This is a genomic window from Mesorhizobium sp. M0437, from assembly GCF_040321335.1.
Lineage (GTDB): Bacteria > Pseudomonadota > Alphaproteobacteria > Rhizobiales > Rhizobiaceae > Mesorhizobium.
In genome coordinates this window covers 1-56,174 of sequence record NZ_JAMYRK010000025.1, presented here as the reverse complement: position 1 = coordinate 56,174, position 56,174 = coordinate 1, and the positions used below count along the sequence as shown (strand labels likewise).

Sequence of the window (56,174 nt, the reverse complement as noted above, 5' to 3'; positions counted from 1 at the left end):
GGATGACCGTCGTCAACGCCAATGCCGGTCAGGCCGAACAAAAAGCGGCATGGGATTTCCTGGTGTGGCTGAACAGTCCGAAGTCCGGCAAGAACGGCGCATCGGCAATGTCGGATATTCTGATGTCGATGGGCATCCTGCCGACGCGGACCTCCGACATCGAAGCCCATAAGGACAAGCTCGGTTCCGAGTTCCTGTCCGGCTATGTCAGCGTGCTTGCCGACGCCAAGCCCTTCCCTGTCGTCCCGGGCGGCCAGGAATTCAGCGAATCGCTGCAGCAGACGCTCGAGGCGTTGCAGTATGGGCAGCTCTCGGCCAAGGATGCGCAGGCGAACGCGCAGGCCGATGCCGTCTCGATCCTGGAGCGTGCCGCCAAATAGCGAAGGCGCTGTTTCGAGAGCCCGACGCTTTGGAAGCAGAGCGATGATCAAGACCTATCGTGCCTCGGCGGGCATCATGCTGGCGCCTGCCGTGACACTGATCGGCGTTTTCATCCTGCTGCCGATGCTGCTCACCATCTGGCTGTCATTCCAAGATTGGTCGACGCAGACGCCTTTTTCCAATGCGAGCTTCATCGGCTTCGACAATTTTCGCGAAATATTCGGGCCGACCTCGGTCGGGCGGGATTTCAAGCGAGCGCTGCTCAACACCGCCATCTACACGGCATTGTCGGTGATGCTCATCCTGCCCCTTTCGGTAGTGTTCGGCTTGATGGTCCACCAGCGCGATGTCGCAGGCGGTACGGCGCTGCGGACCGTGTTGTTTTCCACCTACATGGTGCCGATGATCGCCGTGACGCTGGTCTGGTCGAAGCTCTATTCGCCGAGCGAGGGGCCGCTCAACCAGGTGCTCGGTCTCGCCGGCATCGGCCCGCAACTCTGGTTGTCCTCGCCAAGATCGGCGTTGATCTCGATCGTCGTCCTCAATGTCTGGCAGCAGATCGGCTATTTTACGGTGCTGGCCGTTGCCGGGCTGACCCAGATCCCAGGCAGTCTGTACGAGGCGGCGACGCTTGACGGCGCCAACCGGCGCGAACAGTTCCGCTTCATCACCTTGCCGCTATTGAGCCGCACGCTCTTGTTCAGCGCCGTCATTGCCATCATCAACGCCGTGCAAGTGTTCGAGCCGGTGGCGCTGATCACCCAAGGCGGGCCGGTCGGCTCGACCAACGTGCTGACCTACCATATCCGCCGAGTCGGCATCGAGCGGGCACAAGGCGGGCTGGGCTCGGCCATGGCAGTGATGCTGATGCTGTCGCTGATCGTCATTGTGTGTGCGCTGTTTGCATTCGCCAACCGGAAGGATGACGAATGAGCGCGCCGGGCCGCTCAGCATCGAGCCGGTTGGCGCGCAAACGCCTGGCGGGCCGCAGAGCACTGCTCGCCACGCTGATGCTGCTGGTTGCCGTGGCCTCCGCCTTCCCGCTGTTGTGGATGGTGCTCTCCAGCCTGAAAACGCCGGCCGAAACCATGCAGGTGCCGCCGGTGTGGATACCCCTCACGCCGACCCTCGAAGCATACGAGAAAGTGTCCGGCGTCATCAATGTCGGTCGCTCGATGTGGAATTCGCTCGTGATCGCCACGATCACCACCGCCGGCATTCTGGTCACCAGCATGATGGCTGGCTACGCCTTCGCCAAGCATCACTTTCCCGGCCGCTCACTGCTGTTTTCGGTGCTGATCGCCACCATGTTCCTGCCGCCGATCGTCACGCTGATCCCGCTTTACCGTCTCGTCGGATCAATTGGCCTGAACGCCAGCCTTGCCGGTATTATCGTGCCCAATCTCGCCAATGCGTTTGGCATTTTCCTGATGCGCCAGTTTATAGCCGCGTGCCCGACGATCTGATCGACGCAGCGCGGATGGATGGGGCGTCGGAACTCCTGATCCTGTTCAAGATCGTCGCGCCGAGCGTGGCGCCGGCAATCGCAGCACTGGCGCTGTTTGCCTTCGTCTATCACTGGAATAGCTATCTCTGGCCGCTGACCGTTCTACAGGGCAATGCACACGAATATCCGATCGTCATCAGCCTTAGTCGCCTGCTCAGCTACAATCGAGGCGCTCTCAACACGGGACTGGTGATGGCTGGCGCGACGCTTGCCGTGCTCCCGCCACTGGTGCTCTTCGTCTTCCTGCAGCGCTTCTTTGTGGATTCGATCGTCGGCTCGGCGATCAAGGGGTAGCGTCGGCGGCACTGCCGGCATCCGTCTGGCTGTCATCGGGACGCGCTGGTGCGCTGAACGGAGCTAAGCAGATGACCGCGTTCTGAGAGCCATCAGTTCATCAGTACAACTGGCCGCGAATGCCTCCACCACGTTAGCTGCAACTAGTGATCGCACGCTTGGTACCCGCCCCAGACCGTTTTCACAGCTCCCAGAAAAGCGGCGCGGCCCTGCTCGTTTGCAGACGTTCGGAAGGTCACGGGAAGGTAGTGATTGGACCCTGCGTTTAACGGTGACCTGCCTCATCTCGGGAAACTAGCCCCGATCGAGGAATTTGCGCCCCCGCGAGAAGCTCTCGCTTGAATAGTTGCTCGAACTCATGCGACGCGAGCTGGGTCAGAGCAGGACCGCGATCTTCAGCTGTTCGCTTCGCCCCGCTGCGGCTATTCCGCGCGAGGGCGTCGGCTTCGTTGATCTGGTTAGGGTTCTTTCTTCCGCAGGTCCTTTACAACATCGAGAAAAGCCCGCAGGGCGGGCGGCACGGCTCGATGTCCGGGGTAGTAGACCGCAACTTCTTCCGGTGCTGGCGTCCACGCGGTCAGGACCTTGCGTAGCCGGCCATCGGACAACGCGGCTTCGGCGGCCCAATCCGCCACATAGGCGATGCCCAGACCCTCTATTGCGGCTTCGACCATCAGTTCCTCGTCATCAAGGACGATGGGGCCGTTTGCCCCGATCACCAGTTCCTGGCCTGCGCGTTCGAACTCCCATCGATAGAGCTTGCGGCTGGGCATACGGTGGCCGATGCAATGGTGGCGTTGCAATTCCTCGGGCGTTCCCGGCTCCCCGAAGCGATCGAGATAGGCGGGTGACGCGATACAGATGAACGTCAACGCGCGTGCAAACGGCACGGCGATCATGTCTTTGGGAATTGATGTGATGAGGCGCACGCCGGCATCGAACCCGCTGGACACGATATCGATGAGCCGTCCCTCGACGACGATGTCCACGGTCACGTCCGGATGGCGCTCCGCCATCTGCGGAAGAACCGCGCGAACGAGAAGCCCGGCCACCAATCGCGGTGCGTTGATGCGGACCGTTCCTGCGACATTGCCCCGGAACCCCGCGACGCTGTCGAGCGCCTCGTCCAGCGAGGCGAGCGCCGGCTGAAGACGGTCGAGCAACCGGAACCCGGCTTCTGTCGGCGAGACGCTGCGTGTGGTGCGGTTCAGAAGTCGCACGCCCATGCGTTCCTCGAGCGCACGCATCGCATGGCTCAATGTGGAAGGTGCCGTGCCGATCTCGTCCGCTGCGCGGCGGAAGCTACGGTGTGTGGCAACGGCGACGAAGGCGGTGAGATCGTTGAGCGACGGGCGGGGCATTGATGGGGATTTTGCATTGTCCCATGCCGGTTTCAACGGCTAATGCGCGCAATGCGATTGCCCTATCTCCTGCCTGGATCAATTGGAGAAATGAGAAATGGAAAAGGCCTGGCTCATAACGGGTGTGTCTTCTGGTCTAGGCCGGCTGCTGGCGGAGAAGACCCTGATCAGGGGAGACCGTGTCGTCGGTGCCAGTCGCAGCGAGGACGCACTTCCCGACCTGCGTGCAAGTTACCCCGAACGGCTCCGCATCGTCGCAATGGACCTCAAGGACCAGAGCTCGGTCCGCGCCGCGGTCGACCGGGCCTTCGCGGCATCCGCTCGGATCGACATCGTCGTCAGCAATGCTGGCTATGGCCTGCTCGGCGCGGCTGAAGAGGCTGGCGATGTGCAGGTTCGGGACATCATCGACACCAATCTCATCGGCTCGATCACGCTCATCCAGGCGGCGTTGCCGCATCTGCGCAGCCAGGGTGGTGGTCGGATTCTACAGGTATCGAGCGAGGGAGGCCAGATCGCCTATCCGGCTTTCAGCCTCTATCACGCGACCAAGTGGGGTATCGAGGGGTTCGTCGAATCCGTGGCGCAGGAGGCTGCTCCCTTCGGCATCGAATTCAGCCTTGTGGAACCCGGGCCGGCGCGGACCGGGTTCGGCGGCAATCTCGCGCGGACCAAGCCGCTCGCGGCCTATGAGGGAACCCCCGCCGATCAGGTCCGCGAGGCGCTCCATGGGTCTTGGGTGATCAAGGGCGACCCCGACCGCATGACGGATGCAATGATCAGGCTTGCCGATCAGGATGGTCCGCTCCCGAAACGGCTGGTGCTCGGTGCCGAGGCCTATGCCGGCATCCGCAAGGCACTCGGCGGACGCATCGAGGAGCTCGACCGGCAGAATGACATCGCGGTTGCGGCGGATTTCACAGACGAGGAGTTGGCGCGGCTGTGACCCCCGGCTCCGGCCCGCTGCTCGTGCCCACCTCTTATCAAGACAGAAAGGAACATGAGATGCCTACACGTGACGCCGTCTACCCGGCCAACCGGCACGCGTTATACGACATCCACCGCTATTCCGCAGCCATTCGGTCCGGCGATCTTCTCTTCGTGTCGGGTCAGGTTGGGAGCCGTGAGGACGGCTCGCCCGAGCCCGTATTCGAGGATCAGGTTCGACGGGCCTTCGCCAATCTGCGCGCGGTCTTGGCGGCCGCCGGGTGCAGCTTCGACGACGTCGTCGACGTCACAACGTTCCACACCAACCCGGACGAACAGATCGAGACAGTTCTGGCCGTCCGAGCGGAAGAAATCGGTGCACCTCCCTACCCGAACTGGACCGCAGTCGGCGTCAATTGGCTTGCGGGCTTCGATTTCGAGATCAAGGTCATCGCCCGCATCCCTTCGACGACGAGCAGCCAGCCGGCGGACAAGCGCTGATCGCTCGCCCTGCAGTTCTGTATTGGCTATTGGGGGCCGAAGGCAGCCTGTCAGCTCTTGTGTCCGGAGCGGAGATAGCTGACCTCCACCTGCGAGAACCGAGGTCGTGAACTGACCAAACAGATTAGCTTCGTTCGGTCAGCGTACCGCAAGGGAATCTCGCAGCCTGTTGTGTATCTTGGCTTTATAGTCCGAGAGAGGTGCTGAAGGTCGAGAACTCTTCATCTGTGATCGGGACCACGTGCTGCGGCTCGGGTAAGCGCCCGTCTGCACGTCGGATACGAGCTCGCGATAGGCGGCGATACGCTCTCGTTGCAGCCGCTCATATTCGGCGGCGAAATTGCGGTAGGTCTTGGCGTGGCGCGGCCTGTGGCCAGCGGTGTGGCCAGGCATGTCCTCGCTGAACAAATACTGCGCGTCGGCATTTGGGCCGGCGCTCATGCCGAGCATGATCATCTGTATTCCGGGTGATCAGTTCGGCGACCGGTCGGAGACCACCTCCAGCTCGGCGCCAAAGCAGCCTATGCCTCCACCTTCGCGTATGAGCTCCGAAATTCGTTCGGAGGCACCACTTTCAGATCTCTCCAACTCGAGGACCGGGATGTCGGAGGCAAGCACGCGCCGGAAGCGACGGGAGAACCCGTAACGGCGAATGTTGTCTTCAATCAGTCGCGCGGAACGCGACAGAGTGGTCACGACACAGAAGCTGTGAGCGACAAGGCTGACGGATGAAGCGAAGCCTTGCCTATACCGATGACGGGCTTGGTAGCGATGGCGCTTGCCGCGTCGACACCCGTATCGTCTAAGCAGGCAATGATATGGGCGTCGACATTGTCCATTTCCGCCGCGACCACCTGCTTGAGCAGGCCCGGTACGGAGAGTGCACCGTCAATGGCCCTTCGATCGCTTCAGGTCCAGCCGTTGGCATGCATGCCCACTATCTCGTCCCTGGGCCTGCCACCGCCATGGCGGCTGCGACGATCCCGCTGGTCATCGAAGCGGTCGTGTTGGGATTGATAATGGCAATTCGCATTCGGGGCATCCTGGCTTGATTCCGCTCAGTCACAAGGATGCCAGCGCGCTGGACATCCGCTCCAGCCCTCGGCGCAGCAGGGGACGCGGGCAGCCGACATTCAGGCGGATGAAACCTTCGCCGCCAGGCCCATAGACGCGGCCGTCATACAGATTGACCCCGGCCTGATCGACAAAGAACTTCTGAATTCCACCCACTCTACGATCGAGCGCGCACGCGTCCAACCAAACCAGAAACGATGCGTCGGGCCGCATGGGCGTAATGCCTGGAAGGTATTCGCCGGCGAAGTCACAAACCAGATCAATGTTGCTGGCGATGTAGGATGTGAGTTGATCGAGCCAGGGCGCGCCGGTGCTGTAGGCAACCTCCAGGGCCAGGCGGCCGAAAAAATTTGCATTTACCATGAATGAGGCCTGCATCGCGGCAAGAAGCTGGTCGCGGCGCTTTTTGCTCGCCACCGCAATGGTTGCCGAAGGCACCCCGGCGAGGTTGAAAGTCTTCGTCGGAGCGGTGCAGATGAACGACTTCTCCGCGGCATCGTCCGAGATGGAGGAGAAGACGATGTGCGGATGGTCCGACAACCTTATGTCGCAGTGAATGTCGTCGGATATGACCAAAATCCCATGGCGCTCACAAATGTCGTTCAGGGCTGTCAATTCTTCGAGTGTCCAGGCCATTCCGGCAGGATTGTGAGGATTGCACAGCAGGAACACCTTGGCGCCGCCTGCCGCCAGTTTCTCGAAGTCTTCCAGATCGAGTTCATACCTGTTGTTTTGCAGCCTCAGCCGGTTCGTGAGCAGAATCCGGCCATTTCCTTGAACCACTTCGAAATAGGGCGAGTACACGGGTGACTGAACGATGACGCCGTCACCAGGCTTCGTGAAGGTTCGCAGTATCGCAGCGACCGACGGCATGATCGCCGGCGCGGGGAGCAGGGTCTCCAGCATCGGCGACCAGTTGTGCCGGCGTGTGAACCACGATTGCACGATCTCATAGTGGCGCGGATCGCGGCGTGTGTAGCCGTAAATGCCATGGTCCGCGGCCTCGCGCAGCCGCGCGATGACGGTTTCCGGAGCACGGAAATCCATATCTGCTGTCCATAGGGAGAGCAGGTCCTGGCCTTGCACCTGAGGAGAGAACTCGTCCCACTGGTTGGCCCATTTGACGGATCCGAATTGCTGGCGATCGTGGATTTGGTCGAAATCAATTCTCGGAATATTTCGTTGCCCAACCGCCGAGGCGGGGGTGTCTGCACAAGCCATGTGATAATCACCTGAAAAAATCTATTGCCACGGCCACGGCCGCTTTGCCTCTGCGGACTTCCCTATTTGAGGATTTGCGCCAGAAACTGCCGCGCTCGTTCCGACCGGGAGTTGGTGAAGAACTGATGGGGCGTGTTGATCTCGACGATCTCCCCGCGGTCCATGAACACCACGCGATCGGCCACCTCCCGCGCGAAGCCCATTTCATGCGTCACGCACAGCATCGTCATGCCCTCGCTGGCGAGCGACACCATCGTGTCGAGCACCTCCTTGACCATCTCCGGATCGAGGGCAGAGGTTGGCTCGTCGAAGAGCATGATCTTCGGGTTCATGCAGAGAGCCCGGGCAATTGCAGCACGTTGCTGCTGGCCACCCGACAGCTGACCCGGGTAGCTGTCCGCCTTTTCCGCAATTCTGACGCGCTCCAGATAATGGCGCGCCAATTCCTCGGCCGCCATCCGCGGCATGTTTCTCACCCAAACAGGCGCAAGCGTGCAATTCTCAAGCACCGTGAGGTGGGGAAACAGATTGAAGTGCTGGAAAACCATCCCGACGTTGCTGCGAACTTCGTCGATCTTGCGAAGATCCCCGGTTACCGCTTTGCCGCCGACGATGATCTCGCCCGACTGATGCTCCTCGAGATGGTTGACGCACCGGATCATCGTCGATTTGCCCGACCCCGAGGGGCCGCAGATCACAATGCGCTGCCCCTGTGGCACCGACAGATTGATGTTCCTGAGCGCATGGTATGAACCGAACCATTTGTTGACGTCACGCAGTTCAATGGCCATCGCCTTGTTGAAGGGCTGTCCCTTCGTCGATGCGTACATTGCTTGTGGCATCATCATCGCGTCCTAAGATTTGTGGCCGCGCGCCAATTGGCGCTCCATCGATTGCGAGTAACGGGACATGCCGAAGCAAAAGCCCCAGTAGACCAGTCCCGCAAAGAGGTAGCCGGTTGATGAGATCGTCGGGCCTGCCCAGTTCGGATCGACGCGCGCCGTTTCGATGGCTTTCAGGAAATCCGCGATGCCGACGATGGCGACCAGAGTCGTGTCTTTGAACAGACCGATGAATGTGGAGACGATGCTCGGTATGACGATCGTCAACGCCTGGGGGAGGACGATCAGGCGCATTATGTCGAAGTAGCTGATCCCAAGCGCCTTCGCCGCCTCGTATTGGCCCTTCGGGATCGCCTGAAGGCCGGCCCTCACAACTTCGGCCATATAGGCGGACGAGAACAGCGCTATCGCCATGAGCGGGCGCAGGAGACGATCAGGCGTCAGATAGTCCGGGACGAAGAGCGGCATCATGAAGTTCGCCATGAACAATACCGTGATAAACGGCACCCCCCGGACGACTTCGATGAATGTGACGCAAACCGCCTTGACGAAAGGGAGTTCGGACCTGCGTCCAAGCGCCAGGATAACCCCGATCGGAAGCGAGAAGACGATGCCCACAATCGACATCAGCAGCGTGATCAGGAGACCGCCCCAGAGCGTCGTATCGATGACAGACAAATGGAGCCAGGCGACCCCGCGCACGAGAACGAACGCGGCAACGGGGTAGACAAGGAAGAATAGCAACCCCGCCACTTTGCGCCGCGGAGCCTTTGTCCACAGGAGCCATACGATGAGGATGGCGCCCATAGCCTGTGCGAGATCAACGCGCCACCGCTCGGAAGCCGGGTACGCGCCGTATCGCAGGTAGTCGAACTTCTCGGCAATGAAAGGCCAGCAAGCTCCTTGGCTGTTCGTGCGGCAAGCCTCGCGACCGCCGCTCCAGACCGCGTCGAAGATCGCAAAGCTCAGAAAGTGACGCAGCAGCCACACGGCGAAGAGGAGAAAGCATATTGTCAGCGCGCCTGAAGACGGCGTCGAAAACAGATTCTTTTTCATCCAGGTCACTGGACCCGGCCAAACGTCAGCGGGGGGCGCCATCGCTGGTATGAGCGCGCTGCTGACAACTGGCGAATGCATGGACTGATCGCTCATGCGTCACCTCTCGACGATCGCAAAATGTCGGTTACACGCGTTCATGGCCAACGACGCGGCAAGGGAGATAACGAGATAGACGGACAAGGTGATCGCCATGACCTGGACGGCGGCGCCGGTCTGGTTGAGTACCGTCCCGGCAAAGATCTGAACGAGGTCGGGATAGCCGATGAACACCGCAAGCGACGAGTTCTTGATTAGATTGAGATACTGGCTTGTCAAAGGCGGAATGATAATACGCAGCGCCTGCGGAACAACGACGAGGCGAAGCGTCTTCCCCGGCGCCAGCCCCAGCGCATACGCAGCCTCGCTCTGGCCCTTTGGCACTGCCTGGATTCCACTCCGGACGATCTCGGCGATGTAGGATCCGGTGTAGACCGAGAGACCGATCAGGAGAGCGGCAAACTCTGGATAGAGTTGATGTCCGCCTTGAAAGTTGAAACCCCGCAGCTGCGGCGCGACAAACGAGACCGGCTCGCCAGCCGCCAGGAACACGATCAGCGGAAATCCTATCAAGGTCGCCAGGCTGACCAAAAATACCGGCAGCTGCTTGCCAGTTCGTTTCTGGACACTCTTGGCGCGGAACCAGAATGCAATGCAGCAGAAAACGGCCGCTACCAATGCCAGGCCCACAAGCCCCGCCCCCGGATGCCACTGGATCTCCGGAATGATGAGGCCGCGATTGTTGAGGTAGATGCCGCCGGGGATGGCGATGGACGCCTTCGGGGAAGGCAACGGCTTGAGGACGGCGTTGTACCAGAACAGCAGCTGCAGCAATAACGGGACATTGCGCACAAGCTCGACATAGGCGGTCGCCACCTTCGAAACGATCCAGTTCGGCGACAGGCGGGCAACGCCGATGACGAAGCCAAGCAAGGTGGCCAGCAAGATTGCGAGCAAGCTGACGTAGAGGGTATTGACCACTCCCACCCAGAACGCCTGACCGTAGGTGGATAGTGCATCGTACGGTATCAGGGTTTGATTGATGTCGAAGCCGGCAGCCTCACCCCAAAAATCGAATGAGAGCGGAATCCCCCGGACCCGCATATTCGATGCGGTCTGCATGCCGATGCCCAGGGCCAAAGCCAACAGGCAACCTGCGAGCAAGAGCTGGTAGAAAACGCCGCGCACTTTCGTATCGTGCAGCGATAGGCTCCTGCGCGAGGGCGCTGGAAGCGACAAATCGGACATGGCGTGTTCCTATCGGGATCTGTGCAAGGCGCTGGCGGTAACGCGCCAGCGCCTTGCAACCATGCTTTGCCTAGCGAATCGGCGGAGCGTACTGAACGCCGCCTTTGTTCCAGAGCGCGTTCATGCCGCGCTCCATTTTCAGCGGGGAGTCCTTGCCGACATTCCGATCAAACACTTCGGCGTAGTTACCGACCTGTTTGATCACCTCGACCGGCCAGTCGTCGCCGAGCCCGATGTCCTTGCCGATGCTGCCTTCCACGCCAAGCAGACGGCGGATGCTGGGATTGTCCGACGACTTCATCGCATCAACGTTTTTGGAGGTGACCCCGTATTCTTCGGAGGCCACCATGACGTAAAGCGTCCACTTCGCCACATTGAACCACTGGTCGTCTCCCTGCCGCACTGCCGGGCCAAGCGGCTCCTTGGAGATCAGTTCGGGAAGAACGATGCTGTCGTCCGGCTTGGCCATGCGAAGCCGCGATGCGTTCAAGGTAGAGGTGTCCGCCGACAGGACGTCGCAACGCCCCTCCTCGTAAGCCTTCACGACAGCTTCCTCGTCTGCGAAACCAACCGTGGTATACTTGATCGACTGCGAGCGAAAATAGTCGGCAAGGTTCAACTCGGTCGTGGTGCCTTGGGTGACGCAAATCGACGCGCCCTCGAGCCCCTTGGCTGATGTGATGTTGTCCGCCTTGCGCACCATAAATCCCTGACCGTCATAGAAGTACGTCCCCGCAAAAAGTATGCCGAGAGACGTATCGCGCGACGATGTCCATGTTGCGTTGTGTGCAAGAATGTCGATCTCCCCCGACTGCAAGGCGGTGAAGCGATCTTTTGGCGTCAATGGGATGAACTTAACCTTTTGCGCATCCCCGAGCACGGCAGCGGCCACGGCGCGACAATAGTCGACCACAAATCCGGTCCATTTGCCTTCGTTATCGGGAAGGCTGAAGCCAGCCGTGGCCGAATTTGTGCCACACGTCAGCACTCCATTCTTCTTGACATTGTCGAGGGTTGCGGACCACGCCGAGGAGGCGGTGCACGCGATAGCGAGGGCAAGAAAGCCCTTGAACATCGATCTCATTTCGGTATTCCCCTGTTTTTGTTGAAGCGAATGTGGCCTCAAGTATGACTATTCGTCAAATTGACTGTTCTCATTGCGAAAATGAGCGTCATTCATAATTGAGGAGGCGCTCGCTCTCGGGTGAAAGGGAGCTTGAGTGCTGATCGGGCTAGTTGCTTGGGGCGGGCTAATCGAATGAGCGACGGCGCGCGCGACCTATGGTGCAGCCAACCCCGGTGCTCCGACGGTTGACCCTTGGTCTCTCTCGGTCCGCGACTCGTTGTAGATGCTCATGATTATTTCCCGGAGCCATTTGGTACCCGGGTCATTCGCCATCTGGCGGTGAACAATGAGCCAGGCATTCACATTCGATATGGCAAGGGGCGGCGGGACCAACGTCACCTCACTCCTCTCGTCCAGAATTTGCAGGATGGCATCGCCGCAATGGGTAATCAGTTCAGTGCCGCGAAGCGCCCAGGGCAGCACCAGATAATTCGAGATGGTCGCAACGACATTGCGCCGGAGACCATGCTGCTTGAGGGCGGCATCCGCGAGGCCTTCTGCCAGACCATCTGCGGAAATCTGCAGGTGAGAACTGGCCAAATATGTTTCCAGTGTCATTGCGTTCCTGGCGATCTTGCTTCCACTCCACACCGCGCAAAACAATTGATCCTGGCCAAGCTCCACCTTCAAGAGACCTGGGTCGTCGCGTATTGCCGCTCCCGTCAGCGCACAGTCGACTTGCCTCAAATAGACCGATGAACCGATTTCGGGTCCGTTTGCGGGAATGACGTTCAGCGTCGCGCCAGGCGCTTGCCTCGAAAATTCCCGTATGAGCCCTGGGATGAATATCATGGCGTGATAGTCAGTGAGTCCCACGCGAAAGTTGCGTCGCGTCGTTGCTGGATTGAAGATCTGATGCCGGTCGATCGATGCGCGGATAATCGCCAGCGCGGCAGAAATATCCGACAGCAGCTCAACCGCCCGAGGCGTTGGCCGCATCTCGCCTCCATCTCTCGTGAACAATTCGTCCTGCAATAAATACCGAAGTTTTGATAGGGAATGACTTACAGCTGATTGTGTTCTTCCCAATTCGGCAGCTGCGCGCGTTACGCTCCTTTCACGCATCATCACGTCGAACACTCTCAGCAAATTGAGATCGATATCATCGAAACTCATGAGACCTCCCCCGTTTTCGTAATGCCTCGCCTGCATGCTAACATCGCTTCCAACGCGCGAACGATGCCATGGCGAACAAATGCGACGCTTCGACCTGCGGGGTCAACGTTCCCTATTGGGAAATCAATACGTTACCGGAGGGTTCGCCAACCCATTTCCTTCGCATTCTCTCGTATGGTCTGGCGAACCTAATGATCAGGGACGTCGACTCGCTGCCCCTTAGGCTGAGGCCAGACTGACCTGTTGGCGCTTCGGCTGCCGTGCCGAAACCAGGGTGGCGAACTGGTCCACCGCCTGCCCGGCCCGTGCCAAAACCTGCGGGTCCGTGAGCTTCCCGTCGGAAAAAGTCGCTGTCACTGCCATAGACGGCGCTTGGCACCGTCAGTGCCAAGTAAAAGCCGAACAGGGGGCGAAGCTGATGCTCGATCACCAGAGCGTGGCGTTGACCGCCGCCTGTTGCGCCGATCAGGGGCGCCGCAGGCTGTTCTCGACCGTCTGGATCACCCATTTGCGCGAATGGCCGCCGAGATTAGGCCCCTTGTCGTGCGAGTTGACGAACTTGGTCGCCACGACCCAATGGTCGCGCGTCGCCTTGATGCAGCGACCGACGACTTCCTCGGACTTGCCGTTGTGGTAGACTTCGGCGGTGTCAATGAAGTTGATGCCTTGCTCGCGCGCCTTGCCGATGATGCGATATGGCTCCTATGTCATGGGAGTGAACGGCTTCCGGCGTCCGCCCCCAAAGCAGCTGCTTGCGGCGGTGACCGAGGCGCCGGTTACCGCATCGTGTCGTCGGTAATAAAGCGACGTTGCGCTCTCTGCTTTCACATCCGGGTATGCCGAAAAGTCCGGCGGTCAAAAGTCGACCAGCGGCGTGTCCACAATCTGGTGCTCGAATAGCAACCAGAACGACGATCCCCGGGATTCGGAGTACCAATGCTCAAAAATCGCAAGGGCCTCGCCGATATTGCTGGCGGGTTCGTGCTCGGGCAGCTTCGCAGCCTGGAACAACGCAAGCGCGACGGGGCCAAAATGCGTGATCGCTTCCGTGCGCGCCTCGCTGTCCGCATTCCAGCCGAGTCGCAAGCGCAGGACGGCCAAAGCGCTGGCCACGGCGATCTCCTCACTTTCGGCTGAGGCCACGGCGTCCGAGATCGCCTGCATGAGGTTAAGCCGCCTGAAGGCGAAAGCGCGCTCCTGTTCCAGAACCGCGATCTGATTGGCCGCTTGTCGCCTGAAGCTTGCCTCGGTTGTCCTGGCGGTCTCAGCCGTCGTCTTCAGGTCATTGAGAAAGGAAGCGGTCGGATTCATCTTGGCTCACTAGGATGGCGGAAGACAGTGGGAGTCGAACCCACCAGAGACCGACTCGCGGCCCCTCCCGGATTTTAAGTCCGGACGCCCCACCGGGGACGATGCTCCCTCCAGAAATTTGCGCCATCGGCGGCTCACTCGATCGACTCGCCGGAGCCGATTTATGGCCTCGCAGTCATCGGCACATGCCGACCCGGAGATATCCGACGCAATTCTGACGCCAAGCCGGGTGACGCCTTGATCCTGACGAAGGGGCTCGGCGTCGGCATCTATTCCGCCGCCATCAAGAAGCAGGCGCTTTCCGAGAGCGGCTATCGCGAAATGATCGCCTTCACCACCCTTCTCAACCGGATCGGATCGGAGCTGGCGCAGGACGCGAGCGTCCACGCCGTCACCGACGTGACCGGATTTGGCTTGCTCGGACATGGCCTCGAGATGGCACGCGGTTCCGGGTGCACGCTGATAATTTGCAGCCACGACGTGCCGCTCTTTTCCGAAGCTGCCTCGCTCGCAGTCGACGGCCACGTCACCGGCGCATCGCGGCGCAACTGGGCGAGCTATGGCCGACGCGGTAAGCTTACCTCCCGGCATGCCCGAGTGGCGACGCCATCTTCTCACGGATCCACAGACTTCGGGCGGGTTGCTGGTTGCTTGCCAGACCGACCACGCAGCGGCGCTCGTCGAGAGGATCGTCGCGGACGGCTATCCTTCGGCTCGCATCATCATGCCAGGCCCGGCGCCCCGACAATCGTAGTAGAGGCCTGAACGGCCGCTCCGCTTCCCGCCAGATGACGGGGTGCGCCCTCCAGTTCGCGGCACTCCACCTCCTGCCACCACTGGATCGGCAGGCAAAGACGCCGCCTGCCCTGTCCACGCTGGATTGGCGGCGAACGCTGCGGACTGTTTTGGTGACCGGCGTCTGATTTCCGATAGAAGTGAGGTGGTGTGCGGCCGTCGCTATCCGCTGATGGTGACTTCCATGTTTGATATCTTAGTCTAAGATTGTAGTCGGCCGGGGCACAGTCCAGCAGGAGGGCAGGATGTCCAAGCGTGTTCCATTTACTCCGGGAGATTTAACGGACCATCAAAGGGGCACCGATGACGTCCTTGTGGGCGACAACAGTGTAAACGGCTTGTTTGGGGATGCTGGCGGCAGCATGTTCGACCATGCTCGGGGTGGAAATGATACCCTAACCGGGCCCAACAACGTCACCGGTGGCGACGTCCGCCATCTTCTCTCGGGTGACGCGCTGTTCCAATTCGATTTCGCTCGGGGCGGCAACGATACCCTGATTGGCGTCAGCAACAGCAGCAGCGATGCCGGCGTTTTCAATGAAGTCTGGGGCGAGGCAGCAAACATGTTCAACTCCGCTCGGGGCGGCAACGATACCCTGATCGGCGGCAACAACACTGGCGGTGGCGGTTCCCTAGTTGACAATTCTCTCGTGGGCGACGGGGCAAATATGCACGACTCTGCTCAGGGCGGCAACGACACCCTGATCGGCGGCAACAACACTGGCGGTGGCCAGGTTATTAACTCTCTCTTCGGCGATGCATTTGTTTTCTTTGACTCCGCCAAGGGCGGCAACGATACCCTGTACGCTGGGACCGCTGCGCCCGGCAGCTTGGTCAGTAACCTAATGTGGGGCGATGGGGAATTTGACAGCGCTCAGGCTCAAGGCGGGAGCGATCTGTTTGTATTCAAGGACGATGGTCCAATGACAGTCGGAATCAATAACAGAATCGAAGACTTCAGCCAGAGCCAAAAGGACAAAATTGAGTTTTGCGGCGTGGAGGATGTGCAATCTTTCAATGATCTCACAATCACCAGAATTGGAACTGGAACCATCATTACCGCAGGAGCGGATCAAGTCACACTCGATAACTTCACGAGCACGTTGACCGCACATGACTTTCTGTTCGTGTGAAAGCGGAATTCCCTTCGCCGCACGAACGCCCCATAACTGTTTAAGCATTTGCTATTGGGTGTCCCAGACGGCTAACGTGCTGCGCTTCTTGAATCCGCTTCCCACCGAGCCCGTGTGAAAACTCAGCGCATCAGGCAAAAGCGTGGAACGTTGTTTTCCGGAGCGCCGTTGTCACCTACTCGAACAGCAATAACGCGGACCGGCTGCAAGCCCCCACCCGTTGCGCTGCAGTTCCTATTAAGCCGTGACGAAAAGAGCATGTTTCAATGCGGCCTCGGCGCGTGGTGAACGTGAGAAAGGTACCTCTTCCAGCCTGCAAATCGGACCTCGCCCCTCCCTACGCTCACATATGACGCTGGCGTACAAGTATATTTGCTATTTCGAGCATCAGCTTTGCAATATCAAGAATAATATTCATGGTTTCCACGTCATAATAGCGGCTCTTGGAAAGCATGCCTTGCCGGTCTTAGCCTTAAATCGCCGATGTCTGGCTACGAATTTCCGTTGCCGCGCTCGCCGTGGTTGACGGAAAGGTTCTCGCTTGGCTCTTTGAAAGCATGCTCACGCTGATGATGCATTAGCCGGGTGACGCGCGCGCTGATGTCCGCGCTTCATAAGATCGGAAGCTGCTTAAATGGGTAAACACACTACTTCGATTCAATAACCCCGTTCGAGGTCGATTTTGTTGGACAGAGGCTCTCCTCTTGCGACTTGACCGCAGAGATCGGCGACCTGGTCGATTCCAGAATCCACCCAGAAGCTCGCGACATGAGGTGTGATGGTCACCCTGGGATGAGTCCACAACGGCGACGAAGCCTCCAGCGGTTCACGCTCAAACACGTAAAGGGTGATGGCCGTGAATTGACCCGGAGCCAGCGAGCTTCCGCTTAGGGTCGGTCTTTCCGTTCCCTCAGAGTCGCAGGAGCGTGGGGTGAGCGGTACTACATCGACCCGGCCAGACGCCATTCCAACCGCTGATCCGTCTCGACCGCTTTCGGCCGCGTCGGCCGTTTCGCTAGGTCGCTTCGCCCGGCTTATGGAAGTTCGATCTCGCCGTCCACCACGTGGTTGAGGCCGGTGCCTTCCGCCGTCAGCGTCATGCGGACCTTCAGCTTCTTGCCGCCGATTTGCCCTTCGCGCACCGTCTCCTCGATCTTGCGCTGGGAGGTGACGCCGACTTCCTTCAGGAACTTGCGGATCGACATATTGACGGCGTCTTCGCTCATGGCGGAACTCCTCTGTGTCCGGAAGGGATTGTAAAGGAAGGCAAGGGATCAAGGAAGCAGGACGGAACGCACGGTTTTATTGAAATAGACCTCGAGCTGGGAGGAGACGTCGGGTCCTTAACTTGATCGACCCCTGGCAGGAGGAGTGAACCGATCGACGTCTTGCGCGGAAGGAGCACTATGACGGCCATCTCGGCCTTGATCTGACCGATCAGGAAAAGAGTGATCGAGTACCTCAAATCGATCTGATCAGCACTCGGCGCTTCTTTGGGTTGATTGGGAGGAAAGATCATTAAAGAAGATCGTGGTGAGATAGATTGCGGGTCGGCACAACATGAGCCAGGCCAAGCGCTGTCTCGCCGGAAATTTCTTAAGGTGTCGACGACCGGCGCGGCGATTTGCCGGTGCAGGTGGGCTTGCTTCCTGCATGACAGGTCAGCCTGCGGCGCGCGGCGCCGAAACAACCCCAAAGCCTGTGGCGCTTTATTAGGATGTTCCAAACAAGGTCGCCGCTGCGCCGGGTGCACCCATTTCCTGAAGCCGAATGCATCCGAGATTGTCGCGGGTGAAATCAGCCCCGATGGTTGGTGCCGCTTTTACAAAGCACGGCCTGCCTGATCGGCAGAAACCAGCGGAGACCGTCGTTGTCTGCTGCGCTGCGGGTGATGGTCTGCAGGCATCGCGTAAGAATGTCGGGTGACATTAGGCATTCGACAAGTCCGGAGTCAGAGCCGAAGTGATCGATGACTTTTCCAACGTTTGCCTTCGCGATTGACCCCTCCCGGTCAAGCAACCCAAATATCAGCGTTCCTCTGGCGGCTTGACGTTCTGGAACTGCATCCGTAGCAGCAGATCATAAATGATTTTGAGTGTGCCGCAGATCAGGAGGGGCCATGCCCGGAACGAGGCAGCGAACAGAGCGCCCGCCAGGGCGGGACTGGCTGCGGCAGCCAAACTGCGCGGTACCGATGTGAAGCTCGCGGCGGCTGCCCGCTCCGCCTCCGTCACGACCGCCATGACGTAAGATGAGCGCGTCGGGACGTCCATCTGCGAAAGCGCGGCACGGATCAGCAGCAGGGCGAGCGCCAGAGGGAGCGTCGGCGCAAGCGCCGCCAGCATCAGGGCGATGCTGGACGGAATGTGTGTGAACACCATCGTGTTGATGAGTCCGATGTGCCGCGACAGCCAGGCGGCAACGGGGAATGAGAACGCCGAAAGCACGCCGGACCAGAAGAAGAAAAAGCCCGCTTCCGAAAGCGACAGGTCGAATTTTTCGAAAAGCCACAGGGCAAGCAGCGACTGGACGAGGAAGCCGCCGGCAAAGGCATCAAGGCTAAAAAGGGCCGCAAGCCTGAAAACGATATTCCGCGAGGGGCCAAGCGCGGACGTGCTGCCGGAGTCCGACGTTGGACGGCGCTGCGGGATCTGCGCGTAAAGGAGACCGCCGAGCAGGCCCAGCAACGCATAGAGCACGAACATCGCCTTGATGCCGGTGAGTTGATCGAGACCGGCTGGAGCCAGAAGATCAGGTGTCGCCGAAGCGAGCGCGCCAACCGCGGCTGCGAGCGCACCCACAAGGCTGTAGCGCGCGAACATCTTGGTCCGCGCGGCGTCGGTGACTTCGCGTGTGAGGACGGCATGCTCTAAGGGCACGAACACGCTGACGCTGCCGGCCGACGGGTTGATGGTGCCTGCGAAGGCGATCACCAAAAGCAGCGCGTAGTCGTGGACCACAGCAAAGGCCACACCCGTGGCGACCATCAGACTGGCGGCGGCAAGCAGGAGTTGGCGGTGATCGTGTCGGGCACCAAGGAGTCCGACGGCGATGGTCAAGAGCGCTGAACCGAGCAGCGATCCGGTTGCAATGATGCCGACCTGCAGAGGCGCGAAGCCTAATGCGAGGAGATAGACCGGCAACAGAACGGCCACGAAGCCATCGCCCATGTCGCGCAGGGCTCGGGCCGCAAAAAGAAAAGTCGCCGGGCGGATCTGCTGCACTGGTCTAGCCTGCCCTCATCACCTGCGTTGGCGTCAACGGCTTTGGCAGCGTCGCTCGACAGGGCTGGGACATCATGACGGAGTCGCGTTAGACATTCCAGCGAGACGAATATCGGTTTCAATCCTCGGGCTGCCGCCCAACAATGCTGAATCATATCGTGTCAAGGCTTGCAACGACCGAAGACGCAACCGGCGCATATTGCACTTGGCTGTCAAGGTCGGGAATAGGGTCAGAACCTGCCCGTGATCTTGCATTCAGGGAAGGTCCGAGAAGGATCGGATCGCGAAGTTCCCCGCCGCATTGGCGAACGTCCCGAGATGGCGCATGGTGCCGTTTCGGAACCGGGTGGACCGGGGGCAGGATCGCCAATCAACCCGGGATCATGTTGCAACCAAGTTCGAACGTCGCGTTACTGGCAAGTAGAAATGTCGCATTGGGACGTTTCAGAGGTAGGCGCCAGGTCAGGATTGCGGGATAACGTGCATCCTGGCGTCGCCGTGAGCGCCCGATCGGGGCGATCCAGTATGGCACTTCGGCTTTACTAGCTTTGAGAGCCACTTACGCGCGAGCTTCGTTGGCCGGTGTCGGTTGCGGGTGATCCGATATTCGTCCAGCATCGCGACGACATCTGCAATGCGAAGCTTGGCGAAGAGTTTGACAGCGCAGATCAGCGCAAGATGTCCGACAGGCTCTCGGGCTTCTTCTCGCCAAGTGACAGATCAAGGCCCGACAGAAGTTCGACGAGATGGCTTTGCATCAGGTCGGACGCGTTTTGTGCGTCGTGCTTTTCGATGGCATCGACGAGGGCGTGATGGGCGTGGCTTTCGCAGGTGGTGTCGCGGCGGCCCCAGTAGAGCGCGATGATCAGCGACGACCGCGACAGCAGGTCTTTGACGAAACCGGTCAGGATAGAATGGCCGGCGATTTCGGCGATGCCGACATGGAATTTTGCCGACAGCATGATGGCGTCGCTGTCGCGGCCGGCATGCAGGGCCTCGTGCTCTTTTTCGAGATGAAGCCGCAGTTGCGCGATCTCGGCCGGCTTTGCCACTTCGGCGGCAAGCGCCGCGACCTTGGGCTCGATCAGCGCCCGCGCTTCGAACACCTCGCGCGCTTCCTGCTTGGTCGGCTGGGCGACGAACGCGCCGCGGTTCGGCTCGAGCCGAGCCAAGCGGTCATGCGACAGCGCCTGCAGCGCCGCGCGTATCACCGCGCGGCTCACCGAATAGATCGAGGCGAGTTCGTCCTCGGGTAGTTTTGTGCCCGGTGCGAGGCGGTGGCTGACGATGGCGTCGCGCAGGCCGGCATAGACCGGAAACCAGCGCATCGTCGGCTTTTCGCCATCCCGTGGCTTTGGCCCAAGCAGGTCCATCGTATCATTGTCCCGGCGGCCGGATCGCTTAGCGGCGCGAACACCGCGTTTCCGGCCGGACATCGAACATCCTGTGTGGGAATGTCAACAATTTTGCACGCATCAGGATACACGGCCGGAGGGCGAAAAGGACGCAAAGATTCCGGCGAAGGATTTTTCGAGTGGAACCTGGTAGCCGCCGCGCTTTGAGGTCGACAGGCCAAGGCCGACGAGGCTCTCACAGAGTTTTACTGCGCAGGCGACGCCGTCGAGCACGGGAAGGCTATGTTCGCGGCTGAGCGCGGCGGCGAGGTCGGCCATGCCGGCGCATCCCAGCACAATCGCTTCGGCCCGGTCGTCGCGGATGGCGCGCTCGATCTCCTCCGAAATTCGATGGCGGGCGTTGGAGCCGGGCACTTCGAGCTCCAGAACGGGAACGTCGCTGGCCCGCACCCTGGCGCAGCGGCTGGCGAGGCCGTACCGCACCAGATTGTGCTCGATCGCCGGCACCGAACGCGACAGTGTCGTCACCACGCTGAACTTGCCGGCAATCAGGCTCGCCATGTGAAACGCCGCTTCGCCGATACCGACCACCGGCATCTCGCCGACGCAGCGTACTGCGTCGAGGCCGGTGTCGTCGAAGCAGGCGATGACGCAGGCGCTCGCCGCCGGATGTTTTTGGATCTCGCCGATCATTCCCGGGATGGCGAAGACCTCGTCGAAATAGCCTTCGACGCTCGGCGGCCCGTCGTTCGGATTGACGGCGATGATCCTGGTGCCGGCCGAAGCCGCGCGGCGCGCCGCCTCGCCGATCTTTTCGGTCATCGACGCGGTGGTGTTGGGATTGACGACAAGTACGTCCATTTGCGCTTTCATATTTCGCCGCCGAGATAGAGTTTCTTGACCCGGTCGTCGCCAAGCAGCTCAGCCGAATGTCCGGCCAGCGCGATCTTTCCGGTCGTCAGTGCGTAGGCACGCTGCGAGATGCGCAGCGCCATGCGCGAATTCTGCTCGACCAGCAGCACGCTGACCTTTTCGTCGCGGTTGATCGCGACGATCGAGCGGGCGATGTCCTGAACGAGCTTCGGCGCGACGCCGAGCGAGGGTTCATCGAGCAGCAGAAGCTTCGGTTTGGCCATCAGCGCCCGCCCGATCACCAGCATCTGCTGTTCGCCGCCGCTCATCGTACCCGCCGTCTGGGAATAGCGTTCCTTCAGGCGCGGGAAGCGCCCGAGCACCATGTCCAGCGTCCTTGCGATTTCGGCCTTGTCGGTTCGGGTGAAGGCGCCCATCATCAGATTGTCGCGCACCGTCATGTAGGAAAAGACGCGCCGACCCTCAGGTACCATGGCGATGCCCATCCTGACCAGCTCGTCCGGGCGCGTTCCGTCGATGCGGTGGCCCTGGAAATGAATCTGGCCGCTGCGGACCTTCTTCAGGCCGGTGATGGCGCGCAGGATCGAAGATTTTCCCGCGCCGTTCGCGCCGATCAGCGCTACCGTCTCGCCCTCGTTGACGCTCAGCGACACACCCTTCAGTGCATAGACATGCTCGTAGTAGAGTTCGACGTCCGAGACCTTCAGCAGTTCGCTCATGGCTAAAATCCGATCGTCTCATCTTCGGCGCCGAGATAGGCCTCGATGACCTTTTCGTTCTCCTGGATTTCCTTCGGCGTTCCCTCGGCGATTTTCACACCGAAGTTCAGGACGACGATGCGGTCGGAAATGTTCATGACGGCGGGCATATCGTGCTCGACCAGCAGGACAGTCACGCCGCGCTTCCGCACGCCGCGCACCATCTCCACCGCGCGCACGGTTTCGTCATGGTTCATGCCGGCGAAGGGCTCGTCGAGCAGAAGCACGGTCGGGTTCGTGGCGAGCCCGATGGCAATCCCGAGCGCGCGCAGATGGCCGTGCGGCAGCGTGCTGGCGATCTCATGCCGTTGCGCGCCGAGACCGAGGAAGTCGATGATCTCGTCGGCCGAGCGGCCGAATTCATCCTCGTCGCGTCGTGCGGTATTCGTGCCGAGATAGAAGCCGGCAAGGCTGGCATTGGAACGCAGGTGATGCGCGATTATGACATTGTCGCGCACCGTCATGCCCTTGAAGATCGTCGTCTCCTGGAACGTGCGCACCACGCCCTTCCGGGCGACGATATGCGGCGCCAGGCCTGAGATCCGCTCTCCCCGGAACAGCACTTCGCCCGAGGTCGGATTGAGGAAAGAGGAAATCAACTTGAACAGCGTTGACTTGCCGGCGCCGTTGGGGCCGATGACGGAAAGGATCTCGCGTTCGCGGACCGCGAAGGAAACATTGTTGACCGCGACCAGCCCGCCGAAGCGTTTGGTCACTGCCTTGATCTGGAGAAGCTCAGTCATGGTCCTAGCCCTGCTTCTTGCCGAACAGCCTGAGGCTGAGCAGGCCGTTGGGAAGGAAGAGCATCAGCGCGATCAGCACCGAAGAGAAGATCAGCAACTGGAACTCGCCGGTCTCGAACAGGAAATCCCAGCCGAAATAGAGCACGAAGGTGCCGATCATCGGCCCGAAGACGTGGCCGAGCCCGCCGAGGAAGCAGTTCAGCATGAAGTTCACCGAGTCGGTGACGGTGAAGCTCGACGGATAGATCGATTGCGAGATGGCGACGAACATCGCACCGCCGAGACCGCCGAGGAATGAGGAGATGGCATAGGCGATGACGCGCAAATAGGCGATGTTGACGCCGATCGAGGAGGCCAGTTCCTCGTTCTGCTGCAACGACTGGCAGAGTTTGCCGATGCGCGAATGGACAAGGCGGTAAAGCCCGGCAAAGCACAGCACCATCAGCGCAACCGACACCAGATAGAAGGCGGGACGCGGATTGACGAGCGTCGCGAAATCCGGAAGGATGCTCAGCCCGAAGATCGAGATGCCGCCAGGGAGCGGAATGCTGACCATGCCCTTGGCTCCGTTGGTGATCGGCAGTGCCAGCGCGAGCAGCCGCGCCACTTCGGTCAAAACCAGCGTGACCATGGCGAAATAGACGCCGCGAAGCCTGAGGATGGGCAGCCCGATCAGCACGCTTGCAGCGGCGCAGAACAGCCCAGCCAGCGGCAGTGTCAGCCAGAACGACACACCATACTGGACGACAAGGATGGCCGAAACATAGCCGCCCATAAGCGCGAAGGCGCCCTGGCCGATATTGATGCGGCCGATGTAGAAAGTCACCCACACCCCGGCGCTGGCGATGCTGAGCAGCGCGACCGAAGTCAGCGTGTAGTAGAGGTCGAGCCGACCGGTCGCCTCGATCAGCCAGGGCACGCCGATGAGTACGACCAGCAGGAAGACAGCGACGCCGAGGATGTTGCGTGTACGCTTCATGTCGATCACCCCCACGGCTTGCCCATGAGCCCGTTCGGGCGGATGCTCAGGAACACCATCAGCGCGGCGAAGATGACTAGATAAGTGACGTCGCCATATTGGCGTAGCACCGTCAGGCCGACCGATTCCATCATGCCGAGGATGAAGCCGCCGGCGATCGCTCCGCTGACCACGCCGGCCCCGCCGATCATCACCATCAAGAACGCCTTGATCGAGATCGGCCCGCCGATGCCCGAATTGACGCCGGTGATGGCGACCAGCAGGCCGCCGACTATGCCGGCAAGCATGGCGCCGAGCGCAAAGCCGATCATCGAATAGCGGTCGACCTCGACGCCCATAAGCTGCGCCGCGACCCGGTCCTGCGCCAGCGCCCGCATGGCGCGTCCCGGCTTGCTGTACTGCATGAAAAGCACGAAGGAGGCGATGAACAGTATGGCGAGTGCGCCGACCAGCAGCCGGTCGTAAGGCATTATGAGGCTGTCGGAGACGAAGACGCCGTTGACGATCTTCGGCACGCCGCGCTGCTTTTCACCGAACAGGAGGAGGATCACGGCGTCGAGGAAGAATGCGACCGCCGCCGCTAGAAGCATCGTACTTTCCTCCCGCACGCTTCGCTTGATCACCGTTCTGAAAAGGAATTTCTCGACCAGCGCTCCAATAACCAGCAGCGTGATCCCGGACGCAACGAGCGCGACGACGAAAGGCATGCCGAGCTGGCCATAGACGGTGTAGGTGATGAAGCCGCCGAGAACGTACATCTGCCCATGGGCAAAGTTAAGCACGTTCATCAGCGCGAAGATCAGGGTCAGACCGAGCGCGATCAAGGCGTATTGCGCGCCAAGATAGAGCCCGTTGGCGATGACTTGTTCCATCAGGATGGTTCCCCGGCCATTCAGAGGCTCAAGACGAATGCACGAGCCTCTGCGGCAATCCGCTTCAGTGCAGTTGCGTCAATCGACTTGAGCGACGAAGAGCGTCTCGAACTTGCCGTCGCGGTATTCCGTGACCACCATCGGGACCGAAAGCTGGCGCTTCTGGCCAAACGACGTCATTCCGACATAGGTCAGCTTGGCATCGCCCTTCAGATAGGGATTGGGCGCCGAGAAAGTGTCGATCGTCTTCTTGAACTCCTCGACATTGTCGATCGCGGCCGGGTTCGCCTTCAGCGTCTCGATGATGTATTCGAGCGCGTAGACCTTGGTGTTGGACTCGTCATTGTATTCGCCGAACATTTTCGTATAGCGGTCGACGAACTCCTTCATCATGTCGGACGCGATTTCGGGCGTCGATGCGCCGCCGACTGAGATGAAGCCGTTGGCCAACTCACCCGCGCCCTCTTCCAGCACCTTGGCATCCTGCGCCGTTTCGGTGGAGATCAGACCTTCGTAGCCGAGCTCGCGCGCGGCGCGGATCAGCAGCGGCGCATTGCCGGGCGCGACACCCGAAAGCACCAGCAGGTCCGGTTTTTGCAGAACGATCGGCGTCAGTACCGGTGTGAAATCGCGGGTATCGTTTTGGTAGACGTCCGTGGCAGCCACAACCTCAAGTCCGAGCGCCTTTGCCGCGGCAACACCGCCATCCCGCTGGCTCAGCGGATCGGATTCGTTGGCGGCGACAAAGGCAACTTTTCTCACGCCCCTGTTTTCCATGAGATATTTGTAGATCGCCGGAGCTGACTGGTAGTTGGCGATCATGCCGAGCACAGCGTTGGATGCCGGTGGGGTGTAGAGTTCCTTCGGGAATGCGTAGGGAAAATAGATGATGCCCTTGGATTCTGCCACGGGACGCACCGCCGCCGCGCCATCGTCAACATTCGGACCGACGACATAGTGGATGCCCTCCTGGGCCATCTTCTCCATGCCGGCGATCGCCCGCTTGGGGTCCTTCTGATCGTCGAAGGTGACGATTTTGATGTCATAGGTCTCGTCACCAATCTTCACACCGCCGGTTTCGTTGATCCAGGCGGCGCGCGTCTGCATCGAGCGGACGTTGGATGTGCCCCACGCAGCGGCCGCGCCACTCGTCACGCCGACAAAGCCGATCTTGAGTTCCTTGTTGGCGGCGTGCACCGTGATTGTGCCGCCGGCCATGATTGCCAGCGCAGAGACGGTGCCGAGCGCGGCGAATGTGATTATTGAACGTCTATTGATCATTGTTCTTTCCCCTTTGGAGGCCGCGCATTGTTGCGACAGAACTCGACCGATACGCGGAGTTTTGTGAGTGAGGGCTCAAATCTATTATCTGTCAACAAAACTTTTACAGATTGTTGACAATCTTGTGCGGTCGTAGATGAAGGACGCGGTCCGCAGCATCGCGGCTTCCCTTCCAGAATCACGTTCCGTTCGCTCTGGCTAATATAAGCTTTGTGCCTAGTATTGACTGGGTGCGTAAAGTTGTAGTACCGGCGCCGGCCGTCCCGAGTTCATTCCGCCGATGATGCCCACCCGGTCGCCAACGAGAGCAGCTCTCGGGCTCCCGCGACGAACTTCGCAAATGGCGCAGACGGCGCGTGCCGAAAATGCTGGAGCATGACCGGCTCAGCTCTCGGGTAGTTGGCGCCCGCCCTGATCCTGCCGCATTGAACGCGGAAGGCCAGCTAATGGCTTTTGCCTAGCCCTCCCGCGGCAGTGGACTCTGTTCCGATGTGCCGCTACGTGCGGACGGCTATGTTCGAAGTACCGGCCTGTAACGTCGGAAAAGGAGTGACCCCATTTTTTTGCGTGCAAGATCTTTTCCCATCGCAGCAAGGACTGCTTTTCTGGTCACACTGGCCGGTGTCCTCGTGCTCGCACTCTCACCGGAGTGGCTTTTGCAGAATTTTGGCTTCGGCTTCACCTCTCATGATGACAAGCTCAATCACGCCGCAGCTTTCGTCGTGTTGACGGCTATCGGCAGTCTCGGTTGGCCAGAGCACAGGGCAAGACTGACCATTTTTCTTGCTCTTACCGGCGCCGCGATCGAGATCCTCCAGGGCATGCAAATGATAGGCCGCGACATGGATATGTTCGACTGGTTTGCCGATTGTGTCGGCGTCGCTTGCGGGCTCGCAATTGCAAGCTGGACAAAGAAATTAGTCAGCGGATTCTCCTAGGTCACGACCCGTCAAGCTGGGCTAATCGGCCGCGTGAAGCATATGCGCGGCGAAGAGGATCTACGTCACGCTTCGCTGCAGGACTTCAGAGAGCATTGAGTAAGGCCGCAGCGATCACTGAGACTATCATCCGCAAGCCGATCTGCGCATAGCAGCCGAGGGGAGTTATGGCCTTCTCTTTTTCATCAGAGCGCGGACTTTAAGAATCATCGCTGCATTAGACCTCAATTGAGAGGCATGTATTTTGCGCATGTATCTCTCGGCGATCACCTTGTAACGAAGGGACAATCGCACCACGCGGTCGTACGTTGCGTCCTCTCCCGCGCACAATTGCTGCGCTTTTCTTGCTAAGGTACTCGGGGCGCCAGGCTGGACCGCTACTTTTGCGGCCCACCCCAAATTACATCTGATTAGCGCGCTCTGTTCGGCCTTGATCATTGGATCGACTGCGGACCTAGCCTGAGAACTAAGAACCGCAGATGCGACCAGAACCGCGATAAGAAGCCGCTTCACAGTTGCCCTCAAACGCTGCATAGGCAGCCCAGTGATTAAACATTGGCTCCAAGTTTATAGCGCGCCGCCCGTTATGCGCAGCCGCCCACTCCGTTATTTTCGCCCCTGTTTCTGCCGGAAATATGTGATGACTTTGGAGACCATCGCCACCACAACCAGAACTCCGAATAGAATAAGAATCGGAAAATCGGTAGATTGCCGACAAGGTTCGTCATCTGGCGCGCAGTACGACAAGGCGGCCGCGGAATTCATCGTGGTTAGCAGCGCGGAAGTGGAAAGACCGAGTAACTTCATACGCAGGTTTTTGGGAATATCGGCCTGCACCGGTCGGGCCGAGCCCGCGGTGCCGCATTTACTCGCAGCTATGGCGTACCTGATCAGCCACCATGCCCGCGGGACCCAACATAGCCTCGTTGAGCCCGGTGTAGCCATCTGTTTTGTCAACCTCGTTTATAGTGGTGACGGCCGCGGGCTAATGGAGCCGATCGCTGACAATGCCACGGATTCGGGGCGCGCTCTCAACCGGCGCGTGGAAGTGAAAGCCGTGAAATAGGGCGAACGCGAGCAGATTCGGCCATGCGCTGCAGGTATTATAGCCCCGGCTGCCTTGCACTGAACGATAGCCATGGATGATGGGCTTCCGGAGGAATATCCGCTTGTTCGGCAATAGCAGAAGTTCTGTCTATGGTTAATCGGTCCTTAGGATCATCTACATCGCTGCCAGCGCACGTCACGGCGGTCAGCCGCTCCGATACGATCGATGGCTGGCGCGACCGGCGCGGCGACGGCGGCGTTCCGCGCCTCCGGCCTCAACCTCATCGTTAGCGCGATCGTGCATTGGAATACGGTCTATATCGAACGGGCCGTCACCCACTTGCGCAAAATGCACCGCGAGATCCCGGATCATCCGCTCAAGCACGTCTCGCCGCTGAGCTGGGAACACATCAATCTGACCGGCATCTATACCTGGGATACAGAACATCAGATGCGTGAAAGCTTCCGGTCGCTCAGACTTCCGGCTCGGTTACGCCACGCCGCATGACGTTCATGCTCCGTTCAACCTCGTGTCGCTGGGAACTGTTCTTGCTCCGACCCCAGGCTGGGAGGCATGGAAGGATTGGGACGGCCACACGTTCCAGACCAACCGCGCCGCACTCAGCAATGAACGGACAATGCCGCTCTTTCGAGCGGGTCGATGCTGATAGGAAAGGTGGCGCGTGGGCGCCTCCATTCTTGCTTTTCTTACGTGAATTACCTATTATAGGTACTTTAAAAGGAAGTACGGCGATGAAGCAATTCACATTCTCCGACATGAATCGCGTGTCAGGCGAAATCCTCGAAACGGCATTGATCGAGCCGGTGGCCCTGACCAAGCGCGGCAAGGAAAAGCTCGTCATCCTGTCCGCTGCTCAGTACCACCAGCTCGTCGGCCAGCCGCATTCGGTCGCCTATACGATCGAGGACGCACCGGATGATGTCCACAATGAACTCATGACAGGACTGGATGCCATAATTTCCGGCGACACGCCCGATGCTTAAAGCTGGCGATCTGCTCCGATATTATTACCTATGGGCGCGGGAAGCAGACGCCGGCGAGGAATCCGGACGCAAGGCGAGGCCGGTTTGCATCGTTGTCCGGACGCTAGCAACGCCCGCAGCCTTGTTTCTCTTTCCGCTGACTTCGCAAAAACCCCACCGGTCGCGCCCGCATCTCGCCATCAGCGAAATCGAATGCCGCCGCGGCGGCCTCGACTATCCGTCATGGCTGATCCTGGACGAATTTAACCGGGTGCCGGTCGATGAAGCCTATGATCTGGTGACGACGATCGGCGCGTTCAGCCCCGCATTTGTCCGCAAAATTGCTGGCGTGATCAAAGAGACGGCGGCGCAGCGTCGATTGCGCGGCATCGTTCGCAAATAGCCGGACTGATTTCTTGGCGGGCCTCCGGTCCTTACCCGCATCGAACGGGCCAGCACCGGAGCGCGGGGCGCCCCTACGCCCTCCCCTCGCGCCCCACCCTCCCCTTCTGACGGTGTTTTCTTAGGAGGATGAACTTTGTTGCCGTTGGCCGCCTGCAATTCCTCGAATGCTCCCGAGCAACCCGCCGACCCAACAAACGGGCGATCGACAGGACGGCTCGTTCAGCCGTGTCTCGTGCCGACATGTCAGCCCTGTAGTCGTGGCTTGCACTGTCGTTCCCAGGTTTGGCCTCGTCCACCATGGCATGCCCGCTCTTCTGTGTAGATCGAGGGCATTGAGCGGCGTGATGGATCAGCAAGACAAGTTCAGTTGTCGCGCCGTCGTAGTGTGGCGTGCAAAAACTTGCGCGCTGCGATTTGGAATACCGAAGGCAGACTAAATCGCCAAAAGCTCGGCCCCCTTGCAATATCGCACGCGATATCCAATATGTCTGCATGAGACTGCTTCTCGATACGGCGACCATGGTGGCTGGGATCCGAAGTGATGCTGGCGCCTCGCGCCAACTGTTGGTGGCGGCTTTGGAGCGCCGGCTGACGCTCATCGCTTCGGTGACGTTGATGATCGAGTACCAGGCGGTCATGACAAGGCCCGAGCACCTTGAGGCTTCCGGCCTGTCGGCCGAGGATGTGAACGCGTTGCTAGATGCCGTGGCGGCCGTCGCCGAGCCGGTTCGCCTTCTCTTCCTCTGGCGACCCGCCGTGCGCGACCCGGACGACGACATGGTGCTGGAAGCTGCGGCAAACGGACGGGCGGATGCTATAGTGACGTTCAACCTGCGCGACTTCGGCAAAGTGGCCGAGCGCTTCGGTATCTTGGTCCTGTCGCCGGGCGAGGCGCTGAGACGATTGGAGAGAAAGACATGAGGAGAAGCAATTTCGCACTGCGGCTTCAGCTCTCGCTTCTGGATGAGGCGCGCAAGGTGGCGGAGAGCGAAGGCGTGCCGCTCAACCAGTTCATTAACGTGGCAGTCGCTGAGAAGCTTTCGGCGCTGCGCACGGAAAGTTACTTTCAGGAACGCGCCGCCCGTGCCGACCTTCCCAAGGCGCTGCACATCCTGAAACGGGCGGGCAAAGGGAAGGCGCCGATCAAGGGCGACGAATTGCCGGAGTAATGTACCCCGAGGGGTAGAGCGGTACGGCTCGTACCGGAGTTTCGCCTGCGTCCAAAGCGGCCGCCGGGCCGAAGACTGCCGGTCAAGGCTGGCGCAGCACGCGCCACAGCGATGCGGCTCTGGCCTTGACGGGCTGACTTCGGTCCGGCGTTCTCTCGACAAGCAGGCAGTTCCCTCGTCGAACATGATTTCCCTGTCGGGAAAAGCCTGGACGAACCTTCTCCGACGCTGCTCCCACTTCGGCAAAGATAGGCGAATACCCGAAACCAGAACCGGTACTCCCGTATCCGCCCGTTGCAATACGCCGACATGGCGCACCAGGCGATTGCGGTTGCGGCTGTCTTTCCCCACAGGACTGTCGCTGCCGCTGCAGCTTCAGGCACGGTCCGTTCTGCACGGCGGCATCGCGGTTGAAGGCATCCAACAGATTGGGATCGCTCACCGCCCGATGGTGAGATGCCGCAAGAGTGCTCTGCGCTGGCAATTCCATGGCGGTTAAAGGGTGACGTGAGGCAGACGCTTCGCTGCAAGCTGAGGGGTTCTCGGCTGAAGCCGGAAGTTGGGTTGGGCGGGATCTTAATATCGCGCCTCCATTTTTCAGCCGCGGAAACAGCAGCCAGCCCGCCGCCTCAGGATCTTAGGACGCTGCTCGCCGTGAAAAGAACTGTTCCGGTATGTTCTGCCGGGCGATGCGCACCAGATCGCTAAGCGCCGAGCGGATTTGCGGCCAGGGGAACTCGGAGCATTCCTCCCAGGCCTTACCCTCGTGCAACACGGCCTCAAGCTTGCCCGCCACGCCGGCGACAGTCGTGGCAGGCGTCGTTGAGAACGCTTCCAGCAGATCCTTCGCCCGGTCGCCAGCCTCGCACTCGGCCTTGAGCGCGGCGGTGTCCGCTCCAAGCGGCCGACATCCTTTGCCCGCAGCTCAAGCGCCGGCAAATCTCCGCCGCCAGCCTCGCGCCGAAAGACTGTGTGAGATATCCGGGCTAGATATGCGCCACATTGATGCACGCCTGCCTTGGGTGACTCCGAAGGCTGTGACAATCCACTTTGGTCTGCTACGTCGGTCCAGCATAGCTGCAGAAACGACTTCATGTCCAAGTTCACGCAGCTTGCGCGCGAAAGGCGTGATCTCACAGCCTCCATGCCAGCCGCCCGCCACGATAACAACGTTCGCCATCCGTCAACTCCTCGTCAATGCCCTGCCGTGGGGCACGTCAAGCCCTGCCGCCGTGCAATTGCGAAGGCTTTTGCTGTGGATAGGTTCTGACGTTCGACCATTGCCAATACCTGCTCAGGTTCGCAGGCCGTGAAGGTTGAATCCACAAACAGTATTGCGTTACAGCCCGGAGATATCCGGCTTGCCCTGGACGACGAATGTTTCGAGCATCGCCCAGCAATTGTCGCGCAGGTAGGTTTCGGTCCCGGCGAGCCTGTCGCGCCATTTCGTTAGCAGCCCATCATGCATCTGGGAGACCAGGGCCTGCTCATAGCCCTGATGAAGGTCCCAGGCTGTTTTGCCACTGCGCCCTGGCGGATGCTGCTTCAGGAAGGCGGGAAAGGACAGGCTCGCGTAGGCCTGTTCCGCCGCCTCGACGAGGTCCTTCACCAGTTCGACCTGGGTCTCGACATCCGCGCGGTTTCCAGGACGACTGACGTGGCCGGCGACCAGCGTCTCGAAGTCGTAGGCAAGAACAGTGCGGTGTGCTTCGACGAAGCCGGGAATATCGACGGCGACGCCGAGATTCTTATAGGGCATCCAGCCGGGATAAACGACGTCGATGAACATCAGGGTCTTCTGGCGTGGCGCGAAGATGAAGATGTTGTCGATCGAATGGTTGATGCCCTTGTAGGCCAGTTCGAGGCGTTGGTTTCCCTGCTCAAGGGTATAGGTCGTTTCGAAGGTTACAGTTGGAGCCGGGCGCCGCTGGTCCTTCCGCGATGAGAGCAGTTCGGCTGTCCGGGCGTGGGCGACGATCGTAACGTCCTTTGCAAACAGATGCGCGCCGGCGATATGGTCGACATGTTCGTGGCTGTAGACCAGATGCGTCACCGGCTTGTCCGTGACGTCCGCGATAGCCCTAAAGTAGTTTTCCCCAAGGCTGGGTGGCGCATCGCAAGCGATCACCCCGGTCGAAGAGACAAGAAACATGGTGCTGTAGGCACCATCTGTAACCCAATAAAGCCCATCGCTAATCTGCTGGACAAGGTAGCCTTTGCCAGGGTCGACCACAGGTCCCGCACCAGGCGTCGTAGTCGTGCTGCTGGCCGCAAGGGCGGGATGAATGCCGCACCCGCACAACCCGGCCCGGGCGGCTGTCGCACCGGCCACATATTGCAGAAAGTGGCGGCGACCTCGGTCGGCGGCGCCTTTGTTCAGTGTGTTGCGATCCGGCAGATCCTCAGGCTTGGCTATTTCGGACACTCGGCTCCGCTCCTCATCCAGATTTCGGCATCCATCACGAATTCATCATAGGGGATCGGCGGGGTCGTTCGTGCTTGCCCGGTCCGATCGGTACCTGGTGACCAGGCCCATCTCACAAGCGCCGATCTGAGATGGTTGATGACCTGATCGCCAGTGCGGTTTCCGTTGTGCCGCGGGTCTTTCAAATGTTCGCAGAGCTCATTTGTCGAAAGGCCGTCCAAGCCCATGCTGAGTGGCGCGAGGCGCCAGTTCTCGTCGGCGCCGGGGACGCCGCTGGCCGCATTGTTCGATTTTCCATGACATGATGAACATGGCAGGCCCGCCGCACCATGATCCGCGGGTCCACGCGCCACACGAAACAGATGTCGATGCCGGTCGTCGCCCTGGCGCGGATAGTCAGTCAATGTGTGGCAATTCTGGCAACGCGGGCTTGTCATGACGCGGGCGACCGTCGCGAAGGCGTCGGCTGAGGCCGTACTGCTGCCGTTCGTTTGCGACCACAGCGGCTGCACGAACGCCGAGACGGCGGCAATCGTCACGCCGACGAGCGCTCCCAGCGCAAGCCGATGGCCAGTCATCACGCATCACCCGCAGCGCGATGCACCGCGGCGCGGATGCGGGCATAGGTGCCGCAGCGGCACAGATTGGTGATTGCCGCATCGATGTCTTCATCCGTCGGATGCGGCTTGTCGTTGATCAGCGCGGCGGCGGCCATGATCATGCCGGACTGGCAATAGCCGCATTGGGGAACCTGCTCTGCGATCCAGGCCTGCTGCAAGGGATGCGAGCGGTTATCCGAAAGTCCCTCGATCGTCGTGACATGTTTGTCCTCAGCTTCACCGAGCGAAAAGGAACAGGAGCGCACGGGCTGGCCATCGACATGCACTGTACAGGCGCCGCAGGCAGCGATGCCGCAACCGAATTTAGTGCCCGTCAGGCCGAGGTGATCGCGCAATGCCCAAAGCAGCGGCATGTCAGGCTCGGCGTCGACCGTGACCGCGCGACCATTGACGGAAAATCGTGTCATTGCGTTGCTCCCGTCAGATCCGCTGGTAGCCGCTGCGCGAAATCGGCAGGGCTCGGATGCGCTCGCCTGTCGCGGCGAACACGGCGTTGCAGAAAGCGGCGTGCGTCGGCACGGGACCAATCTCCCCGACGCCTGTCGGCTTGGCGCCGCTCTCGACGAACCGAGTCATGATGACAGGCGTCTCGGACACGTGCAGCGGGTCAAACTGATCGAAATTCGTCTGCTCGATCTCGCCGTCTGCGAAGGTTACCTCGGTGCGCAGGCCTGAAAGTCCCCAGACCACGCCGCCCTCGATGTTGGATTTGGCAATGCCTGGGTCGAGGGTCTGGCCGATATCGACGGCGCTCCAGACATGGTGACACTTGATGGTCTTGTCCTTGACGGAGAGTTCGACGACTTGCGCGATATAGCCGCCGAATGCTTTGGCGAGCGCCAGACCGCGGAATCGCCCCGCCGGTAATGCAGCCTGCCAGCCGCACAGCGCGCCGACAGCGTTCAGCACCGCGACCGCGCGGGGATCGGAAGCGGCAAGTCTCAGCCGATACGAAAGCGGGTCGGCATTGGCGCGGTGCGCCAACTCGTCGATGACGCTTTCCAGGACGAAATTGTTCGGTCCGTGGCCGGTCGTGCGCCAGACGGAAACCGAGAGCGGCGTGTCGACGCGATGTTGTTCGACCGCATAGTTCGCAATGGCGTAAGGCGTCTCAGTCAGGCCCTCGACGGCCATGCCATCGTATGCCGCCGGCGGCATGATCGGCCGCGCCCAGTCGCCCTGTGCCTTGATGACACCGCGCGGGAATATGTAGAGCATGTGGGACGGCGAGACGACACGATGCGTCATCGCCGCCGGCAACCCGTCATTGCCGAGAGACGCCTTCACCGCATGGACCATTGGCGGCCGGTAGGCGTCGTAGCGGAAATCCTCTTCCCGACTCCAGATAACCTTGACCGGGCGGCCGGCGGCCTTTGCAACCAGGATCGTGATCTTCGCGAAATCCGCGAGCAGCCGCCGCCCAAAGCCGCCGCCCAGCAACGTTCTGTGGATGATGATCTGGTCGTCGGCGAGACCCAGCATCTGCTTGGCGACAGCGTGGGTGATCTCGACGCCCTGTGTCGGGATCCACAACTCGCACCGATCGTCCGTCACATGGGCCGTGCAGTTCATCGGCTCCATCGTCGCGTGCGCCTGCACCGGGATTTCGAAGATAGCCTCCAGCGGGCTGTCGGCAGCCGCCAGAACGGCAGAAGCGTCGCCCGCTTTGACTTTCGTGTCGAACGACGCGGATTTCAGCAGCGCGCTATATTCGGCCCTTTGGCCACTGGTTGAATATCCGGCGAGTGGACCCGGCTTGAATGTAAGCTCTGCGCCATCGAGAGCCCGCTTCGCCGTCCAGTAGTCATTGGCAACGACAGCGAGGCCGGACGGAATTTCGACGACGGCAAGCACACCGCGCTCAGCCTTGATCGCCGTTGGGTCGAAGGCCGCCAGCGATCCCCCTTGCGAAGGAGCGCGGCGGATGGCGGCCACCGCCATGCCGGGCACCTTCACGTCGATGCCGAAAATCGCCGAGCCATCGACTTTCGAGGGTATGTCGACGCGTGGCTGCGGCTTGCCGATCAGTTCCAAGCTGCTTGTCGGCCTGAGATGAGGATCCTTTGGGATATCGAGCCTTGCCGCGTCAGCGGCAACCGAACCAAAACTCACCACCCGGTCAGTCGGATCATGATGGATGCGGCCCTGGTCGACGCGAAGGCTCGCAGCGGCAACCCCCAGACGCGTCGCGGCCGCGCCGACGAGCATCTCGCGTGCGGCGGCGCCAACGGTGCGCATGATCGGGAAGAAGGTCGAGATCGATTCGCTGTTGCCGGTGAACATCCATTGATATTGCGGGTGCCGGTATACGGGATCGAAATCGGCCCATTCAAGCGCGACGCGCGACCAGTCGGCGCCGAGTTCGTCGGCGAGCACCAAAGGAAGGGTGGTTTGGATGCCCTGTCCCATTTCCGACTGGGAGAGCATGATCGTCACCATGTCGTCTGGATCGATGCGCAGCCAGGCATTGATGAATTTGTCGGGGAGTGAAGATGCGGCCCGCGCTTTGACGGTGACCTGCGCCGACAGGAGCAGAGCGCCGGTCGCGACCAGCAATTGCCTTCGATCCAGCGATCCGACCTTGGTCGGTGCGCCCAGTGGACTATCCATCAAGTTCAGCGATCCCTTCTTGCGACCGGCCACTGCCACGACCGAACCTCTCGCCTTCGATCATAGGATGAGTCATTATTCGTTCAACTGAAATCGCTGGATAGGTGATATGAACAATTCGGATATCATGGCCGAACAGGATGGCTGGTGCAGCAAGTAGGAGATGCAGTTGACTAGCAAAGCCAACACCGATCAGCAGAAACTGCGCCGGCTCGACTTCACCATGCTGACGATCTTTCGCGATCTCGTTCGATTGCAAAAGACAACGCTTGTTGCGGCTACGCTGGGTGTCAGCCAGTCTGCCGTCAGCCATGCGCTGGCTCGGCTACGGGAACTCTTCGACGATCCCCTGTTCGTCAGGCGCCCGAACGGTCTGGAACCGACACAGCGTGCCTCACAGCTTCTCCCACAAGTCGAAGTCATTCTTCGACTTGCCCAGGATGCACTCAAGGTTCCCACGCACTTCGACCCCGAAACATCCACGCGCTCGTTCCGGCTCGCCGGCAACGACCTTGTCGGCGCCGTGATTGCCCCGCCGCTGATAAGGACGTTGCGTGCCGAGGCACCTGGATGCCGGGTGGCGTTTCAATTCGCTGTCGGAACCGAAAGCCTGAACGCCCTGCGCACCAACGAAATGGAGATGGCGATCGGGCGCGTCTGGGATCTGCCCGACGAGTTCCGGGCCGTGCCAGTCTTCGAAGAAGACTTCGTCGTTGTTGTCAGGAAAGACCATCCGGTCGCTCACCACGCGGCGATGTCGCTCGAAGAATACCTATCGCTCGATCACATCCTCGTCTCATTCAGGGGTGGATTTCATGGGATGGTCGATCAGGCTCTGAAGAAGCGCCGGCTTCGGCGCCGGGTTGTCGCCAGCGTCCCGATGTTCATGACGGCCATGGGCGTTGTGGCGAGCGGCGATCTCTCTTCAACGGTCCCGGCCCGGCTCGCCGCCAAATACGCCGATCAGTTCGGGCTTGCGGTCCTTGAAACGCCACTCGCCATTGATCCGTTTACGTTCAGCCTCGTGCGGCATGCACGATCGACGTCGGACGTTGGCCTGGATTGGTTGTCGGCAAGGATAATCGAGAGCGCCTGCCCGCCCTGACCCAAAAAGGAATAAGAAGAAACCATGGCCTTGTTCGGGATTTGACGCACACCGGACTCTTGGTCACGCTGGACCGATGACAAGGGGCGTGCTGCTGGACCTCGCAGGCGTCAACCATGGTGGTAAGACCGCTATACCAGGCGAGGTCGACGCCGTCGCGCAGTTGCGGCAGTCCGGTTTGGCCGACGTATAGTAAGCAATGCCACGCGCTCTGTTGGTTTGTCTACGCTATTATAGCCGTGCAGTACGAAACTACAACAACTTGAACATGTTAGTGGCAGCGCAATCGTACAAAGACCGGCATTGGGAAACAACAGTAAAGGTCGCCTGACAAACTCCTAATTTGTAGGTCACAGGTTCGATTCCTGTGGGATCACCACTCAGTCACAGCAAATATGGCCCAAGCTAAATTAGAGCAAGGCTAGGCGATTCCGTTACCGGCCATCCTGGTCGGTGACCCACGAGCTTTCAAAGCAGCCATCAGCATAGGCCCGACCGAAAACTCCCGGGCCCTCGCCTTCTCAGTCAGCACGCGCAGATACATCGCCGATCACATGGACTTCATGGAGCCGCAGAAAACTGGTTCACTTTTTGTTCTTTTCCGAAAACGCGTGGCGAGATATATAGTCTGGCGTGTCCTTTAACTGATTCCTCAGGGAGGCAGCGCGCAGATGACCGTCCAGCCCATCAATACCATGCTGCAGGGGGACAGGATTCTCAATGAACCGATAATCAGCTGCCCAAGCTGCAAGACGGAAATCAAGCTCAATGAGTCGCTCGCGGCCCCTTTGATTGCCGCCACGCGTGAAGAATACGAAATGCGCCTGGCGCAGAGCAAGGCATCGATGGCTGCCAGAGAAGAGGAGCTCAAGCGCCAGCAGGCCGAGATCGTCGCCGCCAAACAGGACATCGCCAACCAGGTGGCTGGGCAAATCAAGCTTGAGCGTGCCGGAATCGCGGTCGAGGAAGCCCGCAAGGCAAAATTGCTGCTTTCGGTAGACCTGGAGGACAAGGATAAGAAGCTTGCCGAGCTGGAGGCGACGTTGAAGGCGCGCGACGAAAAGCTCACCGAGGCCCAGCAGCAACAGGCGGAATTCCTGAAAAAGCAGCGTGCGCTTGACGACGAAAGCCGGGAGATGGCGCTGACCATCGAAAGGAAGATCCAGGAGGGGCTGGACGCCGTTCGCGTCAAGGCGAGGTCGGAAGCGGAAGACGGGCTCAAAATGAAGGTCGCGGAAAAGGAAGAACAGATCGCAGGCATGCAGCGTCAGATTGAGGAGCTGAAGCGCCGTGCGGAACAGGGTTCCCAGCAGCTGCAGGGTGAAGTTCTGGAGCTTCAGCTGGAAGCCCTCATTGCCAGCCGGTTCCCGATGGACGTCATTGAACCGGTTGCCAAGGGTGAGTTCGGCGGAGATGTCCTGCACCGCGTCGTCGGACCGGCCGGCCAGCCATGCGGCGCCATTTTGTGGGAATCGAAACGCACCAAGAAATGGAGCCAGGGTTGGTTGGGGAAGCTCAGGGCTGATCAGCGGGCCGCAAAGGCGGACATTGCGCTTATGATCTCGGAAGCTCTGCCTGCCGGTGTGGAAACCTTCGATCTTCTGGACGGGGTCTATGTCGCCCATCCCAAATGCGCGATGCCGATCGCAATCATGCTGCGACAATCACTCATCGAGCTGGCGAACTCCCGCCTCGCCCAGGACGGCCAAGCCACCAAAATGGAGCAGGTCTATGGCTATCTGACCGGTCCGCGGTTCCGCCATCGCGTCGAGGCCATCGTCGAAAAGTTCTCTGATATGCAGGAGGACCTGGCCAAGGAACGCAAGGCCACAACACGCCTGTGGGCCAAGCGGGAGGCTCAAATACAAGGCGTAATCGAGTCGACCGCGGGGATGTACGGCGACTTGCAAGGCATCGCTGGAAAGGTGATGCAAGAAATTGACGGCTTGGAGGTCCTGGCCATTGAAACATCTCCGCCCGGTGCCGAATAGGCAATCGGTATGCAGCTCAACAGGAAAACGATTGGCAATCTGGAGCGGCTTCCCCAGACATACCCATCGGACTCCTCGGATAGGGTAAGCAAAAGAAGCCCGCCCACCCGAGGCAATCGTCGTGCCTAGCCGACGGCCTCTTATCTAAGGTCTTGACTCGTTAATCGCCATATGGCTATATAGTCATATGGCAATATATGGACCCACCGGCGACCGTCTGAGCAAGGCATTCTCGGCCCTCTCCGATCCCACGCGACGCGCGATCCTGGCCCGCCTTGCGACGGGCGAAGCCACGGTGTCGGAACTGCTGGCACCATTCGAACTCAGTCAACCCACGATCTCCAAGCATCTCAAGGTGCTGGAGGATGCGGGTTTCATCGAACGCGGACGTGATGCGCAGCGGCGACCGCGCAAGCTGGTGACAACGGCTCTCAAGGATATTGCCGACTGGGTAGAGCCGTTTCGCAGCCAATGGGAAGACAGGCTCGACAATCTGGATCGCCACCTCGAAAAAATGGGCAAAAAGGAGAAGTAGCATGCTGGCAGGGATCGCGAACACCGACCTGATACTCGACCGGGACAAGCACACGATCATTCTGACGCGCGTGCTTGCTGCGCCCTGTGAACAGGTCTTCGAGGCATGGACGCAGCCGGAGCATGTGGCATGCTGGTGGGATCCATCAGGCGAACCGCTCGCACAATGCGAGATCGACCTGCGTCCGGGAGGGGCCTTCAGGTTCGTCAACCGGCATCTCCCTGGCGCCAACCAGTTCGCTGGCGTCTATCGCGAGATCGCACCGCCGCGTCATCTCGTCTTCGAAGCAATGGGGGCGATCGGGCGTGTCATTCTCGACGAGACTGGCGGCAAGACGTTTCTGACGGTGAGGATCGAGTGCGGCTCGGCGGAACGGTTGGAGCAATATCTGAAAATGGGCATCGACACCGGAACGGCCAAGACATTGGACAACCTTGCCGCACATATTGGCGCGATGGCACAACGGACATCCAGCTCTCCGTCAACTGCTCCGAGCAGCGGCGAGTAACATTAGATGCAACAATCAATCTGGACAGCGGCAGATGCGGCTCTGGTGGCGTATGCCATCACCTGCGTCGTTCTATGCCTTAATCTTCTGATGCTCTGGGCTTCCAGCGGGGCGATCCGCGCGAAGGGTGGCGTGGCAATCAATCCGGAGGATGGGGCTCGCTATGGTGTACCCGTGTCAGAAATTGACCCGCCAACTGTCGCGCGGCTCCTGCGCGCACACCGCAATGCCGAGGCCACGATCTATCCATTTCTGCTGCTGGGCCTGCTCTTTGTTTTCACGGGAGGAAAGGCAGCAATTGCAATTCCCATTTTCGCAATTTTTGTAGTCGCCAGGATCGTACATTCGATAGTCTATCTGAAGGCCATGCAGCCTTGGCGCACGATCGCTTTTGCAGTCTCCCTGCTCGCAATCGTTGTCCTGATGGGCGCCGTAGTCCATGATTTGCTCTTTGCCTGAGGTAGAACCGTATGTCAGTACCGAAAGCTCCAATCCTGTCGTTCACGGACGTCGTCGCCATCGAGGCCTGCGTGTCGACTAGCGAAAGACTGACGAGGACGTCTGTTTGGGGTCGAACTTGCCTATTGGGAGAGCGGACATTCGCGGACCGCCACACTGCTATAGTCAATGCTATGGATCGACTCCAGCACCTGGTGCACGCGCGGCGGCCGTGATGATTTTGTCGGGATCGTCGGTCCAGACGAAGGGCTATGACTGCAGCTTGTGGTCGATGACGAAGCGGTTGATAGCGGAAACCAACCTGCCCTCAACACAGGACTGGTGATAGCCGGCGCACCGCCTGTCGTGCTGCCGCCATCGGTGCTCTTCGTTTTCTGAAGCGCTTTTTCGTGGACTCAATCGCAAGAGCATCGTCAGGGCGACCTGCGGTTTTCCACTATTATGATCGGCTCGTGCCCGAATTTTCTATCAACGTCGCCGCGACTCGAGTATTAGGTTCCGCTTATGGAGCGTCGACACGCCATCCGAAGGATCAGGGACGGACTTTGGGAAGTCTATGACATAGACAATGAAAAGGTTGTCTTGGTGGACAGCGTAGCTCTGACCAATTTGCGGGACGAAGAGGCACTCGATGCTAATGGGTGGATTTCTTGTTGCGAGCAGGTTTCCAACGCTCGGTTGATGGTTTCTCCAGGGACACGTTCGCGCGCACGTCAGGCGAAGGCACCTCAAGCCTCTCATTGTGGGTTCCATCAGAACCGCAGGGCACGAGCTTCCAGCGCCAGTTGCCCTGCGGCGGGACGTTGGGGTGGCACCAAGCAGGCAGGAAGGACATCGCCATTACGCACCGATTTACGCGGCAAATCTTGGCTCGGGAACTCCCGTTACGCCGAGGCCGGTGATGGCAAAAAGGCTGCCGCGTAAAACTCCGTCGCCCGGAAAGCGCGGCAGCGGCGGCTTGGCCATCGAAGTGACGTACAGGGTGTCGAGCCTCGGCCCGCCGAACATGACGCTGGTGATCTTCTTGACGGGCATGTCGATGATGCGATCAACGCTGCCGTCGGGCGCGTAGCGGACCAGCCTGCCATCATAGACCAGCGCGTTCCACAGGAATCCTTCCGCATCGACAGTTGAGCCGTCAGCCGCCCCTCCCCGGCTGGTATCGACACGCGTGAAAGTGCGCCGGTTGGTGGCGGCACCGGTTGCGATGTCGTAGTCGTAGGCCCAGATCTCGCCGGTCCAGGTGTCGGCGAAATAAAAGGTGCGGTCGTCCGGGCTCCAGCACGGACCGTTCGAGCAGATGATGCCAGAATCTATTCTGGTAACGGAGAAATCCGAATCGAGCCGGTAGAGCCCGCCGGAGGGTCCCTCTTCCATCGTGTCCATTGAGCCGGCGAAGAAGCGGCCGCGCCGGTCGACCTTGCCGTCATTGAGCCGGTTCATCGGCCTGTCCGGCTCCGGATCGTGAATCGGCGTCACCTCGCCGGTGGCGAAATCAAGCAGATGGAAACCGCGCTGCAGCGATACCACAGCGCCGCCGCCGTCCTTGCGCAATGCCATCGAACCGATCTTCATCGGCACGTCCCAGCAACGGATCTCACTACCGTCGGCGGTTGCCCGAAACACACGCCCGTCGAAACTGTCGATCCAGTAGAGGCGCTCCTGTTCAACGTCCCACAGCGGTCCCTCGCCCAGCGTGGTCTTCACGTCCACCACGACTTCGATCTTCATGCCGTCCTCCTCTGTTCGAACCTTGCAGAAACCGGTCAAAACGCGACCTGATCGCCGCCCTTCAATGACAGGATTTCGCGGGCCTCGTCGGGCGTTGCCACTTCCATGCCGAGGCCTTCGACGATCTTGCGGGCAAGCACCACCTGCTCGGCATTCGACTTGGCAAGCCTGCCCCTACCGGCCCAAAGACTGTCTTCGAGCCCAACGCGAATGTTGCCGCCAAGCGCTGCCGATTGTGCCGCGATGCGCAACTGGCTGGCGCCCGCACCCAGCACCGACCAGCGGAACTGGTCGCCGAACAGGCGATCGGCGGTGCGCTTCATATGGGCGACGTCTTCCGGGTGCGTGCCGATGCCGCCGAGCAGGCCGAACACCGACTGCACGAAGAACGGCGGCTTCACCAGCCCGCGATCGGCGAAATGGGAGAGGTTATAGAGATGGGCGATGTCGTAGCACTCGAACTCGAAGCGGGTCCCATTGTCGTAGCAGGTTGCCAGTATGTATTCGATGTCCTTGAACGAGTTGCGGAAGACCAGATCACGCGTCGCTTCCAGATGCGGCTTTTCCCAATCGAACTTGAACGTCTCGTATTTGTCGGCGAGGTGATAGAGCCCGAAATTGATCGAGCCCATGTTGAGCGAGGCGACCTCCGGCTTGAACTGGGCGGCGGGGCGCACACGCTCCTCCACCTTCATGTAAGGACTGCCGCCGGTGGTGATGTTGATGGCGGCATTGGTGCCTTGCTTGACGCGCGGCAGGAAACGCGCGAACGCCTCTGGCGTCTGGTCGGGCTTGCCGGTCTCGGGGTCGCGGGCATGCAGATGCAGGATCGCCGCACCCGCCTCCGCCGCCGCGATCGCCTCGCGCGCGATCTGGTCCGGCGTGATCGGTAGATAAGGCGACATAGTCGGCGTGTGGATCGCCCCCGTCACCGCGCAGGTGATAATGACCTTGCCGCTGGGTTGCTGGGCGCCGGGCTTGCGGCTTGTTTGCGTCATTGTCCAAACTCCTGATCCGACTTTTTCTTGTGCGCCGCCAGCGCCATCAGCCGGCGGTCGCGCCAGACCTGCCGTTCGCCGAGTTCTTCCCGCGGCAGGCGCTTGCGGCGCTCGGCCTCGATCGTCTCCATGACCTCGCCGGCCCAGTCGACGCGGCGCAGCATCTGCGGGAAGATGTTGGAATAGATCGCCTGATAGCGCTCGACATAGTCGCGCACACCACCGGGTGCATTGAGGTCGATCGTCTCGAACGGACCCATGAACGACCAGCGCAGCGCCAGCCCGTCGCGCAGGCCAGTGTCGACGTCCTCGACGCTGGCATAGCCGTCGGCGACGAGCCGAAACGCCTCCTCCAACAGCGCGCCTTGCAAGCGGTTCATGATGAAGCCGTCGAGCTCGCGCTTCATCACCAGTGGCGCATGGCCCGCCTCGACAAGAAACGCGCGGGTCCTTTCCACCGTTTCGGCGGAGGTCCATGGCGCCGGCACCACCTCCGCTGCCGGGATGAGATAGGGCGGATTGATCGGGTGCACGACGAGGCAGCGATGGCGCCCCTCAAGATGATCGGTGAATCTCGACGGCAACAGCGCCGAGGTGGAACTGGCGATCACCGCCTGCGGACCGGAAAGTGCGTCGATGCGGGAGAACACGTCACGCTTCACCTCGAGGTTTTCCGGCGTGTTCTCCTGGACATGGACGGCATCGGCCAGGGCCTCGCCAAGCTCCTCCACAATGGTGATGCGGCCAAGCACGGTATCGACCGCCTGTCCCCGCAGCAGATCGTTGGCGGCAAGGTCGCCGAGCACCCCAGCGATATAGTCGCGCGCACCGCTGGCCGCGGCCGGTGCCTGGTCCCACATGCGCACATCATGGCCGGCACGAGCGAAGCTTATCGCCCACGCTCGCCCGATGAAGCCGCTTCCGACAATTGCTACCTTCGCCATGATCTCCCCCTCAGAGTGTCTCGACGTTGCCGTCGACGCCGAGCGACTGGCCGGAAATGTTGATGCCCGCATCGGAAAGCAGGAAGGCCACCATCGCCGCGACATCGTATGGGCTGGTCATGCGGCGCAGCGAGATGTTCTGCAGATAGCGTTGTGTCATCTCCTCGTTTGAAACGCCGAGCTGCTTTGCCCGGTCGGCAATGACCTTGTCGATGCGCGGTCCCTCTATGATGCCGGGCAAGATGGCGTTGACCCTGATCCCATGCGGTCCGAGTTCCTTGGCAAGGCTCTGGGTCAGGCCGACAACGCCGAACTTGGCAGCCGAGTACGGCGTGCGGAACGCGTAGCCATGGCGGCCGGCGGCCGAAGACATCGAGATGATCGAGCCGCCGCCCGCCGCCTTGATCAGCGGCACGGCACGGCGCGCGCACAGGAACTGGCCGGTCAGGCAGATATCTATGCAGCGCCGCCAGTCTGCCGGATCGATCTCATCGACCCCGCCGGTCGGCCCGGCAATGCCGGCATTGTTGATCAGGGCGTCGAGCCCGCCGAGCTTCTCCTTTACGGTCTCGAACAGCCGGTCGACATCGTCGTCGCGCGAAACGTCCGCTTTGACTGCGCCGGCGAGTGTGAGCCTCTCTGGAGCGGCGGCCAGCGCCTCGTCGGAAATGTCGCAGATCACGACACGCGCGCCGAGCCGCGACAGTGTCTCGGCAATGGCAAAGCCGATGCCGCCGGCGCCCGCCGTGACCAGCACGCGTTGGCCTTTGAGCCCGGTCAGGAATTCGTCCGCCGATACCGGTGCGCTGGAGCTCATTATTCCATCCTTTCATTGAATCCGCCTTTCGCGCAGCGCCATGACCGCAGCGAGCACCACCAACCCGAACAGGATCGCCCGCGTTGCATAAGGCAGCGTCGTGCCGGCGAGCAGCATCTGCAACGCCGTCAAAAGCAGCACGCCCCCCAGCATGCCGAGATAGTGGCCGCGCCCGCCGGTGATCAGCGCACCGCCGACGACGACTACGGCGATCGAGGGCAGCAGATAGTCGTCACCCATGCCGAGGCTGGCCTGGCCGGAAAAGCCGGTCAGCATGATGCCGACGAGCCCCGCGCAGACCGCCGACAGCACATAGACGAGGATGAGCGTGCGCCCGACCGCGATGCCGGAGAGCTGGGCCGCGCGCAGGCTGTTGCCGATGCCATAAACCCGGCGGCCGAAAGGGGTGCGGCCAAGCAGCAGCACAGCAAAGACGACGAAGGCGATCATGAACAGCACCACCGGCGTCACAACGAATACCTTCCCGGTCATGAACCAGCGCAGCATCGGCGAGGAGAAGCCGGCCGGCGTACCCTGCGAGTAAAGCAGCGCGACGCCTTGCAGAATGCCGTTGGTGGCCAGCGTCATCACGATCGGCGAAATGCCGAGGAAGACGATGCCGATGCCGTTGGCAAGACCGATCAGGCAAGCTGTGAGCAGCACCGCCGGCAGCGCATAGGCAAGTGCACCATCCGAGCCGTTGACCATGCCGGCAAGCAGGATGCCCGAGAGACCGATCGTCCACGGCACCGACAGGTCGAGCCCGCCGGTGAGGATTACGCTGCCTTGCCCAAGCGCCAGGACGGCGAGGAAGCTCGACAGCACGAAAAGCGAGTTCCAGTAGGTGACGTTGACGATGGCGCGTCCGAGCCAGATTTGGGTGATGATCACGACCACGGCCAGGCAGACATAGGCCGGCAGCGCATAACGCAGCGTCTCGGCGTTGCGTATATGGAAGGCCGGCTGCGGCGCCTGCTGATCGTCGGTGCTGCCACGCGCGATCCTCAGCCGCCGGTCGGTGCGATCGATCTGCGAGGGCAGCATTCCGGCGCGCCATGCGGCCAATCGCGCCCGCAGCGCACGCAGTTGGCGGGCGAGCACGGAGCCATGCGACAGCGAGCCGGCAAGCACGGCAAGGATCAGGATCGTGCCCTCGGCGATCGTCGAATAATAGGCCGAGACGTTGAGTACGAGCAGGATGTTGACGACCATCATCAGGATGTAGGCGCCGAAGACGGTGCCAACCGGCCCGCCTTGACCGCCGCCCAGCCTTGTACCGCCGACGACGACCGCCGCGAACATCGACAGCAACAACGGGTTACCGACGAGCGGATCGCCGCTGCCCGTCTGTGCGCTGATGAAGACGCCGGCGAGCCCGTAGCAGCCGCCGGCTATGACATAGATCAGGAAGCGCACGAGAACGACGCGCACGCCGACCGAAGCGGCCGCGTCCGGATCGCTGCCGACGGCATAAAGCGCCGTCCCGAAGCGTGTGCCTTTGAGCCAGAACCAGGCGAGCAGGACGACGCCGATGACCACCAGCGGCATCGGTATCCAACCGGCGATAGCATCACCGAGATAGAAGGCGCCAAGATCGGGCGAGACGAAGCCGCCCGGCTTGTCCATGACCAGCAGCGTTACTCCCTGCAGGATGAACATGGTCGACAGCGTGACGACGATAGGCTGCATGCGCAGGACGGCAATGAAGAAGCCGTTGAAGGCGCCGACCAGCATGCCGACCCCAATTCCGGCCAAGGTCCACAGCGCGACACTGGTGCCGGTCGCCATCGGATCCATACCTTTTGCCAGGACGACATTGACCAGCGAGATCACCGCGCCGGCGGACAGATCGAAACCGCCGGACAGGATGACCACCGTCTGGCCGATCGCCGCCAGCGCCGAGGTGGCGCCGCCGCTGGAGAGAAACGAAATGTCGAAATAGGTGAGCCGCCCGGCACTGACCAGATCGACGATAAGCAGGAGCACCGCAAAGACGATCGCCGCGATGATCGCGCCGCTGTGCCGCGCGAGAAGCCGCGTCAATGTCGCGGCCGGTGCCGCGGCGGGCAAACTCGTCACGCTCATTCCGCCGCCTCCCGGACCAACTCGCCTTGCCCCAGCGCCGGTCGCATGATCGCGCCTTCCGTGATGTGGTTGCCGGCAAGCTCCGCCACCAGGCGACCGTCATAGAGGACGAGCACTCGGTCGCATTGATGGACCAGCTCGGGAATTTCGGTTGAATGCAGAAGGATCGAGCCGCCGGCCGCCACATAGTCGCGCATCATCACATAGAGCTCGTGCTTGGTGCCGACGTCGATGCCGCGGGTTGGGTCGAAGAGCAGCAGGATGCGGCTCTCGGCGACCAGCCATTTGGCGATGGCGATCTTCTGCTGGTTACCGCCCGAAAACGCCCCCGCCCTCGTCCACATGGCGCGGTGGTCGACCTCGACCGCCGAGAAGGCGGACTGGACGGCCTGCGCCTCCTCGTGCCTGCTGATCAGGCCAAATCGGGTAAAACGCGCGACGACCGGCAGCGATACGTTTTGCCGGCCCGAGAGCTTCAGGAACAGGCCTTCGGTCTTGCGGTCCTCCGGCACCAGCCCGATCGCCATGTTGGGCTTGAGCGCATCGGCGGGCGAGCCCAGCCACACTTCGCGCCCGTCGACCAGGATATGGCCGCGCTCGATCTCGGCCATGCCGAAGCAGGCGAGGAACAGGTCGAGCTGGCCCATGCCCTGAAGCCCGGCAATGCCGAGAATCTCGCCCTTGCGGAGGTCGAAACCGACGCCGTCGAGCTTCATGCCGGCCTTGAGATCGCGTACGCCGAGCACCGGCGGACCGAAGACCGCCTCGCTTTCGGGTTTTGGCGGAAAGGTCTGGGCGATGCTGCGACCGATGATCTTTTCGATCACTTCTCCATCCGGGACGTCGGCCACCGGCGCCGTCACGATATGACGGCCGTTTCTGAGAATGGTCAGCGTGTCGCAGAAGGCCCGCACCTCTCGCATGCGGTGGGTGATGAACACGACCGTCGTGCCGGCGGCCTTAAGTCGCGCGATGATGCCGCCCAGCCATTCGACATCGCCGCCCGACAGCGTCGAGGTCGGTTCGTCGAGCAGGAGGATGCGCGGCTTGCGATAGAGCGCGCGCGCGATTTCGATCTTCTGGCGGACGGCGAGATCGAGGGTCGCGACCTCGGCATCAAGATCGACCGAAAAGCCGAGATCTGAAATGTGCTGGCGCACCGCCCTGCGCGCGCTCGCCCGCCTGATCAGGCCGCTCGGGCCGACAGGCGCGTAGGGCAGCAGCATGTTGTCGAGAACGCTGAGATCGCGCACCAGCGTCATTTCCTGGAAGGCTGTCTGCACGCCTTTGGCGTGCGCGGCGCGCGGCGAACCGAGTGGCGCCGGTTCACCAAGAACGGTGATTTGCCCTTCGTCGGGCCGCACCAGTCCCGACAGCAGCTTGACGAGCGTCGACTTGCCGGCACCGTTTTCGCCGAGCAGCGCGTGCACGCTGCCCGAAACGATCTCAAAGGAGACGCCATCGAGGGCGACCGTGGCACCAAACGCCTTGCGGACGCCCTCTATGCCGACAGCTGTCGATTGCGCTGACATCATGATCCCAGTCCCGGCCTGCACGGGGTGCGTGGGAGTGCCTCCAAAGCACCCCACGCCCCATTCGGAGAGCCTTACTCCTCGGGCTGCCCGACAAGGGCGGCCGCGAGACCGATTTCAGGTGTCTGGTCGGAGAAGATCGAGGCGAACCAGCCGGGGTTGGAGACCAGCGACGGTTTGAAGGCGTTACAGCCAGCCTTCATCTCCGCCCAGGTGCCTTCGTCACAAAGCTTTATCGTGTCGTTGGTGACGACCGGCAGCGGCAGGATCGTCTTCTTGGCAACCTCCTTGCCGTCAAGCGCCTCGACCGCAAGCTTGAGGGCGAGCGCGCCGGAATAGGGCGGCGATGCATAGGAGATACGCGGCGCGCCGAGCGGCGCATAGGGAGAGGCTGCGCCCTCGACCTCCGTGCCCTCCGGCAGCATCTGGATGCGCCCGCCATTGGAGCCCTCGCCGGCGCAAGGCAGCAATTCGCTGCTCTTCTTGCCGGCCTCGAGCTGCATGGAATTGGCGGTGAAGCAGCCGACCTGCATCCACAGCCCATTTATGTCATCCCAGCTGCGCGTCGCCAATATCTTGGAAAGTTCGGTACGGGCCACCGCCTGGCTCCACATACCGACAGCCTCGCCCACGATCTTGATGTCGGGATGCTTGGCAAACACCTCCTTTGCGGCCTTGGTGCGCAGATCGTCGACCGAGGTGCCGGGAACGCCGGTCACTGCGATGATGTTGCCCTTGCCATTGAGCTTCTTGACCAGCCACTCCGCCGTCACGCGGCCAGCCTCTTCCTGATCGATATGGACGTTGTAGGCGCAGGGCTCTGTGATCTCGGCATCATAGGCAAACACCTTTACCCCCTTGTCGCAGGCGTTCTTCACCACCTGGTTGAGCGCTGTCGGCGAGATCGGGAAGATCACGATGGCTTCGGCACCTGCCTGCACCATCGCGTTGATCTGCTGGATCTGGCGCTGTGCGTTCGGCCCGGCCACCTGAACCTGGAGGTCGACCTTGTCGGCCATGCTCTTGTGCGACGCCATCGCCTTGACCATGTTGGCGGCCTCGGCCTGCCAGTCATTGCCGATGAAGCTCATGCTGAGAAATATTTTGTGCTTTCCGGCCGCCTCGGCCGCCGACATCCCGAAGGCGCAAACAGCCATGCCGGCAAGCAGCGCGAGCCGCCGGGCTTTCGATCCGATACCCATTCGAAACTCCTCCCAGTTCAGACGACCAAATGCCTCCCAAGGGCACGAAACGTGCTCCTTGTCATTCGATGCAGCTGACCGTATCATGATTTGATCAAAGATCAATGATGAAATGCTAGTGGGTAAAAGCCGGATACGCCGGCGCTTGACGCGGCAATCCGAACCTTGCATTCCGGGCACAGGCGCCGGGTAGGACAAGAGCGTCGCCGTATGGGGAAAGGTAGGCACAGATGGCTGGGGCGGCATTCAGGAAGCCGGGCGTCGAGATTACGCCGCTGTCCAGGGAAACCCTGCAGGACAGGGTTTACCGGCACGTCACCGAGTTGATCCTCGACGGCAGTATCGTTCCAGGTGAAATGGTGACGGTGCAGAGCCTTGCCGACGCTTTCGGCGTCAGCCCCATGCCGGTTCGCGAGGCCCTGCGGCGTCTGAGCGCCGCCAACGCATTGATGGTGGTTTCGGGCCGTTCGATCGGGATACCGGCATTAAGCCGCGCGCGACTCATCGATCTCAGGAACGTCAGGTTTGAGATCGAGGCGATCGCCGCCGCATGGGCGGCCGAGCGAATGGACGATCCCAGCGTGGCGCTGCTGCGCCAGCATCTGGACGCACTCGAACAGGCCAATGCCGCCGGCGACGTCAAATCCTACCTCAGGGCCAACTACGCCTTTCATTTCTCCATCTATCGAGCCGCGGGTTCGGAAAACATGCTCAACATCATCGAGAACCTGTGGCTGCAGATCAGTCCCTATTTCAACATGCTGCACGATTCTGGAAATTATTCGACCGCCAACCAGCACCATCAGCAGATGTTTGCAGCGCTGCGAGATCGCAACGCGGAAGCTGTCCGGGCCGCGGTTCGCGCTGACATCGACGCGGCTTTCACAGTGCTGATCAAACTGCTGAAGTAACATTCAGGTCGCCATAAGCGACATGCCGCCTCCATTGCTGATCAGACTTCCAGTTCTTTTTCCGCCCACTCCGCGAACTTTTCCAACTTGTCGAGCAAGCTCTCGGCTTCGGGTAGTGATTTTGCCCTGATTCCGTATTGAGCTTCGTCCTTCTCATGGAGAATGCTCCGCAACCGGCTGGCCTGCGCTGCAGGAAGGCGATTTCCAAGCGCATCGCGCATGGTTTTCACCACGGCCGCATTATCCGCGCGGTTGATCGTTCCTGCAAATCGGGCAGTGAGCGCATCGGCGTATGCTATTGCCGCATTCACGATCTGCGACATAGCCGGATTGCCGATGTCACCCGTTCAGACATTGCACCTCCAAACGGGCAGCCTTCAAATATGAGCGGGCGATGCGCAATCGCTCCTCGCCAAAGCCTGTCTCGACTACTTTCGTCGCACCTCTTCTGGTCATGCCAACGCCTTCTGGCGAGTTTTTGTTGCGAGTTCGTCCGGGCGTGGACCCAAGACGAGCAGGGCATTTGCTTCGACGCCGCCCCACCAAGGGTCTCCCGTGCTCGACAGCCTCGCCACATCCTGCGGAGTGACTCCCACCACCGAGGGATTGAAGCCAAGGTCTTCACCGTGGGTCACCAGTGCCTCACGGATCTCTTGGAGCGCGCTTTCTAGCTTTTCGGATGGCGTAACCACTGCGATGTCGAGATCGCTGTCTGGACGGTCCTCGCCCCTCGCCACGCTGCCGTAAATCCAGGCCGCGAGTACGTTCGGCCGAACTGCGGAGACCGCCTCAGTGACTACAGCGCGAATGTTGGAATACCTAAGCGCCTCCTGCTCAAAGAGGGCTTGCAGTGATGTCGCCAGTGGATGGCGATCATTCAACCGATAAAGACGAGCCCTGCCCGTTCCCTCTGAAGATACGATGCCAATCCCCTCCAAGGTTGCGAGAGCAGACCACACGCTTGCCCTCGCAAGCCCGCTACGAGCCGCAAGCAATGGTGAAGAAAGCAAGCCGCCGTGCCGGGATAATTCCCGGAGCAATCTCACGCTTGCGTCGGTGCCGAGCATAATGGTGAGTGGATAGCGCAAAGCGCTTTGAGCGGTCGAGCGTGCCATGGCGCAAGTTCCTTCTGCTCTGGAGCCATAGCACGTCGACTGCCGGATATCAAATCTGATGTTTGGTTTTCTAAACAGATGTCCTGTTATCTGAGCTTGGCGGCTGCTGCGCCGCTATCACGAATGTATCCGAAAGATGTTGATCGCCACGTTCATCCAGTCCATCGTAGGAGCAAGAGCAAGATGCCGCTCTATCTTATCCATTTCATTATCTTCTTTCTGCTTCAGTCCGTCCAATGCCCGGTCGGCGGCGAACGGCGAGCTTCTCCTCCCGATAGAGCCGGAACAGCTTCTTGTGGTTCACGACCAGGCCCTCCCGCCTCAGCATCACGAGAAGACGCCGGTAGCCGAACCGGCGACGCTGCTGCGCGATCGCCTTCATCCGCTCGCGAAGCTCGCGGTCGTCCGGCCCGCTGGTCTCGTAGCGAACCGTCATGCGGCAACAGCCGATGGCTTTACACGCCCGCCGTTCGCTCATCCCGAAGCCTTCCTTCAGGCAAGCGACAGCTTTCCGCTTGGCCGCGGGCGTCACCATTTCTTTCCCACAAGATCCTTCAACGCGGCATTGTCGAGCATGGCGTCGGCCAGAAGCCGCTTCAGCCGCGTGTTCTCGTCCTCCAGAGCCTTCAGTCGCCGAGCCTCGGAGACATCCATCCCGCCGAAGCGGGCCTTCCAGTTGTAAATCGAGGCGTCGCTGACCCCGTGCTTGCGGCACAGATCGGCAACCGATACCCCGGCCTCATGTTCCTTCAAAATTCCGATGATCTGCTCTTCAGAGAACTGGCTACGTTTCATGTCCTGGTCCTCTCGATGGGCCAGAACGAACTTCAAACCGGATTAGATCAGAGGGGCAAGGTCACGCTCCCAGTCAGATTGGCTGGGCTCACCGCTGCTCCTGGCGCAACCGCGGCCTCCAAAATGATCGCCAACAATGTCTGCGTTCAGGCAGTGGCAACAGTGCCTTCAATGGCTGACATGAGGCGCGAGGCGGACCTGCCCGATGTTTCATGCGCCGAATGCCCGAGATGCGAGCGCAGCCATTAACCATCGATTAACTATTCGGTCGCCTTTAATTCAATTTTGCAGCATACTGATTTGGGTAGCGTGGCTGCTCAAGGAGATTGGAACAAGAGAGGGTAATTCTCCTGTTCGCGCACCAGACTTTCACTCACGACATTCGAAATTGAAAAAGAAGCGACGGAACACCGTCGTGTCATGGGGAGGCGCCGCATCATGTTTGATGAGGAGCGCCAGAATGAAGATCGAAGACGCAGTTACCGCAGTGACGTCAGAAGCGAGCGCGCTCATGTCTTGCCTCGGCCAGCCCGTTGTCGCCTACCACGTCACGGAAATCATGAGAGAGACAGACCTGGCACACGCCCGCGAGATGCAGCTCGCGCTGGTGCGACGAACCATCGAGGCTCTTGTCGATGACGGCCTGGAAGGTGTCGCCGCCGAACATTTTGCATCCGAGTTCGATGGCAGCATCGGCTTGACCTGGAGACTTCTGCACGCATCCGACGGCGTGGCGCATTGATCAAGACCAGAGCGGTCTTGGTCAAGCTCTGGGAGGTGCGCCGGGCGAAGTCAATGAGGTCGTTGGGTGTCTGGAAAACGCGAACGATACGGACCCTTTCTTCGCCGGAATAATTGCGACTTGGGTGCCGTCGGAACTGAAAGCTGCGCGTGTAAGGCCCGGTCGGACGGTCACTTCGTCTGGCTGGCAAGGGCAGAGCCAATATCGTTCCATGGACCCCGGATGCGATCGCCTTCACGAGGACGCCCCAGGAAGTGCTTCGGATCGTTCTATCTCGACCGACAAGGCCGGCGTCAGCAAGGGCGCCTTCTACCCGAACGGGATGAACGAAGCGCTCAAAAGCACCTGACGTTTGCGATGGAGGAAAGGTGGAATTGAATGCAGAGTGATTGGCTGCACAGCGGATTCCAAAGCCGAGAAAGATTCGGGGATCGACCTACGAATTACCTGGCGATGGGGTCCATCGGGTGCCAGTGTCGAGCGGCTACCAAGCAGCATCTTCGCCTGAGCTGGCATTGCGGCATCTCGCCTCAACGGGAGTCGCCATAGCTATTCCACCTCAGCCAGGGGCGCTACGGCCGGTCCGTTCAAAGCCGTGCCATCGACGGCAAAATGCGAGCCGTGGCAGGGGCAGTCCCAGCAGCGTTCCAACGAATTCCAATGGACATGGCAACCGATATGGGTGCATGCGGCCGATCGCTTGTAGAGCGTGCCGTCCTCATCGCGAAAGGCAGCGACTTTGGTAAGCCCCTGGCGGACGATAGCCCCCTGTCCGGGCCGCAGCTTATCGGCGGCATCAATTTCACCAGGCGCGACATACTCGGCAAAACTCCTGATCGCTGTCGCATTCTCCGCCAAATAATCGCCGATCGCGCGTGCCGTCTTGCGAGAGGGTTCGTAAAGTTCCCGCCAGGGGCTTTCCCCCCTCAGGATCAGGTCGGAAATCAATTGGCCGGCCACAACCCCATGGGTGATGCCCTGACCGGAATCGCCGGTAGCAACGAAGACGTGCCCGTTGCCGGGATTACGGCCGATGAACCCGGCGTAATCGACGGTCTCCATTACCTGCCCGGACCATCGATTGGCTTCCGCGCCGATATCGGCCACCAACCCTTTGGTCCAGGCCGCCAGGGCAGCGAAGCGGTCGTCGGCGTCGTCGGCCTGCCCTGTCTTGTGATCCTCACCACCGACGATCAGAAAGTCGGTCTTGCCTTCGCCAGGCTGCAGACGGACGTAGTGATAGGGGTCCAGCGTGTCCCAATAGAGTGCATCCGGCAAAATGTCGCGCGCGATCTCGAATGCCATCGCGTAGGTCCGATACGGCGCCTGTTTGGTGTGGAGCGCCACCCGATCGTTGATCGGCGAGTTGGTGGCGACAACGGCCGATCTGGCAGACACGGCAAAGCCCGAGACCGTGCTTACGCGCACGCCGCCGTCAGTCTCCTCGACTTTGTCGACGATGGTATCCGCATAAAGCGCGCCGCCGCGCGCGCGGATGCCGGCAGCCAGCCCGCGGAGATATTTGAGCGGGTGGAATGTCGCCTGATTGAGGTAACGAAGGACGGGCGCGTCCGAAAACCCAGCAAGCGGCACGCCCACGGTTTTCTCGACGTCGACACCGATCTTCAGAGCGGCGTCCAGTTCGCGCTCGATGACGGATTCCTTCCTGCCCGACGCCGGAAACAGAAAGCCTTCGAGGCGGCGGAAATCACACGGCATGCCCTCCGCCTCCTGAATCGATCGGATACGGTCGATAGCGGCCGACTGGCTTTGGTAGTAGATCCGCGCCAGTTCCTCGCCACGCAATTTGATCAGTTCCGAAAAGTAGTCGTCGCAGATCGATGACAGATGCGCGGTGGTGCGGGCCGTCATGCCGCTTCCGATCCGGCCGCGATCGAGCACTGCCACCTTTTGCCCGGCGATGGCCAGTTCGAACGCGACCGACAGTCCGGCAATGCCAGATCCGACGACCACGACATCGACCTGTTCACTCCGCTCGAGCGGAACTGCATCAGGCGCTACTTCGGTTGCCGCCCAAAAGGATACAGTCCTTTCGTCGCTGACATTCATGGCGGAACTTTCCGAACGCGATAGCCGGTAAACGGCCGCGACGGTTCAAAGTTCCTCGATGGCTTTTTGAATGCCTGCAGGCTATCTGCGCCTCAACTTGGCGTTTTCCTTCTGGGTCATGTGGTCGGCGGTGACGTTGCCCCCAGTTTCTATCCAGTTTTGAGTTCGTTTCCGGCGTGGGTTGTGCCCTGCTGGGCGGGTGAAGCGACGGGCGCTGGCGCGGAGCCTTTGGCATCGCGCAGCGCGAGCGACCGTCGCAGATTGAAGGTGGTGGCGAACTCGGCCGGTGTCTGCCAGGCGATTTGGGAATGCGGCCGGGCGGTGTTGTACAACACGACGAGAGAACGCCCACGGGACCGAGGAACGCAAGTTTCTTTATCCATGGCATCCCTGGGCCGGGCGTTGTGTTCACGTTCATG

Annotated in this window: 53 protein-coding genes, 1 tRNA gene and 7 pseudogenes (1 of these 61 running past the window's edge); 23 read left to right on the top strand and 38 right to left on the bottom strand. The window is 60.6% G+C overall.

Annotated elements, in window-relative coordinates; genetic code table 11:
• The 4 genes in view from NKI72_RS17805 to NKI72_RS17790 are tightly spaced (at most 43 nt apart) and all read left to right on the top strand, a layout consistent with a single transcriptional unit that may run on beyond the window.
• Window positions 1–380 carry the final stretch of an ABC transporter substrate-binding protein gene (locus tag NKI72_RS17805; RefSeq protein WP_352850396.1) on the top strand. The gene continues 913 nt to the left of window position 1, outside the view, so the window shows 380 of its 1,293 coding nt (coding positions 914–1,293); its start codon lies beyond the left edge, outside the window; the stop codon is at window positions 378–380.
• Between the two features lie 43 nt (window positions 381–423).
• On the top strand, window positions 424–1,314 hold the full coding sequence (locus tag NKI72_RS17800; protein WP_352832289.1) for a carbohydrate ABC transporter permease: 891 nt from the start codon (window positions 424–426) through the stop codon (window positions 1,312–1,314).
• A complete protein-coding gene (locus tag NKI72_RS17795) occupies window positions 1,311–1,847 on the top strand; it encodes a carbohydrate ABC transporter permease (protein WP_352850394.1) in 537 nt (178 codons plus the stop codon). Before NKI72_RS17800 ends, NKI72_RS17795 begins: the two co-directional genes overlap by 4 nt.
• Entirely contained in the window at window positions 1,832–2,182 is a 351-nt protein-coding gene (locus NKI72_RS17790) for an ABC transporter permease subunit (protein ID WP_352850392.1), read from the top strand. The genes NKI72_RS17795 and NKI72_RS17790 overlap by 16 nt, the downstream gene beginning before the upstream one ends.
• A 458-nt stretch (window positions 2,183–2,640) precedes the next feature.
• Here the strand turns inward: NKI72_RS17790 and NKI72_RS17785 are convergent, their stop codons facing one another.
• Entirely contained in the window at window positions 2,641–3,543 is a 903-nt protein-coding gene (locus NKI72_RS17785; protein ID WP_352832308.1) for a LysR family transcriptional regulator, read from the bottom strand.
• Window positions 3,544–3,640: 97 nt separating this feature from the next.
• Here NKI72_RS17785 and NKI72_RS17780 point away from each other — a divergent pair, with 97 nt between their 5' ends.
• Both NKI72_RS17780 and NKI72_RS17775 read left to right on the top strand, forming a co-directional pair.
• Window positions 3,641–4,489, top strand: a complete 849-nt coding sequence (locus tag NKI72_RS17780) for an SDR family oxidoreductase (RefSeq protein WP_352475033.1) — start codon at window positions 3,641–3,643, stop codon at window positions 4,487–4,489.
• A gap of 59 nt (window positions 4,490–4,548) precedes the next feature.
• A complete protein-coding gene (locus NKI72_RS17775; RefSeq protein WP_352503550.1) occupies window positions 4,549–4,971 on the top strand; it encodes a RidA family protein in 423 nt (140 codons plus the stop codon).
• 184 nt (window positions 4,972–5,155) lie between these two features.
• On the opposite strand, the pseudogene NKI72_RS35465 reads toward NKI72_RS17775, so the two are convergent.
• The 10 genes and pseudogenes from NKI72_RS35465 to NKI72_RS17710 all read right to left on the bottom strand — a co-directional run bounded on the left by NKI72_RS35465 (window position 5,156) and on the right by NKI72_RS17710 (window position 14,116).
• Window positions 5,156–6,004, bottom strand: a pseudogene (locus NKI72_RS35465) (aspartate/glutamate racemase family protein).
• Between the two features lie 29 nt (window positions 6,005–6,033).
• The gene (locus NKI72_RS17755; RefSeq protein WP_352850390.1) at window positions 6,034–7,266 is read right to left on the bottom strand and encodes a MalY/PatB family protein; all 1,233 of its coding nucleotides are present in this window, start codon (window positions 7,264–7,266) and stop codon (window positions 6,034–6,036) included.
• 62 nt (window positions 7,267–7,328) lie between these two features.
• A complete protein-coding gene (locus NKI72_RS17750; protein WP_502898569.1) occupies window positions 7,329–8,057 on the bottom strand; it encodes an amino acid ABC transporter ATP-binding protein in 729 nt (242 codons plus the stop codon).
• A gap of 63 nt (window positions 8,058–8,120) precedes the next feature.
• Window positions 8,121–9,245: an amino acid ABC transporter permease gene (locus NKI72_RS17745; protein ID WP_502908959.1), complete on the bottom strand. Its 1,125-nt coding sequence runs from the start codon at window positions 9,243–9,245 to the stop codon at window positions 8,121–8,123.
• An 18-nt stretch (window positions 9,246–9,263) separates the two neighbouring features.
• Window positions 9,264–10,451 carry an amino acid ABC transporter permease gene (locus NKI72_RS17740; protein WP_352832267.1) on the bottom strand — a complete coding sequence of 396 codons (1,188 nt, stop codon included), beginning with the start codon at window positions 10,449–10,451 and terminating at the stop codon, window positions 9,264–9,266.
• 70 nt (window positions 10,452–10,521) lie between these two features.
• The gene (locus tag NKI72_RS17735; protein ID WP_352832264.1) at window positions 10,522–11,535 is read right to left on the bottom strand and encodes an amino acid ABC transporter substrate-binding protein; all 1,014 of its coding nucleotides are present in this window, start codon (window positions 11,533–11,535) and stop codon (window positions 10,522–10,524) included.
• Window positions 11,536–11,730: 195 nt separating this feature from the next.
• On the bottom strand, window positions 11,731–12,693 hold the full coding sequence (locus tag NKI72_RS17730; RefSeq protein ID WP_352475066.1) for a LysR family transcriptional regulator: 963 nt from the start codon (window positions 12,691–12,693) through the stop codon (window positions 11,731–11,733).
• A gap of 471 nt (window positions 12,694–13,164) precedes the next feature.
• Window positions 13,165–13,389: pseudogene (locus NKI72_RS17720) on the bottom strand (aldo/keto reductase); the annotation flags it as partial.
• Window positions 13,390–13,548: 159 nt separating this feature from the next.
• On the bottom strand, window positions 13,549–14,004 hold the full coding sequence (locus NKI72_RS17715; RefSeq protein ID WP_352832261.1) for a hypothetical protein: 456 nt from the start codon (window positions 14,002–14,004) through the stop codon (window positions 13,549–13,551).
• A gap of 15 nt (window positions 14,005–14,019) precedes the next feature.
• Window positions 14,020–14,116, bottom strand: a tRNA-OTHER gene (locus NKI72_RS17710).
• On the opposite strand from NKI72_RS17710, the pseudogene selD reads away from it, so the two are divergent.
• Both selD and NKI72_RS17700 read left to right on the top strand, forming a co-directional pair.
• A pseudogene (gene selD, locus NKI72_RS17705) lies at window positions 14,107–14,758 on the top strand (selenide, water dikinase SelD); the annotation flags it as partial. The gene NKI72_RS17710 and the pseudogene selD sit on opposite strands and share 10 nt — an antisense overlap.
• Window positions 14,759–15,044: 286 nt before the next feature.
• Complete coding sequence (locus NKI72_RS17700) at window positions 15,045–15,932, top strand: hypothetical protein (RefSeq protein ID WP_352832258.1); 888 nt, start codon at window positions 15,045–15,047, stop codon at window positions 15,930–15,932.
• A 657-nt stretch (window positions 15,933–16,589) separates the two neighbouring features.
• Here the strand turns inward: NKI72_RS17700 and NKI72_RS17695 are convergent.
• The 10 genes from NKI72_RS17695 to NKI72_RS17650 all read right to left on the bottom strand — a co-directional run bounded on the left by NKI72_RS17695 (window position 16,590) and on the right by NKI72_RS17650 (window position 26,017).
• Window positions 16,590–16,898, bottom strand: a complete 309-nt coding sequence (locus tag NKI72_RS17695) for an NAD(P)-dependent oxidoreductase (protein ID WP_352774614.1) — start codon at window positions 16,896–16,898, stop codon at window positions 16,590–16,592.
• Window positions 16,899–16,966: 68 nt separating this feature from the next.
• Window positions 16,967–17,158, bottom strand: a complete 192-nt coding sequence (locus NKI72_RS17690; RefSeq protein ID WP_023679340.1) for a DUF6494 family protein — start codon at window positions 17,156–17,158, stop codon at window positions 16,967–16,969.
• Between the two features lie 801 nt (window positions 17,159–17,959).
• Window positions 17,960–19,102, bottom strand: coding sequence for an MFS transporter (locus NKI72_RS17685; protein ID WP_352850413.1), 1,143 nt, complete (start codon window positions 19,100–19,102; stop codon window positions 17,960–17,962).
• A 722-nt stretch (window positions 19,103–19,824) separates the two neighbouring features.
• Window positions 19,825–20,529 carry a GntR family transcriptional regulator gene (locus tag NKI72_RS17680; protein ID WP_352832305.1) on the bottom strand — a complete coding sequence of 235 codons (705 nt, stop codon included), beginning with the start codon at window positions 20,527–20,529 and terminating at the stop codon, window positions 19,825–19,827.
• 102 nt (window positions 20,530–20,631) lie between these two features.
• Entirely contained in the window at window positions 20,632–21,372 is a 741-nt protein-coding gene (locus NKI72_RS17675) for an aspartate/glutamate racemase family protein (protein WP_352832255.1), read from the bottom strand.
• 8 nt (window positions 21,373–21,380) lie between these two features.
• Entirely contained in the window at window positions 21,381–22,103 is a 723-nt protein-coding gene (locus tag NKI72_RS17670; RefSeq protein WP_352775705.1) for an ABC transporter ATP-binding protein, read from the bottom strand.
• Window positions 22,104–22,105: 2 nt separating this feature from the next.
• Window positions 22,106–22,885 carry an ABC transporter ATP-binding protein gene (locus tag NKI72_RS17665; protein WP_352474568.1) on the bottom strand — a complete coding sequence of 260 codons (780 nt, stop codon included), beginning with the start codon at window positions 22,883–22,885 and terminating at the stop codon, window positions 22,106–22,108.
• A 4-nt stretch (window positions 22,886–22,889) separates the two neighbouring features.
• The gene (locus NKI72_RS17660; RefSeq protein ID WP_352850387.1) at window positions 22,890–23,864 is read right to left on the bottom strand and encodes a branched-chain amino acid ABC transporter permease; all 975 of its coding nucleotides are present in this window, start codon (window positions 23,862–23,864) and stop codon (window positions 22,890–22,892) included.
• A gap of 5 nt (window positions 23,865–23,869) precedes the next feature.
• The gene (locus tag NKI72_RS17655; protein ID WP_352452194.1) at window positions 23,870–24,736 is read right to left on the bottom strand and encodes a branched-chain amino acid ABC transporter permease; all 867 of its coding nucleotides are present in this window, start codon (window positions 24,734–24,736) and stop codon (window positions 23,870–23,872) included.
• Between the two features lie 78 nt (window positions 24,737–24,814).
• Window positions 24,815–26,017 (bottom strand): ABC transporter substrate-binding protein, encoded by a 1,203-nt coding sequence (locus tag NKI72_RS17650; RefSeq protein WP_352474565.1) that lies wholly within the window; start codon window positions 26,015–26,017, stop codon window positions 24,815–24,817.
• Window positions 26,018–26,673: 656 nt separating this feature from the next.
• On the opposite strand from NKI72_RS17650, the gene NKI72_RS17645 reads away from it, so the two are divergent.
• From NKI72_RS17645 to NKI72_RS17615, 7 genes and pseudogenes are all read left to right on the top strand, one after another.
• Complete coding sequence (locus NKI72_RS17645) at window positions 26,674–26,955, top strand: VanZ family protein (RefSeq protein ID WP_352503771.1); 282 nt, start codon at window positions 26,674–26,676, stop codon at window positions 26,953–26,955.
• Between the two features lie 640 nt (window positions 26,956–27,595).
• A complete protein-coding gene (locus NKI72_RS17640; RefSeq protein ID WP_352850385.1) occupies window positions 27,596–28,021 on the top strand; it encodes an OmpA family protein in 426 nt (141 codons plus the stop codon).
• Between the two features lie 237 nt (window positions 28,022–28,258).
• Window positions 28,259–28,510 (top strand): annotated as a pseudogene (locus NKI72_RS17635) (Tn3 family transposase); the annotation flags it as partial.
• 245 nt (window positions 28,511–28,755) lie between these two features.
• A complete protein-coding gene (locus tag NKI72_RS17630; RefSeq protein ID WP_352474563.1) occupies window positions 28,756–29,007 on the top strand; it encodes a type II toxin-antitoxin system Phd/YefM family antitoxin in 252 nt (83 codons plus the stop codon).
• Entirely contained in the window at window positions 29,000–29,389 is a 390-nt protein-coding gene (locus NKI72_RS17625) for a hypothetical protein (RefSeq protein ID WP_352850383.1), read from the top strand. Before NKI72_RS17630 ends, NKI72_RS17625 begins: the two co-directional genes overlap by 8 nt.
• Before the next feature lie 494 nt (window positions 29,390–29,883).
• Window positions 29,884–30,312 carry a putative toxin-antitoxin system toxin component, PIN family gene (locus tag NKI72_RS17620; protein ID WP_352850381.1) on the top strand — a complete coding sequence of 143 codons (429 nt, stop codon included), beginning with the start codon at window positions 29,884–29,886 and terminating at the stop codon, window positions 30,310–30,312.
• Complete coding sequence (locus NKI72_RS17615) at window positions 30,309–30,560, top strand: hypothetical protein (protein ID WP_023722511.1); 252 nt, start codon at window positions 30,309–30,311, stop codon at window positions 30,558–30,560. Before NKI72_RS17620 ends, NKI72_RS17615 begins: the two co-directional genes overlap by 4 nt.
• Here the strand turns inward: NKI72_RS17615 and NKI72_RS35460 are convergent.
• The 5 genes from NKI72_RS35460 to NKI72_RS17595 all read right to left on the bottom strand — a co-directional run bounded on the left by NKI72_RS35460 (window position 30,458) and on the right by NKI72_RS17595 (window position 36,215).
• A complete protein-coding gene (locus NKI72_RS35460; protein ID WP_502908957.1) occupies window positions 30,458–30,943 on the bottom strand; it encodes a Y4oE-related protein in 486 nt (161 codons plus the stop codon). The genes NKI72_RS17615 and NKI72_RS35460 overlap by 103 nt on opposite strands.
• A gap of 956 nt (window positions 30,944–31,899) precedes the next feature.
• Window positions 31,900–32,985: an MBL fold metallo-hydrolase gene (locus NKI72_RS17610; protein ID WP_352850379.1), complete on the bottom strand. Its 1,086-nt coding sequence runs from the start codon at window positions 32,983–32,985 to the stop codon at window positions 31,900–31,902.
• Entirely contained in the window at window positions 32,973–33,524 is a 552-nt protein-coding gene (locus tag NKI72_RS17605; protein WP_352850377.1) for a hypothetical protein, read from the bottom strand. Before NKI72_RS17605 ends, NKI72_RS17610 begins: the two co-directional genes overlap by 13 nt.
• 38 nt (window positions 33,525–33,562) lie before the next feature.
• Entirely contained in the window at window positions 33,563–34,012 is a 450-nt protein-coding gene (locus NKI72_RS17600) for a (2Fe-2S)-binding protein (RefSeq protein WP_352542524.1), read from the bottom strand.
• A 13-nt stretch (window positions 34,013–34,025) separates the two neighbouring features.
• Window positions 34,026–36,215, bottom strand: a complete 2,190-nt coding sequence (locus NKI72_RS17595) for a xanthine dehydrogenase family protein molybdopterin-binding subunit (RefSeq protein WP_352850375.1) — start codon at window positions 36,213–36,215, stop codon at window positions 34,026–34,028.
• 223 nt (window positions 36,216–36,438) lie between these two features.
• Between NKI72_RS17595 and NKI72_RS17590 the strand changes: the two genes are divergently transcribed.
• From NKI72_RS17590 to NKI72_RS17570, 5 genes are all read left to right on the top strand, one after another.
• Entirely contained in the window at window positions 36,439–37,320 is an 882-nt protein-coding gene (locus NKI72_RS17590) for a LysR family transcriptional regulator (protein ID WP_352850373.1), read from the top strand.
• 671 nt (window positions 37,321–37,991) lie between these two features.
• Window positions 37,992–39,311: a DUF2130 domain-containing protein gene (locus NKI72_RS17585; RefSeq protein ID WP_352850371.1), complete on the top strand. Its 1,320-nt coding sequence runs from the start codon at window positions 37,992–37,994 to the stop codon at window positions 39,309–39,311.
• Window positions 39,312–39,498: 187 nt separating this feature from the next.
• Entirely contained in the window at window positions 39,499–39,846 is a 348-nt protein-coding gene (locus tag NKI72_RS17580) for an ArsR/SmtB family transcription factor (RefSeq protein ID WP_352473191.1), read from the top strand.
• A gap of 1 nt (window position 39,847) precedes the next feature.
• The gene (locus NKI72_RS17575) at window positions 39,848–40,354 is read left to right on the top strand and encodes an SRPBCC domain-containing protein (RefSeq protein WP_352850370.1); all 507 of its coding nucleotides are present in this window, start codon (window positions 39,848–39,850) and stop codon (window positions 40,352–40,354) included.
• Between the two features lie 6 nt (window positions 40,355–40,360).
• Complete coding sequence (locus tag NKI72_RS17570) at window positions 40,361–40,813, top strand: MAPEG family protein (RefSeq protein ID WP_352473188.1); 453 nt, start codon at window positions 40,361–40,363, stop codon at window positions 40,811–40,813.
• Window positions 40,814–41,665: 852 nt separating this feature from the next.
• Here NKI72_RS17570 and NKI72_RS17565 read toward each other — a convergent pair.
• From NKI72_RS17565 to NKI72_RS17535, 7 genes are all read right to left on the bottom strand, one after another.
• Window positions 41,666–42,544: an SMP-30/gluconolactonase/LRE family protein gene (locus NKI72_RS17565; RefSeq protein WP_352473187.1), complete on the bottom strand. Its 879-nt coding sequence runs from the start codon at window positions 42,542–42,544 to the stop codon at window positions 41,666–41,668.
• A gap of 35 nt (window positions 42,545–42,579) precedes the next feature.
• On the bottom strand, window positions 42,580–43,542 hold the full coding sequence (gene kce / locus NKI72_RS17560; RefSeq protein ID WP_352686489.1) for a 3,5-dioxohexanoate:acetyl-CoA acetone transferase: 963 nt from the start codon (window positions 43,540–43,542) through the stop codon (window positions 42,580–42,582).
• Complete coding sequence (locus NKI72_RS17555; protein WP_352473185.1) at window positions 43,539–44,486, bottom strand: 3-hydroxyacyl-CoA dehydrogenase; 948 nt, start codon at window positions 44,484–44,486, stop codon at window positions 43,539–43,541. Before NKI72_RS17555 ends, kce begins: the two co-directional genes overlap by 4 nt.
• Before the next feature lie 10 nt (window positions 44,487–44,496).
• Window positions 44,497–45,303: an SDR family oxidoreductase gene (locus NKI72_RS17550; RefSeq protein WP_352473183.1), complete on the bottom strand. Its 807-nt coding sequence runs from the start codon at window positions 45,301–45,303 to the stop codon at window positions 44,497–44,499.
• Between the two features lie 12 nt (window positions 45,304–45,315).
• A complete protein-coding gene (locus tag NKI72_RS17545; RefSeq protein ID WP_352850369.1) occupies window positions 45,316–47,388 on the bottom strand; it encodes an ABC transporter permease in 2,073 nt (690 codons plus the stop codon).
• Complete coding sequence (locus tag NKI72_RS17540) at window positions 47,385–48,923, bottom strand: sugar ABC transporter ATP-binding protein (protein WP_352850368.1); 1,539 nt, start codon at window positions 48,921–48,923, stop codon at window positions 47,385–47,387. The genes NKI72_RS17545 and NKI72_RS17540 overlap by 4 nt, the downstream gene beginning before the upstream one ends.
• A 71-nt stretch (window positions 48,924–48,994) precedes the next feature.
• Window positions 48,995–50,122, bottom strand: coding sequence for a sugar ABC transporter substrate-binding protein (locus NKI72_RS17535; protein WP_352473178.1), 1,128 nt, complete (start codon window positions 50,120–50,122; stop codon window positions 48,995–48,997).
• A 230-nt stretch (window positions 50,123–50,352) separates the two neighbouring features.
• Between NKI72_RS17535 and NKI72_RS17530 the strand changes: the two genes are divergently transcribed.
• Window positions 50,353–51,033: a GntR family transcriptional regulator gene (locus NKI72_RS17530; RefSeq protein WP_352473177.1), complete on the top strand. Its 681-nt coding sequence runs from the start codon at window positions 50,353–50,355 to the stop codon at window positions 51,031–51,033.
• A 41-nt stretch (window positions 51,034–51,074) separates the two neighbouring features.
• Here NKI72_RS17530 and NKI72_RS17525 read toward each other — a convergent pair whose 3' ends face one another.
• The 3 genes and pseudogenes from NKI72_RS17525 to NKI72_RS17515 form a co-directional block, all read right to left on the bottom strand.
• Window positions 51,075–51,356 (bottom strand): hypothetical protein, encoded by a 282-nt coding sequence (locus NKI72_RS17525; RefSeq protein WP_352850366.1) that lies wholly within the window; start codon window positions 51,354–51,356, stop codon window positions 51,075–51,077.
• 129 nt (window positions 51,357–51,485) lie between these two features.
• Complete coding sequence (locus NKI72_RS17520; RefSeq protein WP_352473174.1) at window positions 51,486–52,148, bottom strand: nucleotidyltransferase domain-containing protein; 663 nt, start codon at window positions 52,146–52,148, stop codon at window positions 51,486–51,488.
• A 214-nt stretch (window positions 52,149–52,362) separates the two neighbouring features.
• Window positions 52,363–52,943, bottom strand: a pseudogene (locus tag NKI72_RS17515) (transposase); the annotation flags it as partial.
• A gap of 460 nt (window positions 52,944–53,403) precedes the next feature.
• Between NKI72_RS17515 and NKI72_RS17510 the strand changes: the two are divergent.
• Complete coding sequence (locus NKI72_RS17510) at window positions 53,404–53,685, top strand: hypothetical protein (protein ID WP_352473173.1); 282 nt, start codon at window positions 53,404–53,406, stop codon at window positions 53,683–53,685.
• 191 nt (window positions 53,686–53,876) lie between these two features.
• Window positions 53,877–54,034, top strand: a pseudogene (locus NKI72_RS17505) (ferritin-like domain-containing protein); the annotation flags it as partial.
• A gap of 200 nt (window positions 54,035–54,234) precedes the next feature.
• Here NKI72_RS17505 and NKI72_RS17500 read toward each other — a convergent pair.
• Both NKI72_RS17500 and NKI72_RS17495 read right to left on the bottom strand, forming a co-directional pair.
• Complete coding sequence (locus tag NKI72_RS17500; protein WP_352850364.1) at window positions 54,235–55,755, bottom strand: FAD-dependent oxidoreductase; 1,521 nt, start codon at window positions 55,753–55,755, stop codon at window positions 54,235–54,237.
• 149 nt (window positions 55,756–55,904) lie between these two features.
• Window positions 55,905–56,174, bottom strand: a pseudogene (locus NKI72_RS17495) (IS3 family transposase); the annotation flags it as partial.

Excerpts from the sequence above, each read along its gene's own strand:
- NKI72_RS17715 (WP_352832261.1), bottom strand. The coding sequence starts at position 14,004 with ATGAATCCGACCGCTTCCTTTCTCAATGACCTGAAGACGACGGCTGAG.
- NKI72_RS17500 (WP_352850364.1), bottom strand. The coding sequence starts at position 55,755 with ATGAATGTCAGCGACGAAAGGACTGTATCCTTTTGGGCGGCAACCGAA.
- NKI72_RS17675 (WP_352832255.1), bottom strand. The coding sequence starts at position 21,372 with ATGGACGTACTTGTCGTCAATCCCAACACCACCGCGTCGATGACCGAA.
- NKI72_RS17535 (WP_352473178.1), bottom strand. The coding sequence starts at position 50,122 with ATGGGTATCGGATCGAAAGCCCGGCGGCTCGCGCTGCTTGCCGGCATG.
- NKI72_RS17600 (WP_352542524.1), bottom strand. The coding sequence starts at position 34,012 with ATGACACGATTTTCCGTCAATGGTCGCGCGGTCACGGTCGACGCCGAG.
- NKI72_RS17670 (WP_352775705.1), bottom strand. The coding sequence starts at position 22,103 with ATGAGCGAACTGCTGAAGGTCTCGGACGTCGAACTCTACTACGAGCAT.
- NKI72_RS17660 (WP_352850387.1), bottom strand. The coding sequence starts at position 23,864 with ATGAAGCGTACACGCAACATCCTCGGCGTCGCTGTCTTCCTGCTGGTC.
- NKI72_RS17750 (WP_502898569.1), bottom strand. The coding sequence starts at position 8,057 with ATGGCCATTGAACTGCGTGACGTCAACAAATGGTTCGGTTCATACCAT.
- NKI72_RS17615 (WP_023722511.1), top strand. The coding sequence starts at position 30,309 with ATGAGGAGAAGCAATTTCGCACTGCGGCTTCAGCTCTCGCTTCTGGAT.
- NKI72_RS17545 (WP_352850369.1), bottom strand. The coding sequence starts at position 47,388 with ATGAGCGTGACGAGTTTGCCCGCCGCGGCACCGGCCGCGACATTGACG.
- NKI72_RS17620 (WP_352850381.1), top strand. The coding sequence starts at position 29,884 with ATGAGACTGCTTCTCGATACGGCGACCATGGTGGCTGGGATCCGAAGT.
- NKI72_RS17590 (WP_352850373.1), top strand. The coding sequence starts at position 36,439 with ATGCTGACGATCTTTCGCGATCTCGTTCGATTGCAAAAGACAACGCTT.
- NKI72_RS17735 (WP_352832264.1), bottom strand. The coding sequence starts at position 11,535 with ATGAGATCGATGTTCAAGGGCTTTCTTGCCCTCGCTATCGCGTGCACC.
- NKI72_RS17745 (WP_502908959.1), bottom strand. The coding sequence starts at position 9,245 with ATGCATTCGCCAGTTGTCAGCAGCGCGCTCATACCAGCGATGGCGCCC.
- NKI72_RS17775 (WP_352503550.1), top strand. The coding sequence starts at position 4,549 with ATGCCTACACGTGACGCCGTCTACCCGGCCAACCGGCACGCGTTATAC.
- NKI72_RS17700 (WP_352832258.1), top strand. The coding sequence starts at position 15,045 with ATGTCCAAGCGTGTTCCATTTACTCCGGGAGATTTAACGGACCATCAA.
- NKI72_RS17795 (WP_352850394.1), top strand. The coding sequence starts at position 1,311 with ATGAGCGCGCCGGGCCGCTCAGCATCGAGCCGGTTGGCGCGCAAACGC.
- NKI72_RS17655 (WP_352452194.1), bottom strand. The coding sequence starts at position 24,736 with ATGGAACAAGTCATCGCCAACGGGCTCTATCTTGGCGCGCAATACGCC.
- NKI72_RS17565 (WP_352473187.1), bottom strand. The coding sequence starts at position 42,544 with ATGAAGATCGAAGTCGTGGTGGACGTGAAGACCACGCTGGGCGAGGGA.
- NKI72_RS17755 (WP_352850390.1), bottom strand. The coding sequence starts at position 7,266 with ATGGCTTGTGCAGACACCCCCGCCTCGGCGGTTGGGCAACGAAATATT.
- NKI72_RS17630 (WP_352474563.1), top strand. The coding sequence starts at position 28,756 with ATGAAGCAATTCACATTCTCCGACATGAATCGCGTGTCAGGCGAAATC.
- NKI72_RS17595 (WP_352850375.1), bottom strand. The coding sequence starts at position 36,215 with ATGGATAGTCCACTGGGCGCACCGACCAAGGTCGGATCGCTGGATCGA.
- NKI72_RS17690 (WP_023679340.1), bottom strand. The coding sequence starts at position 17,158 with ATGAGCGAAGACGCCGTCAATATGTCGATCCGCAAGTTCCTGAAGGAA.
- NKI72_RS17585 (WP_352850371.1), top strand. The coding sequence starts at position 37,992 with ATGACCGTCCAGCCCATCAATACCATGCTGCAGGGGGACAGGATTCTC.
- NKI72_RS17540 (WP_352850368.1), bottom strand. The coding sequence starts at position 48,923 with ATGATGTCAGCGCAATCGACAGCTGTCGGCATAGAGGGCGTCCGCAAG.
- NKI72_RS17780 (WP_352475033.1), top strand. The coding sequence starts at position 3,641 with ATGGAAAAGGCCTGGCTCATAACGGGTGTGTCTTCTGGTCTAGGCCGG.
- NKI72_RS17555 (WP_352473185.1), bottom strand. The coding sequence starts at position 44,486 with ATGGCGAAGGTAGCAATTGTCGGAAGCGGCTTCATCGGGCGAGCGTGG.
- NKI72_RS17520 (WP_352473174.1), bottom strand. The coding sequence starts at position 52,148 with ATGGCACGCTCGACCGCTCAAAGCGCTTTGCGCTATCCACTCACCATT.
- NKI72_RS17575 (WP_352850370.1), top strand. The coding sequence starts at position 39,848 with ATGCTGGCAGGGATCGCGAACACCGACCTGATACTCGACCGGGACAAG.
- NKI72_RS17580 (WP_352473191.1), top strand. The coding sequence starts at position 39,499 with ATGGCAATATATGGACCCACCGGCGACCGTCTGAGCAAGGCATTCTCG.
- kce (WP_352686489.1), bottom strand. The coding sequence starts at position 43,542 with ATGACGCAAACAAGCCGCAAGCCCGGCGCCCAGCAACCCAGCGGCAAG.
- NKI72_RS17625 (WP_352850383.1), top strand. The coding sequence starts at position 29,000 with ATGCTTAAAGCTGGCGATCTGCTCCGATATTATTACCTATGGGCGCGG.
- NKI72_RS17685 (WP_352850413.1), bottom strand. The coding sequence starts at position 19,102 with ATGGGCGATGGCTTCGTGGCCGTTCTGTTGCCGGTCTATCTCCTCGCA.
- NKI72_RS17665 (WP_352474568.1), bottom strand. The coding sequence starts at position 22,885 with ATGACTGAGCTTCTCCAGATCAAGGCAGTGACCAAACGCTTCGGCGGG.
- NKI72_RS17695 (WP_352774614.1), bottom strand. The coding sequence starts at position 16,898 with ATGGCGTCTGGCCGGGTCGATGTAGTACCGCTCACCCCACGCTCCTGC.
- NKI72_RS17785 (WP_352832308.1), bottom strand. The coding sequence starts at position 3,543 with ATGCCCCGCCCGTCGCTCAACGATCTCACCGCCTTCGTCGCCGTTGCC.
- NKI72_RS17740 (WP_352832267.1), bottom strand. The coding sequence starts at position 10,451 with ATGTCCGATTTGTCGCTTCCAGCGCCCTCGCGCAGGAGCCTATCGCTG.
- NKI72_RS17525 (WP_352850366.1), bottom strand. The coding sequence starts at position 51,356 with ATGTCGCAGATCGTGAATGCGGCAATAGCATACGCCGATGCGCTCACT.
- NKI72_RS17640 (WP_352850385.1), top strand. The coding sequence starts at position 27,596 with ATGACTTTGGAGACCATCGCCACCACAACCAGAACTCCGAATAGAATA.
- NKI72_RS17800 (WP_352832289.1), top strand. The coding sequence starts at position 424 with ATGATCAAGACCTATCGTGCCTCGGCGGGCATCATGCTGGCGCCTGCC.
- NKI72_RS17550 (WP_352473183.1), bottom strand. The coding sequence starts at position 45,303 with ATGAGCTCCAGCGCACCGGTATCGGCGGACGAATTCCTGACCGGGCTC.
- NKI72_RS17570 (WP_352473188.1), top strand. The coding sequence starts at position 40,361 with ATGCAACAATCAATCTGGACAGCGGCAGATGCGGCTCTGGTGGCGTAT.
- NKI72_RS17680 (WP_352832305.1), bottom strand. The coding sequence starts at position 20,529 with ATGGACCTGCTTGGGCCAAAGCCACGGGATGGCGAAAAGCCGACGATG.
- NKI72_RS17530 (WP_352473177.1), top strand. The coding sequence starts at position 50,353 with ATGGCTGGGGCGGCATTCAGGAAGCCGGGCGTCGAGATTACGCCGCTG.
- NKI72_RS17510 (WP_352473173.1), top strand. The coding sequence starts at position 53,404 with ATGAAGATCGAAGACGCAGTTACCGCAGTGACGTCAGAAGCGAGCGCG.
- NKI72_RS17730 (WP_352475066.1), bottom strand. The coding sequence starts at position 12,693 with ATGAGTTTCGATGATATCGATCTCAATTTGCTGAGAGTGTTCGACGTG.
- NKI72_RS17650 (WP_352474565.1), bottom strand. The coding sequence starts at position 26,017 with ATGATCAATAGACGTTCAATAATCACATTCGCCGCGCTCGGCACCGTC.